This window comes from Pseudoalteromonas amylolytica, assembly GCF_001854605.1.
GTDB lineage: Bacteria > Pseudomonadota > Gammaproteobacteria > Enterobacterales > Alteromonadaceae > Pseudoalteromonas > Pseudoalteromonas amylolytica.
Map to the genome: position 1 here is coordinate 1 of NZ_MKJU01000032.1, position 57,671 is coordinate 57,671.

Consider the following 57,671-nt stretch of genomic DNA (forward strand, 5'->3'; position numbering starts at 1 on the left):
TTCGGGTCAAGTGGTACATACGCCCCACCCGCCTTCAAAATACCTAACATCCCCACTATCATCTCTAATGAACGCTCTACACATAATCCCACCAAGGTATCTGGGGTAACACCCTGTGTATTCACTAAGTAATGCGCCAGTTGGTTCGCCTTGCGATTCAATGCGCCATAAGTCAGCTGCTGTGACCCAAACTCCACCGCGACTTTATCTGGTGTCGCTTGCGCCTGTTGCTCAAACAACTCATGAATACAGCTGTCTTTTGGATAGTCCATCTTTGTGTTGTTGAGCCCATGTACCAAGTGGTGTTGCTCTGCCTCTGACAAGATAGGCAGTGTATGTAGCGCCACCTCTTGCTCATTCACTGCACTGAGCGCGGTTAATAAACGACACAAGTGGTCATTCAAACGCTCTATGGCTTGTGCACTAAACAAGCTCACATCATAGGTCCAGTAAAGCTCTACACCTTCTTGTGTGATATTCAAATCAATGTCTAAATCAAACTTCGCTGGGATCACGTCTGTTTCATACGGCGTTATATTCAACTCAGCCAACGTCGTATTAGCTGAATCAGCACCCATTACACCAAAGCTTGAATTGGTGTTAAGAATGATCTGGATCAGTGGCGTGTGACTTTTGCTTCTAGGCACCTTTAATTTATCAAGCAATTGCTCAAACGGCACATCCTGATTCGCCTGTGCGTCTAAATGCACGTTCTTTACATGCGCTAGATATTCCGCCAAGGTGTCATGACCTGTATCCACTCTCAGCACTAAGGTATTCACAAAGAACCCTATCAGTGGGGCCAGTCCCTCTTGTAGTCTGTTCGCCACCGGGGTGCCTATCACAATGTCACGACTGTTGCTGTGTCTTGATAACAACAACGACAACGCGCCATGTAACAACATAAACGGGGTTAATTGATATTGCTTCGCTAAGCGTTGCAATTGCTGGCTCACCGCACCCGGTAATGTCCCCTTAACCTGCCCCCCTTCGTAGCCCTTTACCTCTCCCCTTGGGTAGCTCAGTGGTAAACTATGTACCGCAGGAACATCGGCTAACTGCTGCGCCCAGTAACTCAGTTGCTTATCCAGTACCTCCCCTGTCACATGCGCTCTTTGCCAGTGTGCATAATCTACATACTGCAACKCTAACTCTGGCAGTGGATTGGCTTGGTTTTGGCTATACGCCTCATACAACGTAAAGAACTCTTTGTTCAGTACTTCCATCGACCAGCCGTCTGATGCGATGTGGTGCATGTTAAACAACAACACCCCTGAGCTATCACTCGTGTGGATATAACCCACACGCAGCATCACATCCTCTGCCAAGTCAAACGCCTGTTCAATATCTGCTGTCACCCGTGCTCGCACTGCCTCTTCCTGCTCTGCTGTACTCAGCGCGCGAACATCTTCAACCTGAATATCAAACGTAATCTCAGACATCGGGCGAATACGTTGCATCGCTTCGCCATCCACATCTACATACACCGTTCTTAGCACTTCATGGCGCGTGAGAATACTTTCAAATACCTGTTTTATCAGGCCTAAATCAAGCTCCCCTTGTACCTGCCACGCCATCGGCATATTGTATTGTGCTGAGCCTGCTTGTAGCTGGTCGATTAGCCATAAGCGCTGCTGTGAAAACGACGTCAAACAGAGTTGCTCTCGATTTTCAACTCTCTCAATTCGAGCTGAGTCTTGGGTGGCATCCTGCTTTAACCATGCTACGATCTCTTGTTTTTTCTGTTTAAGCTCACCTAGCAGCTCCGGCGTTAAGTTTTCTTTTTTCCCAGCAACTTTGATGTTATCAGTAGCATCAAGACTTAACTTGATGCCCAATTCTAGTAATTGCTTTAAAAAATTATTCATATCAAGAACTCCACTTCATCTCCTTCGACTTCACTGCCAGCCTGTTTAAATTCAAGTTTTAAAATTTCACTATCAATGTGGTGTGCTACTTCTTTAATATTTGGCGCGCGCAGTGCAGTCGCCATATCTAGTCCAACTGTGAACTTTTGTTTAATCATGGCGACCAGACGAACGACCATGAGTGAATGTCCACCTAATTCAAAGAAATTTGTCGTCGTACCAATCTTGCTCTGTTCAACACCGAGCAGTTGTGACCACATCTCCGCCAAGACTTGCTCAGTCTGTGTTTCTGGGGCTATATACTCGCTTTGTCTATCGATATTCTCTGGTGTGGGCAGTGCCTTTTTATTCACTTTCCCGTTGGGGGTCAGTGGCCATTGCGACACCACTAATAACACGCTAGGGATCATATAATCAGGTAACTGTTTTGCTAGCTCTGCTTTCACCTGTGTCACCAAGCTCAACTGCGCCGCTTGCGGTAGTTCATTTGGCGCTTTGATATAACCTACCAACTGTGTACTACCTGCGAAATCTCTCGCCATTACATAGGCCGACTCCACCCCTGATTGCTTAGCTAGTTGCGCCTCAATTTCACCCAGCTCAATACGCAGACCTCGTACTTTTATTTGGTCATCCACGCGTCCAATAAACTCTAGGTTTCCATCTGGTAAATAACGTGCAAGATCACCCGTATGGTACAAACGTTCTGAGCTGTTGACGCTATTAGCCGCAAAGAATGGATTAGCGATAAAACGCTCAGCCGTTAATTCTGGACGATTCAAATAGCCTCGAGCTAAGTTGTCTCCGCCGATATACAACACGCCCGGTACGCCCACAGGCACAGGTTGAAGCTGTGTATCCAGTACATACAATTGGGTGTTATTAATTGCTCGACCGATAGGCACAAAGCTGAGCTTATCGTTGCCATCACATTCCCAGTAAGTGACATCAATGGAGGCCTCAGTCGGACCATATAGATTAAACAATTGGGTATGTTCAGATTTAGTCGCATTAAATTCATCGGCTAATTTTTTCGCCAATGCTTCACCACTACAAAATACGTAACGTACTGACGGCAGTTGCGAAAAACTAACTTCATTGAGCATATTCGCCAACATAGAAGGTACAAAGTGCATGACTGTTACCTGCTGTGTTTGGATTAAGTCACGCAAATACTCAGGATCTTTATGTCCATCAGGTTTAGCAACAACGAGCTGCGCACCATATCCTAGCGTCCAGAAGAACTCCCAAACCGATACGTCAAAGCTGTAAGGTGTTTTCTGTAGTACGCGATCGCCTGTTTGTAGTCGGTATTCACAGTGCATCCAATCGAGCCTATTCATCATGCCACGGTGAATCGACTCCACCCCTTTGGGCTGGCCCGTACTACCGGATGTGTAGATCACATAGGCTAAATGAGATGAGGTCAGACCTAGACGCGTTTTATCAATGTTTTCTGTACTGTACTGAGCAAAAGTCTCTGCTTGCTCTAAACAAACCAGCTGTTGTTGGTCACACTGGAACAACCCTGCGAATTTTTGCTGTGTTAAGACGAGCTCCGCGCCACTGTCTTGTACCATGTAGTTTAAACGTGCTTCTGGTAGGCTTGGGTCTAACGGTACATATGCACCACCCGCTTTGAGGATCCCCAGCAAACCAATAACCATTTCAAGCGAGCGCTCCACACTGATACCAACCAAAGTGTCAGGCTTTACCCCTTGCGCAATCAGATAGTGCGCCAGTTGGTTGGCTTTCGCGTTAAGCTCCCCATAAGTTAAGGAGGCAGTAGTGTCACCATCAAAGGTTACCGCTATTGCTTGTGGCATGTTTGCAGCATGCTCCTCAAACAACTCATGAATACAGCTTTCTTTTGGATATTCTGAAACCGTATTGTTCCAATCAAGTAACTGGCGAGACTGAGAAGGAATCAGTGCTGACAACTGCCCAACGGTATGGCAATCAGACGCTAAGAACCTGGTTAGGGTTAACTCGAAGAGCGCCAACAGTTCGCCAACTGACTCTGTTGAATATTGCTCAGAACGATACCCCAGCTCAAAGCTCAATTTGTCTTCTGAACCTGTGTGCTCTGGCAGGACCATTAAGGTTAAAGCGTAATTGGTTTGCTCTTCGTTACGTAACTCATTTACCGTAAGCCCAGACCCCTCAACAATATGATGTATTTCCTGATCGACCGGATAGTTCTCAAATACCACCAGTGTATCGAACAACTTACGTTCGGCTAGACCAGTACTGATATGCGGACTTAATGTCTGTATTTCAGACAGAGGTAAATGACCATGCTCGACACGTTCAACGCTTGCTTGGTTCAAACTACGTAACCAATTACCAATGTCTTGCTCTGGCTGAATATCGACAACTACAGGTAGACTGTTAATAAACAAACCAATGATATCATTGACCCCAGCAAGCTCTGGTGGGCGACCTGATACAGTCTCACCAAACATTACTCGCTGCTCACCACTATATCTGTGCACCACATACGCCCATGCAGCTTGGATCAGAGTATTTAGCGTCACCTTATGTTGCTGGGCAAGTGACTGTAGCTGAGCACTCACCTGTGCAGATAAGGCCAACTTTTCCTTAGCGGCACCGTGTGTACTATGCTCTTTCGCCTCTTCCAAATAGAGATGGGTTGATGACGCTACTTGTGCTAACTTCTCTCGCCAAAAATCCTGTGCTTGTTGCTTATCCTGTTGTGCCAGCCAGCCAATGTAACGCTCATATTGAGGTGCATCAGGTAAAGATGAAACAACCGACTGAGTGCTAAGCTGCTGCGCATCTAGGTCATGAATTTGGGTGTATATACTTAATAGCTCTTTGAGCACTAAAGGCAATGACCAGCCATCTGACAACGCATGATGGTTTGACCAAATAAGATAATGACGACGCGCTTGTAGCGTGACCAAGGTCACACGCGTCAATGGCACAGCGCGCAAATCAAATCCCTGTGCTCTATCATCTTGTAAAAACTGAGATAACTGCTGTTGCTGTTCAGAATCACTCAGTGCTGACCAATCTAAGTGAGTAAATGGCACGTTTACATCCGATAACACCACCTGATGGGTTAGATCATCCGTAAAAGCGGTTCTGAAAACATCATGGCGTCTTATGATCTCGCGCCAAGCATGTTGCATTGCTGCGGCATTTAGCGCCCCATCAATATCGATCGACAGCTGCGTTAAGTAGGCTGAAGCATCTAAGCTACTGTGGAAAAGTAACCCTTGCTGCATACCCGTAGTAACATACAGTTTTTCCATATTTGGATAGTCTTGATACCACTCATCCAACTGAGCTTGGTCAACGCGACTTAACGCAAAGTCTGATGGCGTAACGCCCCCTACTGCTTGGCTTTGACAGTGCTCAATTATCTCAATGAGCGAAGTTTCAATTTTGTGTACTAAGGCTTTGATGGTCGCTTGCTGGTATTGCAATGCATTGAAACGAAGAGAAAACTGAAGCTTTCCACCTGAAACCAAGCCATTGAGTTCTAATTGGTGTCCGCGCTGGCGACGCATACTCACGTCCTCACCGGTAAACTCATTGGCAGCTTGAAATACCCCATCATTGTTGATGACCTGATCAAACTGTCCTAAGTAGTTGAATAGCACAGCCGATGCACCACCCACAGTACGTGCAAATCGCTCTCTGTGTTCGTTGCTTGCTAACATCTGCTGCATTACACCAAAGCCAATACCACCATGTGGAACGGCTCTCAATTGCTCCTTGACAGCTTTGATAACCTGCTCAATTGAGGCATCTGGCTGGGTGTGTAACAACACAGGATAAACACAGGTAAACCACCCCATTGTCTGGGTCAGATCTAACGCTTCGTTAAGCGACTCTCGCCCATGGCTTTCTAAATCGACACGAAATGCGTGATTCCCAGTCCATTTATGCAGTGCAAGATATAAGGCCGATAACAGCAAATCATTTATTTGCGTGCGATATGCCGCGGTGCATTGATTAAGCAACGCTTGGGTGTGTGAGTCACTCAACTCAAATTCTACCGTGTCACTGTTTGACAAACTGTTGTCTTCAACTGCACCTTGGTCAACTGGCAAGTCATCTACTGGCGTGGCAGCTTGTGCTTCCCAAAAAGCTTTTTCAGCACTGATATCATCACTGTTGGCATAGTCATAAAGGAATTGACCCCATTGCTGGAAAGAAGACGTTTTTGCGCCTAAAACGATGGCATCATCTTGCTGCCATTGCTCAAAAGCACTCGCCATATCTTCAAATAAAATACGCCATGAGACGCCATCTATAACCATGTGATGAGCCGTTAATAATAACCGGCGCTGCGTACTATTCCCTGTAAACAATACGGCTCGGAAAACATCTGCGGTAGCCAGCGATAGACCTGCTTTGGCTTCACGGCTGGCCTTTGTCAATTCATCTTCCCAGCTTTGGCCTGCTAAGTGCCCTAAATCTACACATTTGATAGCACGCTCAACACACTGCTCTGTCAGTGGCATATATTTTCCTGCTTGCTCAACCACCGATAAACGCAATATATCGTGGCGCTGATACACCGCAAACATGATGTCTCGTAGTGCCTCAATAGTGAAATCCGCAGGAACGGTTAATAGCACAGACTGGTTATAATGATGCTGGTCAACGCTATCACCGGTTAAGAATTCACGCTGAATTGGAATAAATACCTGCTCACCACAAATAGCCTCTTGCGGAGCTTCTATCTGTGCTGTGCCATTGACCAAAGGCGCAAGCTTTTCTATTGTTTGACACTCAAAAATTTGACGAGTAGTCAATACTAGGCCTTGCTTAGCCGCTTGTGTAACGGCTTGGATGGCCAAGATTGAGTCACCACCAATGGCGAAGAAGTTTTCAGTGACCCCTACTTTTTTCAGCTTAAGTAGCTTTTGCCAAATTTCACAAAGTTGCCGCTCAACCTCACTACTTGGTGCCACATATTGTTGAGTCAATTGTACAGGTACATCTTTCGCCTCCAGTGCTTTGCGATCCACCTTGCCATTAGGGGTATGCGGTAAAGCGTCTAAAAATACGAACGCCGAGGGCACTTTATGACTGAGTAAAGAGTGTTCGAGGTAAGCTACTAATTCCTCGCGTAAATTTAGCTCATTGAAGTTGTCTTCAGCAGCAACTTCTTGCTGTGTCTTGCTAGCAACCACATATGCCACTAACTGCTTGGTGTCTTGCGCAGGGTCAAGTGATTTTGCCAGTACCACAGCTTCAGACACCAGCTCACTGGTCAAGATTGCACTTTCTATCTCACCTAATTCAATTCTGAAACCACGAATCTTAATTTGATGATCAACCCGTCCTACAAATTCTAGGTTGCCAGGCTTGCCCTGCTGATCAGGTGCACAGCGAACCAAGTCACCTGTTTTGTACAGACGCTGTCCGTCTCTAAATGGACTGGCGATAAACTTTTCATCCGTCATAGCGGTGGCATTTAAGTAGCCTCGCGCTAGATTATCACCACCAACATACAGCTCTCCTGTCACTCCAACAGGACAAAGCTGCTGCTTGGCATCCAATACAAACAACTCTGTGTGTGGCGCAGTCATTCCGATGGGTACCGCCCCCTCTGTGTGCTCAGTACAGTCAAAGTAACTACTCCAAACACACGCTTCCGTGGGTCCATATTCGTTGACTAATCGGCAGTTTTTCCACCCGCTGCTACACTGGTGCTGCTTCACAAGGTTCAAATCACAAGGTTCACCTGCAACAATAACCGTTTGCAGTGACGAGTTCGGGTGTATGTCAGCTAACAACATGGTTTGGTAAACACTCGGTAGCGTCAAGAAGTGGCTCACTTGCTCATCAGCCATGAGCGTTTCGAACGCCTGTAAATCCAAGCCTTGCTTAATGTCAACAATACACAGTTTGCCACCGGATATGTGCGTCCAGAAAATCCCAACTATCGAGCTATCAAATGCATACGATGAGAACAAAGCAAAACTCTGAGGTGATTCTTGGTAGGCTTTAAATCTGCCAACCGTTGAATTCGCCAATGCGCCATGTTCAATGGTCACACCTTTTGGCTGACCCGTGGAACCCGACGTGTAAATAACATAGGCTAAGTTGCTGTGGGTCAGTCCCAATTTACTTCTATCTAGGTTTTCTTCATCGTAGTCACCTAAAAAACTGTCCCACATTTCATCGTCTAGAGGCAGTATCTGCAAATCTCCAAACGGTAGTTCAGATAACAGTTCCGCACTGGTGAGCATAATCTCGATATCGGAGTCTTCTAAAATATGTTCAATATGCTTCTCTGGGTAGTCGGGGTCAATTGGCACATACGCCGCACCTGCTTTTAAAATACCCCAAATACCAATGACCATCTCTAAAGAACGTTCAACACATAGGCCCACCAGGGTATCCGGCGTAACCCCTTCACAGACAAGATAATGTGCAATTTGGTTTGCTTTAGCATTCAACTGCTGATAGCTAATTGCTTCTCGCATGTGTGCTGAGAGCCCAAACGTTGCGGCAATATTATTCGGATGCTCCTTTACTTGTGCTTCGAACAGATCAAGTACAGATTGACCATCAGATATCGATGTCTCTTCATGGTTTTCTGAGGACCAAGTTGACCAATCGAGTAACTGCTCCACTTCATCTGTTGATAAAAATGGTAATTCACTCACCCGTGATTGTGGTGCAGCAATAATCCCTTTGAGCAAGATTTCAAAGTGTGATGACATACGTTCAATAGTTGAAGCATTGAACAAAGCAGTTGCATACTCCCAATCAAGCATTAATCCACCAGCTTGCTCATAGATATCTAAGCTCAAGTCATGTAATGCCACACTATGAGGTTGCTCAATCTTTTGCGCTGTAATTGATGGTAAATCAAACCAACCTTGAGTGTTATTTTGTAGCGCCAGTTTCACCTGAAATAAAGGAGAGTACCCAAGGTTACGCGCTTGTTGTAACTCATCCACCAGCTTTTCAAACGGAAGTTCGGTGTGCTCATATACATCTAACAAATCTGCTTTAGAGCTTTGCAATAGATCAGTGAAGCTAGGGTTACCACTAAGGTTAAGTTGTAACACGACACTGTTGGTGAAAAACCCAACCAAAGGCGCTAACTCACTTTGTTCGCGGTTTGCCACTGGTGCACCAATCACAATGTTGTCTGCTCCTGTTGAGCTGTCATCTTTGTCAGAGTGTCTCGCCAATAAAATTGCCAGCGCCGCATGCAACACCATAAATAGAGTAGTATTGGAAGCTTTAGCCAGCTCGTTCAAGCCAGTTTGAATGTCTGGACTTAGCGTTTGAATTAAGTGTGCACCTTTGTAATCTTGCACTGGTGGCCTTGCTCGATCTAGTGCAAGGTTGTGCACTTCTGGCAGTCCTGATAATCGTTCTTTCCAAAACGCTAGATGACTTTCAAGTCTCTCTCCTTGAAGGGTCTGCTGTTGCCAATGCGCATAATCACCATACTGAATGTCAATGTTTGCAAGTTTCGATTCAGGGTCTTTATATAGACGATTGAATTCGTCAAAGATAATCCCGACTGACCAACCATCCACGGCAATGTGGTGCATTGTCACAAGTAATACATGTGATTGTGGAGCAAGCTTTAACAGCTTCACACGCACCATCAAGTCACGGCTTAAATCAAATAATGTACTTGACTCTTGTGCAATATTGTCACGTACCGTCTGCTCTTGTTCTGGCTCGCTCAAGTCACTCAAATCGTAAGTTGGAAGCTCTAGTGACCATGTATCTGAAACAACTTGGATAGCCGTGCCACTGTCAGTTGTATGTAAAGTAGTTCGCAACACCTGATGGCGTTCAACAATGATATTGAAAGCATTCTGCATAGCCGCCACATCTAGTGGACCTGATAGCTTAAATGCTTGACACATATTGTACTGTGTTGTGCCCGACTCGATTTGTTCAATCAACCACAATCTCTGCTGTGCAAAAGACAAAGGCGTTGGCTCGTTGCTCACAGCAGGCTGGATCTTGGTACTGTGACTAACCGATGCCAAGTCTATAACATGCGCCAACTTACGCACGGTTTGCTCAGTGAACAAGGTTCTGATTGGCACTTCTACATGCCATTGTGTGCGTATTAGCGCAACTAGGCGTGCTGCGAGTAACGAGTGACCGCCTAGGTTGAAAAAGTTGCTGTTAACACTCAGCCACTTACCTTGTTTCGGTTCAATACCAAGCAACTGCTGCCATAACTCACACAGCTGTTTTTCAGTCTCTGTTTCTGGAGCTACATATTGAGCCTCGTTACCGCGCTCAGGCTTTGGTAATGCATGGCGGTTTACTTTGCCATTTGGTGTTAAAGGGATTTGCCTCAAACATACAATCGCGTTTGGCAACATATACGAGGGCAACAGTGCCTCCAAATGCTCAAGCAACGCGTCTTGTATATCCTCTTGCCGATGATTTGACGTTAATGTGACATATGCAACCAGCGATGTATCATCACGCTCAGCAAAAACATGAGCAACCGCATCTTGAACCTGTGGGTGCTGCAAAAGCGCAGACTCAATTTCACCCAACTCAATACGATACCCACGAACCTTAACCTGATGATCCACACGGCGTAAATATTGTAATGTACCATCAGCTAACCAGCGCACTAAGTCACCCGTTTTATACAGGCGACCGGGTCCATAAGGGTTGTCAATAAAGCGCTCTGCGCTCAATTGAGGTTGATTAAAATACCCTCGAGCAACGCCGTCACCGCCAATGTAGAGTTCCCCAGCTACGCCTACTGGTACAGGGTTAGAATGTGTATCCAACACGTAAAATTGAGTGTTCGCGATTGGTTTACCTAAAGAAATCGCATCCTCAATCTTACATGTAGCGGACCAAACAGCCGTTTCTGTCGGACCATACATATTCCAAAGTTCAATGTTATCAAACGATAATAATGAGTTTTTCAATGACTCACTTAAGGCCTCACCACCGCAAAGCACTTTTAGCTGATGTTTTGGCTGCCATCCATTACCGACGAGCATTTTCCACGTTGCAGGTGTTGCTTGCATCATCGTAACTTGATGCTCAGCCATGAGTTGTGCTAATTCATCCGCCGATATGGCGTTATCCGACGAAGCCAAAACGAGACGTCCACCAACACTCAGTGGCAAGTACAGCTCTAACACGTGGATATCAAAAGACAAGGACGTTACTGCGAGTAAGGTATCATCATGTATCATTCCCGGCGCTTCTTGCATTGCGCGCAGGAAGTTAACAACATTTCCGTGTTCCAGCATCACGCCTTTTGGTTTGCCTGTAGAACCGGAAGTGTAAATCAGGTAAGCCAACGTGTTGCTATCTAGTTCTAATTGCGCTTTATCTAAATTGCTTTGCGCTTGACGAGCTATTTCTTTAGCAGTCGCTTCATCGTCTAAACAAAGGAGATTTTCAACTGATAGTCGCTCACTAAGGTGCTGATGTGTAATGACCCATTTGACCTCTGAGTCTTCCAACATATAACTCAAACGAGCATGTGGGTAGCTGGGGTCGAGCGGTAAATATGCGCATCCCGCTTTCATGATAGCCAATGTCGATATCAACATGTCCAATGAACGCTCTACACATACCCCTATTATTGACCCCGAATGGATACCATTTTGCGCAAAATAGTGCGCTAACTGATTGGCTCGCTGATTGACCTGTTGGTACGTCAGTGCATCACCATTAAATATGGCCGCAATAGCATCTGGCGTTTCAGAAACCTGCTGCTCGAACAGTTCATGAATACAGGTATTTTTTGCGTAATCTCGCTTAGTATCATTGTATTGTGTTACCAAACGTTCGTGTCCAGATGTGTCAAGTAACGGTAACTCACTCACTCTAGTCATAGGAGATGAAACGATCCCCTCTAGCATCAGCACAAAACTTTCAACCATCCGCTCAATGCTGGCATGTTCGAATAGATCGACCGCATATTGCCATTGCATTTCTAGTCCTGCATCGCTTTCATTGAGTGTCAGCGTCAGGTCATACTGTGCAAAGTTATCTCTTGCCTGTGGGTTTTGTATATCCAACCCAGGTAAACACAACGCCTCCATTTGATGACTTTGCAGAATCAACATCACTTGGAACAACGGACTGTGTCCAAGGCTTCGTTCTGGTTGCAACTCATCAACCAGCTTTTCAAATGGCATTTGCTGATGCTCATAAGAGGCTAATGTCCGCTCTTTCGTTTGCGCCAGCAAATCTACAAACGTTGGGTCTTCTGACAGGTCGCAGCGGTACACTAGGTTATTGATGAATAAACCGATCAGTGATGCAACTTGCGATTGCTCCCGATTAGCGATGGGTGATCCAAATACAATATCTGTTTCGCCAGAATAGCGACTTAAGAAGCTAGAAAACGCCGCATTCATAAGCATAAATGTGGTCGCTTGATGCTCTGTTGCAAGTGCCTGTAAGCGTTCTAACAGTGCTTTATTAAGCGTTTTATTAACCGAAGCACCTTGAAAACTTTGTATCGACGGACGTGGCTTATCTAAAGGCAGGCTGTGAACGACAGGTAGGTTCGCTAAATGTACTTTCCAATACTGCAAATGCTTTTGTAAAGCCGATTCATCAAGCGTCTTGCGTTGCCACAGTGCATAGTCTGTATACTGAATGTCAAGACTCTCTAGTGGATTGGCAGTACCATGTATTTGGGCTGCGTATAGCGCGTTTAGCTCTTTAACCAACAGTCCTAAAGACCAGCCATCTGCCGCGATGTGATGCACACTAAGTAACATGATATGAGATTGTGGGCTCAGTTTCAGTAAACTCACTTTGAGCATGAGATCTTGCTCAAGATCAAACGCTTTCGTGCTTTCTTGCTCACTTAACGTTGCAATACGCGCCGCTTGTTCATCTGAATCAAGAGCACATAAATCATACTCGGTAATTTCCAGTTCAAATGAGCTGCGCACTCGCTGTAATACCTGACCTGACTGCTCATAAAAGTTCGTTCTAAGTGTCTGATGTCGTTCGATAATGATATTAAGTGCTTGCTGTAAGTACGCCGTGTTCAACTGACCAAATAATTTTATAGAGAAGGACAAGTTATAGTGGGCATTGTTTGACTCTATTTGATTAACCAGCCACATTCGCTCCTGTGCATAGGACGGTAACAGTGACGTAGTTTGATTACTCGACTGAATGGTAGTCAATTCACACGCTGACGCATTTTCAATCACTTGAGCAAGTTTTCGAATAGTATTAGCAGAGAAAAGATCTCTAATCGAAACATCGACACGCCATGTCTGTTGGATCTCAGCAACGAGTGTGGCAGCTAAAAGTGAATGACCACCTAAATTCAAGAAGTTATCTTCAACTGATATACTATCTAAGCCAAATGTTTTCTGCCACAAGGTGCACAAAGCAGCTTCCGTTTCACTGACTGTTACAGCTTTTTCACTGACCTGTGCCTGTTGCCCTTCTGTATCTGGGTGTACTGCGCTGTATAAGTATTCAATGTCATTTGCGAGGTAACGCTTTTTAGATAAAGAACGCTGAATTTTGCCACTAGACGTACGATTGATCCTACCCGCCTTTAGGAACAAAATGTCTTCAAGTACAACTTCAAAGTGTTCAAAAATGGCCGCTTTTATCGTTTCACATGCACTTGCATAATCAAACTTAGCCATTTCGCTGCGACTGATCTCCAGCATTAACACCGCGCTGCCATTTACTTCAAATGCAGCGGCACCATTTTGGCTCAGTCCAGGATAAGCACTGTATGCCAGTTTCTCAAAATCCTGAGGGTAATAGTTGCGACCTTTGATGATCATCACATCTTTGATTCGACCAGAGATATACAGCTCACCGTTATACATAAAGCCTAAATCACCTGTTCTTAAATAACGTTGATCATCTGACTCCAATGTCGCACCAAAACTGGCCGCGGTTTTCTGAGGGTCATTCCAGTAACCTTGCGCTAGGCTTGGCCCTGCAAACCATATTTCACCCACATGACCTTCTGGCAGTTCTTTACAAGTTTGGGGATCAACAATTTTAAGGTGGTGATGCTGTTGAACCTGACCGTGTGCAATGAGGATCTGCTGCTTTTCATCATCATCGCTTGGCAGTATTGCTTGCCCTTTTTGTAATGCCTCGCTGTTAAATGGCAGCGCGGTATATGCCACTTTGTGCGCACCGCCACATATAAATACCGTTGCTTCAGCCATGCCATAAGCAGGGAACAACGCAGACTCTTTAAAGCCAACTCTGGCAAAACGGTCGCTAAAGCGCATCAAGGTTTGTGCATCAACAGGCTCAGCTGCATTAAACGCGATACGCCAAGTAGATAGGTCTATACCCGCCAAGTGATGTGGCTTAATACGCTCTATACAGTGATCAAACGCAAAGTTTGGCGCACCACAAATAGAGGCCTTAAACTCTGTAATAGCCTTAAACCAAGCTAATGGACTTTTGATAAAGCGCACCGGTGACATTAATACAGAATGCGCACCGAGAAAGATAGGTAACAGCAATGTATTGACTAACCCTAGGTCGTGGAACAGCGGTAACCAGTTACAAAATACATCCTCTTTCGCACAGTGTGTTGCCTGTTGCAGTGTTTTTAAGTTTGCAACGATGTTTGCGTGGGTGACCACCACCCCTTTTGGTGTGCCCGTTGAGCCTGAAGTGTACTGCAAGAAAGCAACTTGCTCAGGGGCTGGCAAGCTGAAGGTTTCTATATCAGTTGACCCGATAAGCTCGTCAAACCCTTTAACAGATAGTGGGGCCAGTTCCATTTCTAACTGACCTTTTAGCAGGCTATTGGTGAGTATCAGACTTGCCTTACAGTCATCAATTACCGTCAGCACGCGGCCCGCGTGCTTTTTGCTTTGTGGTGGGTACAAAGGTACGGCAACAACCCCTGCGTATAAACAACCTAAGAAAGCCTGGATGTATTCAAGGCCTGGTGGATACAATAAAACCACTCGCGCACCTACGTCAACTTGAGTCATTAAAGTCTGTGCAATAGATTGAGCTTGCTGATGTAGCTGACTAAAGCTGATTTGAGATTGCTCACCATTATCTTCAATAAAAGTAAAAGCAGTCCCCTGATCGTTTGCTATGGCATGTGCTGCCAAATAATCATGAATTGTTTCCATGAGTGTTCCTTACCCTGTAGGTTGTTTATTTTTCTTATTTATTTAAGGTGGATGGTCTTTTTACAAAACAGCATCTCTGCTGGTACATCCATTTTTTTACAAGCTTCGAGGAATTTGGTTGACTCTTGCACCTGTCTTGAATCTTCTTCATGCTCAAGACCATTGAAATATTTAAAACAAGTTTCTAGTCCAATGGCGTAAACACAGACCTGCTTGGCATTAAAGGCCTCTACCATCGGCACCGCTTGGTTACAGTCAGATCCATCTAAGCGCCTAGAGTTTTTGATATTCTTCGGCACTTTCTTGGTGTGGAGTGCGCCATAAGCCCATGTATAAGGTGCACCAACGCACTCCATGCCAATCGCCAAAACGTCAAGATCAGTGAAGATTTTACCCAGTTGTTGATATAAGTTTCCGTCGGGGTTAGACGAATCAGCACCAAAGAAACACTTTTTACCATGCGCCTCAATGTACCAAGCAGCCTTAGAACGAATATTCAGATCACCGTGCTCCCCTAGGAAAGGTAAGCTCACAATACGGCCATGAGGAATCGCGATTTCCTCTAAATCATCAACTTCAATCACGTCAAAGTTCAATTGCTTGAGCATTAATCGCAATGATGGGTCAGCAATGGTGCCACCATTATTTTTCGGTACAATCACCTGCTTTGTTTTGTATCTCAACTGCAACAGTGTCTCTATATTCGCGTGGTCCATATGGGTATGAGTCAACAGAATATAATCGATGGTTTGGGGCAGTTCGCTGTAGCCTATCATTGTGCCATCGTTATTATGCTCTCGTGAGGCGATAATAGGGTCAACTAAAATACACACGTCTTTGGTTTCAACCATAAAACCCGCGTGTCCGGTATAATTCAGTCTAACGCCTTCTTCAACTGGCACATGTTTAATCGCAGGCTTTTCCGTCGTAAACAACTCGCGGTATGCAACTCCACCGGTTTGTTCTAGGCCTGCAAACAACGCATCAACTTGCTCTACAGATAAAGGCTTTTCTCTTGCCTGAAAAATGGCATCGACAATGGGTGAGTTAAAGTCAGCATTAACCTGTAAATGGTTCGCATCAGGAAGACGTGGTGTACTTAAAACAAATGGGCGCTCTCCCACTTTAGACAGTAAGCCGAAAGACAAACTTTGCAACGAAGGCTTGTAATATTGGCTTCTGTACATTAGTGGTTCAATGATGCGATAAGATGGACGGTGCTCCATATCCAAAAAGAGTTCCACACACCCTTTTAACGGGTCAGGCACCTTATCATAAAGATGTTCTATGCTTTCTCCGCTAGTGTGAGCATAAAGTAGATCATCTAAATACTTAACGGCATCAGACAGCTCTATTAAGTCACCACATCGCTCATCAAGCTCAGCAATCAGAGCCTTGATGTCATCGACCTGCTCTTCTGTGCAATTAAGAAACTCTCCACCGGTGAGTACCGACTCTTTGGAAGCGATGATATGCAACTTATAGTTTTTAACGAAAGATTGCATAATTCGACGATGGGTGTTGACCACATGTCGCGCACAAGTAACCGGAGGCATAAGATATGGCCAGGCATACCAATGGTTTAATAAAGGTTCAAAGTAAACGTCAGGTTTTAAATATAGTAATTCGTTATTCATTGTTATTATGCTCAATTAAGAAAACTCTAAAAAAACGGTTTCGAGAAAAGGGGTGCTATTTCCAGTCAAAATCTCTACCCAATAAAGCAAAGAGCTTTTGATTGTAAGGTCGATAAAACTCAGAGAGTTTGTCGTTGCTACTTTGCTCGGGTCGAGGAAACTTGATTGGGTTCTCATTGGCCTTTTCACCGTATTCAGGAATATCTATAACGGATAACCCCAAGAACTTTTGTACTCTTTCCAGAGTCGGCTGACGCCCTTTGAAATACTCAGCAGAATCTAGAATCAGAACATTTTCTTCGCCAAACCGTGCCATCCATTGCTCTACCGCTTTGTAATAAATACCCGTTTCCAATACGGGAAAACCACATGCTGATGTCATTGCTACACTGGGGAACAAATCCAAAGCTCTATCTATGTAGCTTTCAAAACTATCGAAATAAGGGGAATTCTCTAATCCCTTGCCACCTAAAAACATTTCCCACTTCCAATGCGTATAGGCTCTAGCAACAGGGTCTCTCAGAGTAATGATAATTTTCGACTCAGGATTGAGCTTATACAGCTGTTCCATCATCTCCATGTTATTTAGTTCAGGCTTAAGATAGCCACACCTTACCACCCCCCCACTTTGCCTCTCTAAACGCTCCTTTTCCCTGCGTGTTGGGTAAAATAGCTTTATGCGCTCAGTGCCTTTACAGCTGATCTCTTTTGCTAACGGGTGCATCACATTGGGGTGCATTTGCAGGTGCGTCACCAAATCGCTTGAACCGCTTTTAACTGGGCCTACAACAACATAATTGGGTGCGACTCTATCTTTGGAATACAAACCTCTGAGCAACAACCGCCAATTCGGAACTTTGGAAAAGTAGTAGCTCAGAAACTGATATTCCACTAACCCAAATAGAAGCTGCGTGGGGTTGTGAAACAGTGACTTACCTTGATATTTGCGTACACGATATTCGGTAGACAATTCAAATGCCCTAAAGAACTTTTTCAAGTTGCCACCAGCCATGCCATAACTCTTATCCGTCTGCATGTGCTTCCTCCCTACGATGTTTGCCAACAGCCTGATTATCTTCATGATTATCAGACGCCTGCTGCGTCAGCATGTCCTTCGTTAGCTCTTGTGCAACTTGGCCGTTTTCCATTTTCACTACCTTATCCGCAAGGTGAAAATATCGGTCATCATGAGTAATGACGATCACCATCTTGTTGAGGCGTTTTAACTCCGGCAAAATTTGGTAGTAGAATATATCTTTAAAGCTGGGATCTTGATCTGCGGCCCATTCATCAAACACATAGATTGTTCGGTCTTCAAGGTAAGTGACCAATAATGCAAGGCGTTTCTTCTGTCCGGCAGATAAATCTGTGGTTGAAAATACGCCATCATGAATGGTTACTTTTTCATCTAAGCCCAATTCTTTTAAGTTTTCAGCTGCGCGTTGATCAAGCTCATCTGGGGCTAAACCATATAGTTTTGTAAACAGATAAAAGTCTGAGTAGATAGCCGATATGCTTTGACGACAAGCCTCACGGTTAAGGTTCGTTACCGCTTGGTCGTCAAAGCAGATACTCCCCTTACTGGGAACGTAATGCAAAGAAAGTAATTTTGATAACGTTGTTTTACCAGAACCATTACCACCCACTAGATAGGTTACTTCGCCACGATGTAATGTTAAATCTACAGGGCCAAGATGAAACTCCTTATCCTCGCTGCTTTTTGCAGGATAGATATATTCAACACCTTTCACGTGTAATTGCTGACAATCTATCGCCTCAGACCAATCTGAAGTTTCTTCAATTGGCATTTCTTGCAATAACTTATCAAGCTTTTTCGCGGCAATACGCGCCATTATGATGTTATTTACCAAACTGGTGAGTGCAGCCATCGGACCGGTGATATACAGCAGCACCATCACAATTCCCTGAAGGTTGTTCTGAGACAAGCCATAGTAATTAGCCATGATGTAAGTCACGATACCTATTGCAAAAAAGCTAATCAGCGTGCCGTAGTTCATGCCCGCACTTAGATAAAATCGGCCTCGTTTTTGTGCTGCTCTGAACTTTTCTTCATAAGCATGAAGACTCTCTTCCAAGAACGCTTGTTTCTTTTGCTGGTTTAACTTAAGTTCCTTGGCACCATAAATAAGCCCTCGCATCCCTTCTTGAATACCATCGAAGCTATTACGTGATCGGGCCATATATTTCTGCCCAAAAAATAGCGGAATACGATACGTCAACGCACCAAATATGATGATCGCAACGATAAATAGAAACACTTCAAGTTTTAAGTACATCAAAAAGGCCAACATTCCAAACAACGTCGCTGATGCCACCAAAATATTTGGAAATACTGCTGCCCCTTCTGTCACACGCGCAATGTCATTGTTCATTGCCGTTAATATGCGCGACTGACCGATTTGCTCTAAACTCTGAATTGGTAGTTGAGACACTCGCTTATATAGCTTTTTGCGTAAACCCACCGTGGCGTCGATAGATGTTTGTGCAACCATGGTTTCAGATGTCACACGACATAGCAAAATGAACATCACTATTGAAAAATAGTAAAATGCTTGGGTAGGTGACGTGATTTCAAATGTGCCCAATAACCAGTATGAGGATTCAAACTCTGGTTGCATCAATCTACTCAATGCAGGCTGTAGCGACAGTAGTATTAAAGGTACGACAACGGCATACGCCATCCCCGCCAACGAGCCCAACAAAATAGAAAAGAATACTTTGTTGGGTGAAGTCGCTGTTAACAGCTTAAACAAACCTGTAGGTGAGTTCGCTTGATTGTCTTTCATTTTTAAGCTCCTTTTACACAGCTGCTATTGCGCGGGTTCTAATATCAGTGTGGATACTGATTGGTCGTCAGTATCTAACGACATTGGCCACAGCTTTAAATGCTTAAAAGGCGCAATGTTGTCGTCATAATGCTCGCTGATGACATTGCCACTTTGCCCAGTGCTATTTATAAAGCCACCCTTGTTCTTATTACCTAAATCAATAACTTGACGATAATTTCCAGTAGACACTGTGCGGTAACCATTATCTTCCGTGTAACCCCAGTTACCACTGTTTACGGTATAGCGATCACCGCCCCCTTCTATGGCGCGATCAAAGATAGAATTCCACAACTGCATGTTGGTAAACACGAGATGTGGAAAATAGCTTTCATGTACCTCTCCCCACGTTGCGTCTTTGCCAATTTGACGGTTAATTTCATCTATTGCCCCGTCCAATGCCAGAAGTGCTAACTCTTCACACGTTTCCGTTTCTTCTGTATTGATTCGGTCACACCAGTTGAATTTCACCGCACTGTTGTTATTAATGACCGCGTTTATAAACGTTGGCTTTAAGCGAGTTACAAAAGATTGCAAATTGTTTCCTCTGGCTTCATGCAAGATGTTTCCACGCAGCTCGTCACTGACCAATAAGCTGTTAAAGTGGCGCAACCATACTTCGTAGATGACCGCCTCTTGGCTTTGTCCAGAGACAACACCATCCCATCCCTTGAGTCTATCTATCGTGGTTTGTTGTTGCGTATTTTGTGGAGATAACCCTAAGAAAAACGGCAATAGCTGCTTAGTTTGCAAACTATCCACATTACCCTGAAGCGCGACAAAGTCCTCTGCCGTAATTTTCTTTCCTTGTTCGATCAAACCTTGAATGGTTGTATTAATACGCTCAGCGCGATAAGGCACAGCCCAAACATTTGAGATGAGATGAGGGTACTCTTCGCTATGATTCTTGTTATTTGCGTTTGCAACATATCCAATTTCGGGGTTGAACTGATGAGGTAACTCGTCGTTTGGAATGTATCCACTCCACTCATAACGCGAATTCCAGCCCGGTACAGGTAGTCGGCCGTTACTATGGTGGCGAATGGGAATGCTGCCTGCAGCAAAAAGTCCAATATCTCCGTTTTGGTCAGCATAAACAAAGTTCATAGCCGGTGCGACATAGCCGTCAAACGCCGATTTAAAGCTGTTCCAATCGCTTGCATAATTAATATTGAGAAAGCTTTGAAACGTTTTGTCTTGCTTTTCCAGTGCACTCCATCTAAACGCTAAGGGACGCTCTACTCGACCCATCGCATCACTTATCAATGGACCGTGGCGGGTTTTTCTAACTGGCCATTTGACGGCTGGGATAGGGTCGGTTAAAAATTGAGGAAAATCAGACCTAACATGGATAATTTCTTCTTCCACTTCCATGTCAAACCATTGGCCATCTACCTCATACTGGTTATCATCCAATGGATTGGTACGAACCACATATAAATCTTGCGCATCAGCAAGCATATTGGTGGTTCCCCAAGCAATCGATTCGTTTCTTCCCATCAAGACGATGGGGGCACCAGGATACGTCGCACCGGTTACACTGAGCTTGTCACCTTTAATCTCAGCGAGATACCAAATAGCGGGGATCTCTAGTCCCAAATGCGGATCACTCGCTAACAGTGGAAACCCGCTTTGAGTATACTTGCCTGATACCACCCAAGCATTACTGCCAGTTCCTTCCCCGCCTAAGTTAAATTGCGGCTGCATCTGGTTATTTTGCGCTAGTAGGCCCTCTATAACGCTCTCATCTAGCTGTGAAATCGCTTCCATATCTGAAAAGCGCTCTGCATTTACATTGGGCATTAGTTCATTTGCTTTTGCCACCCCGAGCTCTTTGATCAGTGCACTTAGTGTCAGCTCATTACCAAAGTTCAATGGCCCACCTAAGTTATATGCCATCAGTTTAACCAGAGTAATTGAATTAACAGGCTGCCATAGCTCAGGTTCAACATCTAACAGCTGAAATTCAAGCGGTAAGGTATGACCCTCCTTGACCCAAGCATTCACACCGTTGGCGTAAGACTCCAACACCTTGAGTGAATGCTCATCTAACGACTCTAAAGCAGACTCAGAAGCTCGCTTAAGGCCAAGCGTTCTCATAAACTTATCACTTTGCAGCGACTCTCGACCTAACACCTCACTTAAACGCCCAGTTGCTAGGCGCAGCGCGAAGTTCATTTGCCATAGTCTATCTTGTGCGTGCACATAACCTAACGCAAAGTAAGCATCATAATCATTATCGGCAAAGATATGCGGAATTGAGTTTTCATCTCGAACCACTTTGACGGATGAGTCAATGCCCGACAGACTAATAACCCCTTCTTCTTGCGGCAAACTTTTCAACAGCGAGCTGTAGCCGTAAACCAATAGCACCAATAAAGGAGCTACTATCCAAATTAAAAAACGAAATAGTAAAGGATGTGAGCGCATTTGCATGTCAATATTTCCTTATGAAGTCGCCTACACAGACGGACTTCAATTACACTGTTCCTTGGTGATAAAGACCCCAAAAGGATTTTGGGTTCCGTTATACAAGCCCTAAAAAGTAAACCAGTTCATCAAGTGATTGATAGAATCGGTCAATTTCTTCAGTTGTGTTGTAAATGTAAGCGGAGATACGTAGCACCTCGCCACCCATTTGCTGATCAACAATGGGCTGAGCGCACATGTGACCCGTTCGGCACATGATGCCGTAAGAGTCACTCAAAGACCTGGCGATATCTGATAAGTCCTCGCAACCTTTGATTCTTAAGCTACCAATAGCACAGCGATTTTTAGCACTTTTCGTCCCCAATAACTGAATATAATCTCGCGCTAGCGCGCCTTTAATAATTGCTTCAGTGAGTTCTTCTGTGTGTGCTAAAGATGCTTCTTCACCAAACTGCTTCAAATAGTTAAGTGCCGCACCAAAACCCAATGTCGATGCAATTGCGGGCGTGCCAGCTTCAAATCGATGGGGTATTTTTCGTTCTTGTGAGCCTTCCATATCAACCCAATCAACCATACCACCGCCGACAACCAGTGGACGTAGTTCATTCAGTCGAGCACTTTTTCCATATAAGCATCCAACCCCTGTTGGGCCTAGCATTTTATGAGCAGAAAAAGCAACAAAATCAACATCTAACTTAGAAACATCAATACGCAAATGAGGGTGAGGCATGGATTGTGCTGCATCAACGACTACAATTGCATCACATGCTTCTTTTGCAGCTTTAGTCATCTGATCGATAGGCGCAACTGTTCCCGTAACGTTTGAGCAATGTGTTAGTACTACGACCTTTGGTTTGAGTTTAAGCAGCTCATAGTAATGATCTAGATCTATACCACCTTCGTCATTTAGGTTAACCAGTCTTAAATCCGCTGCTCTTCGCCAAGGCAGCATTTGCGCGTGATGTGAGTCTAAGAAACCAACCACAATATCATCGGATTGAAGGTTTAAGCCATACGCAACCATGTTTAATGCTTCTGTCGTACCTTTGGTGAAGACTATTTCATTACCATAGGCACCTAAGTATTGTGCAATTGAATATCTAACTCGCTCATAAGAGTCGGATGCTTCTTCAGAAAGGTAATATTTCCCTCTGTGAATATTTACACCATTTTGTGAGTAATAATTAGACATCGCTTCGATTACCGAGCGTGGCTTCAAAGAGGTCGCAGCGCTATCCAAATAGGTAATTTTTTGTTCATCTATATGGCGTTCCAGAACAGGAAAGTCCGACTTACAACTTACTAAATCCATGATATTAACCTTCTTTTTTCATCTCTTACTGCAACGCTTGAAACGCATGACATAAATTTACCACCTCGATCTGCGGGTAAATAATTTGTGGTGGAGCAGTGGATGTTTCTTGTTTTTAAAGTGTCCTTGAGCATTTCAACTAGCTCATCTTCAAGTTGTTGTGTCCAAGCATCATTACTCATGTAATGGAAACTGAATTCATCATCGTCTAATTGGTTCATCTGATACATGTCTATCCATGGCGCAGGTCCAATCAGATCATCTAATTCTCTGGGCGTGATTAACGATCCATCATTGAGCCACAGTACATTTTTAACGCGCCCTTCATGACGAACCATAGGTGCAGAGTCCCCACATGGGCACGGCTCAGGACTCAAGCGATAAAGATCGCCAGTTGCATATCTAATATGAGGGGATAAACGGTCACCAAGCGTAGTGATGACCATCTCAGCCAACTCGCCAGGTTTGGCAAGTTGTCCATCTTTGATGAATTCAATATGGTAATCTTTGGTGTTAATGTGCTGATGGCCCGCTGGGCATTCGAAACCAATATAGCCCAACTCTGACATACCGAGCATATCTGCAAAGGCGACCTTGTCACCAAAACACTCTTTGATTTGGCGGCGTGCTACCTGTGTGCAGAGGGTGTACCCCGACATAATACAGAAGCCCTCTTTTTTGTGCGGTACTCTCCCCGCTTTTTTCATGGCTCGAATCAAAAATGCAAAGTGTGTTGGGTCAACAAATAGCAGGTGCGGATCGTACTGTTCTATCTCATCTAAAGCACGATGAATCATATGTTCTGGCGTTGTAAGCAAGTCATGGTATACCGGCAGCACCAATGTACCATCCGGCAACATGCGACTTTCCATCGTACTGTTGGGGTTAGCACATTCAACGTCCGAACAGTTTGGCGCTGCAAAGCGACAAGTACGTAGCTTTAATCCAGGCTTCCATAAAGACGAAAACGCTGGGTTAACTGAAATACAACTCGCTTGGCGCCTAGCGAGATCATATGACAATACCACACTCACTAATCTATCACCTTCTGTACCAGAACTTTGAAAGCGCATCACATAGGGGCTTTTCAAGTTATAACCAGAAGCGATTACCGATGCAGGGAACCCTTGGCGGTAATTCCGTTTAACTGTAGGTGGTATTTTTAATAGGTCACTGGGTTGAGTGATATCAGCTAAAGTTAGCCCAGCCTGATCAAGATGTTTTCTAAAGAAGCCTGTGTTGTTATACGCATAATCCAGCTCATTTTTTATTTTTTTAAAAGCCACGTCCACGACAATCGATTCCTTGATATAAATAAAATTATAAAATCGATACTATAACGTTTATTTTTTGAGAACAAGATGGTTATTAAAGTTTAATAAACGCCGAAATACTGTTAATATTGTTAATAATTAACTGTTGAAAATAACGAAATACTTATTTATTTAACAAAAAACAAATCGATAGAGCAATATAGAGACCTACAGCTCTAATGAAAAACATTTAAAGCATTGAATAATAAAGTTATTTTTTTAAATCACATTCGTATAATATATATAAAGCACAGCTATTATATTAAATTTCAATGCATTACATCCCTCCCTTAGACAAAAGGGTGAAGTCTACTCATTTCTTCAATAAAATTGGCTTCCCATAGCACCCACATTGTGAATTGTTGATTGCACTAGACATTTATATATTTGCAAATAGCAAAACTATCGATGTTAGATAAGCAAATGCGGAGCAAAATTTAACCAAGAAAGTTCATAATATAGGCAAAAATACCCATTAATCGCAGGTTAACTGTTCAGTAAGGTGTACACTTTGCGAGCACACTTAGGATTGTAGGTATGAATTATCATCAGGATAGACTTGCATAACATATATCTGTGGATTTCCTGCTGTGCTGTTTCCCAACATTTCAAAATAAAACTAGTACTTTTGTATAGTTATAGTCTAGGCTACGGGGCAAGAATAAATAAGCATTTTACAGCACGAACCAATACAGGCACAAATTACGCGTCATCTAAGTCGCAATATTGTTTGATTTTTCATTATTATAAAAAGCAGTTATCGGTCCCTAATTTTCTCACTTATCCGCTTTTTCATACATGTGTTAGCAATAATGATCAGGCAAACATGACCGTTACCAACGGCCAATTCGATGTCCAAAGTGCAACACATCAATATGCTAAGATATCCCTAACAATTGCTGCTGCAGCTCATGAACTTGATCACGCACTTTGGCAGCCTGTTCAAACTCTAAGTCACGGGCGTGTTGCATCATTTTCGCTTCAAGCTCCGCTATTTGTGCTGCTAACTGTTTAGGATCAGAATCAGCCATAGCCTCTTTTGGCTTTTTATGTAGCTTGGCTTTGGCAATATCTGCCTCTGACACCTCTTCGCCTGTGTCCATCACATCTGTGATCTTCTTAACCAAAGCTTGTGGCTCAATGCCATGCTTCTCGTTGTAAGCTTGCTGAATAGCACGACGGCGCTCCGTTTCATCTATCGCCTTACGCATAGACTTGGTGATCACATCGCCATACAAAATGGCTTTACCATTGAGGTGGCGAGCGGCACGCCCTATCGTCTGGATCAATGAACGAGCTGAACGTAAAAAACCCTCTTTGTCCGCATCTAAAATCGCAACCAAAGAAACCTCCGGCATATCCAAGCCTTCACGAAGTAAGTTAATACCTACTAGCACATCAAACACGCCTTTTCTGAGGTCACGAATGATCTCCATGCGCTCAACCGTGTCAATATCAGAGTGTAAATAACGTACCTTTACATCGTGATCGTTCAAATAATCCGTTAAGTCTTCCGCCATACGCTTGGTCAACGTTGTGACCAGCACGCGCTCTTGTTTTTCAACACGTAAATAAATCTCGGATAATAAATCGTCAACTTGCGTCGCGACTGGCCGCACTTCCAATTGTGGGTCTAGAAGCCCTGTCGGCCTGATAACCTGTTCCGCCACATCACCGTTTGACTTTTCCAGTTCAAAATCACCCGGTGTGGCAGATACATAAATAGTTTGTGGCGCTATGGCTTCAAATTCATCAAACTTGAGCGGTCGGTTGTCCATAGCTGAGGGCAAGCGAAACCCGTACTCAACCAAGTTTTCTTTGCGGCTTCTGTCGCCTTTATACATCGCCCCGATTTGCGACACAGTCACGTGTGACTCATCAATGATCATCAACGCATCATCTGGCAAATAGTCCAGTAATGTAGGTGGTGGCTCGCCCGGTGCTCGCCCTGATAAATAACGGCTGTAGTTCTCAATGCCTGAGCAATAACCAAGCTCGGTCATCATTTCAATATCGTACTGAGTACGTTGCGCGACACGCTGCTCTTCAACCAGTTTATTATTATCAAGTAGCTGTGCTCTGCGGTCTTTAAGTTCAACCTTAATTCTGTCAATGGCATCAAGGATCTTTTCCCGCGGCGTAACATAGTGCGTTTTTGGATAGATAGTGGCTCTTATCAGATGTTTTTCTACCGCCCCTGTGAGCGGGTCAAACATACTAATACGCTCAATTTCATCGTCGAACATTTCTACTCTAATCGCGTATGAATCCGATTCCGCTGGGAAGATATCTATTACTTCACCGCGAGCGCGATAGGTGCCTCGGCTAAAATCCAAATCATTGCGAGTATACTGTAGCTCAGCAAGACGTCTGAGCATGTCTCGTTGATCTATAGTGTCGCCCACTTTGAGCAACAACATCATTTTCATATACGAGTCTGGGTCGCCCAAACCATAAATCGCCGATACGGATGCAACAATGATGGTATCTCTGCGCTCTAGCAGTGCTTTGGTCGCTGACAAACGCATCTGCTCGATATGTTCATTAATCGAGGCATCTTTTTCTATAAATGTGTCGCTGGCAACCACATAGGCTTCTGGTTGATAATAGTCGTAGTAAGAGACGAAGTACTCAACGGCATTGTCAGGAAAAAACTCTTTCATTTCGCCATAAAGTTGAGCCGCCAACGTCTTGTTATGCGCCATGATAATGGTTGGTCGATTCAGGTTGCTGATGATGTTCGCCATAGTAAAGGTTTTACCTGTGCCTGTGGCTCCCAACAGAGTTTGATGTGCCAAACCCGCTTCCAAACCGTCACATAATTGAGCGATCGCTGTGGGCTGATCACCACTGGGAGAAAACTGCGATACTAGTTTAAACTCGTCACTCATCATGCAAACTCCTTTAGTGATGCATCATGCATTCTGGTCAGGTTATGATTAAACCACTGATATGCGACACAAGCCGTAACCAGATTACCAATTGCCGCACCGATAAATAAACCTGTTAAGTCTCCAACTAGCGACCCAACATACGCAAAAGGCACATAAAAAACAAACAGTCGAACCACACTCAAAATCAACGCATTCATTGGTTTATGTAATGCATTGAAAGATGAGTTCGTCAATATAATCATACCTTGTAAACCGTAGCTCAATGGCATGATATAGATAAACAATTCGATCACCCTCACAACTTCAGGTTCATTACCAAAAGTGCGGCTGATCAGCCCAGAAAAAATCAACAAAAGTAAATAAACCCCCAACTGCCATAGCAACACAAATTGAAGCGTTTTACGGTAGGCTTGCTTGACTCTATCATATTTACCAGCACCATAATTTTGGCTGACAAACGGTGGCAACGTCATAGACAGCGCTAACACCACTAAGCTTGCAATGGACTCAATACGACTGCCCACCCCAAATGCGGCCACGGCTTCCGGGCCATATCCGGCAACAATGGCGGTCATCACAGCCATTGCCATCGGAGTCAGCATGTTAGCCCCTGCAGCAGGAAAACCGATTTTTAGAATTTTACGGCTCGCACTTATCACACCTTGTTGCCCACCATGCAGACTTAATAAACGTTTTTTGATTGCCAATAAATATAAGATGATCACCACCGCGACCGCCCAAGCAATCACACTGGCAATCGCAGCCCCTTTTATGCCAAGTTCAGGAAACGGGCCAACACCAAATATTAGTAGAGGGTCTAACACTGCATTAATTAACCCCGCAAAGCCCATAATAAAGCTGGGTGTTTTGGTGTCACCGCTGGCACGCAGCACCGAGTTTCCTATCATCGGAGTTATCAAAAATACGCTACCTAAAAACCAGATGGAAATGTAGTCATAGATATAAGGCATTACCTGCGCGTTCGCACCGAGTAATTTAAAAGTAGGTTCAATAAGAGCGAACCCCATAGCCGAGAGAGAAAATACAAAAACCGCAGATATCAAAAGTGAAATCGTGGCATCAAATTTTGCTTCTTCTATTTTGTTAGCGCCAAGCGCCTTGGCTATTACCGCTGAGGTACCAATACCCAATCCGATAGCAAGGCTAATAACCGTAAATGTCACTGGGAAGGTAAAACTGACTGCCGCTAATTGTTCGGTGCCGAGTAAACTGATAAAGAATGTATCGACGATATTAAACATCATCAGTGTGATCATGCCGAAAATCATAGGGATGGTCATTCGTTTTAAAGTGACTGCAATGTCCCCGTTTAGGATATCATTGCCTTTATCTGGATTGTGCACTGACGACATAGTAATGTTTATTCTCCTATAGTGAGCCTGGCATTTTAGATCATCCCTGACTTTAAACCCAGTCAAATAACCTGAGATTTTGCCTCTCACCGATTACCATACACAAAATCAGGATCAAAGACATTTGCCTATGATAGACCGAGCTAGCGCTTAAAAATGTTCAAAACCCCCATAAATGACAAATTAGTTACACATTTAACAACCAAGAGTATTTTTTTTGCACAACAAAAGTGCGTTTTGGTCATAAAAAGTTCACTTATATCAAAAACTGCGCCAATAATAAGCGATTTTAGTAAAGCATTGATTTTATTATCAAAAAATAATTACATAAAAAATATTGAAATGCTTGGAGGGCACTATTTTCATAGCGTTGACACACTTCTTAAATATTAATAAACAATGTTATCCACAGATTCCGTGGATAACTCAATAAACACCAATAGAATAAGGGGCTGTAGAGAGATCATTTCTGACACCTTAATAATTGCAAGTTGATCTGACCGATCACAGCAACAAATTTTCGGCTTGATCTTTGTGGAAAAGCATCCACACGAACGTTCCTTTTATAGGCCCTTTTTATTCCACTTTACAGCATAAAAACATTACCACCTGATTAATAAGGAGTTTTAATATATGACGGAAAATCTATGCAGATTTACTCGCAGCCCTAGTCACAAAATCTCCATTAGGGCATAGATTGAGGACAATTTTCATCACTCTAGAGAGCGATCTTTTCTATAAGATCTTCAACTACATATTTGGATCTCAAAGAAAAGCTTATAAAATCCGCAGTTCGATGCTTTTTTAGCTCAAAAGCTTAATAATCACACATTTTGTGGATTTCGATTAATAATCAAACAACCTTACTCATCCCTTTTCTTATCTAGTGCTGTATCAGTGCAATAATTTTCAGCAAATCGGATAGAAAAGCAGCGAATGAGACAGTTTTTTAATTTTATGACGTTTTATTGGTTGACACCTTGCAAAGGGGTCATTAATATTTCGCCCCGTTGAGAGATACACGCTTCCCCCTTAGCTCAGTTGGTTAGAGCGACGGACTGTTAATCCGCAGGTCCCCCGTTCGAGTCGGGGAGGGGGAGCCAAATCTTTTAACGTAACGATTCCCCCTTAGCTCAGTTGGTTAGAGCGACGGACTGTTAATCCGCAGGTCCCCCGTTCGAGTCGGGGAGGGGGAGCCAATCGTTAATGTAATCGTTCCCCCTTAGCTCAGTTGGTTAGAGCGACGGACTGTTAATCCGCAGGTCCCCCGTTCGAGTCGGGGAGGGGGAGCCACATTACACTCTCTTCTTTATATATTGTTCCCCCTTAGCTCAGTTGGTTAGAGCGACGGACTGTTAATCCGCAGGTCCCCCGTTCGAGTCGGGGAGGGGGAGCCAATATCACTTTTAAATAGACATTCAAGCACTTTTGCACTACCCTACAACAGTTTAGATCCGTTCAAAAAGATTATGATTTTTGGCAGTTTTCTTCCCTCGTTGATAGATAAAAATAATGGCTGAATAATGGCTAGTTTCAAGAAACTCGTATTGTTACAATTTTTCTCATGGTTGATATTTTCACTCCTTGGCGTGTTATTTTTTGCATCGAGCTTCGACTCCGCAGTAAGTAAAGCACAGCAAAGTGCTCAAGCGATGGTTACTCAGTACATCCATGATAAAACGATGGCTGAAGTAACACCCCAACATATTCAGACCGCCCTTGCCGATGGCCAAGTCTTTTCGACGTTTATAGTCCGTAATTTTAACGGTGAAACAGTTTTAAATATTAGTGAGCCAAACTCATTACCAGTGTTAGCAAGTATTATAGAGTCAAGTATCAATGCGGTAAGACCTCAATTTGCTGTCAATAAAACCAAAGACATTAAAATTGAGTTTGTGATCAACGCACAAAGCCAAGGCCAACTCTTACAACAAACTATGTTACTGACATTTGCGGTGACTGCCCTATTGGCATTTATTCCAATCTTTTATATGCGCACCATATACCGTCGGCTGATCCGAAATGTAAGTACCACCGTGGCTGATGCCGTCGATGTCTATATTACCCGTAACCAAAACTCAGCAAACATTGACAGTGAGTTTGACACAGAAGAAATGCAATCTTTGGGTGCCGACCTTACGCCATCATTTAAACGCCTGGCACACTTTTTAAAGAGTAAAGAGCACGACATTAAAAGTGCTGCACAGAGTATTAAGCAAGAAGCTTATAAAGATGTGATCACAGGCCTTGGCAATCGCAATATGTTTGTTGAGTACTACGAGCACCATATCGAGTCAGCGACTAAGAAGACCTTTGGTAGTTTGGCCATGATCCGCTGCAGTGAGCTACAAATCATCAACCAGACACGCGGCTATCAAAAAGGTGACGAATACATCAAATCAGTATCTGACATCATTAAACATGTCAGCGGCACCTATACTGGTAGTCAGACTTTTAGGCTAAACAGCTCTGATTTCGCTGTATTGCTACCCAATGTGCCTTCTAAAGAAGCGGAACATTTCGGTGAGACATTACAATCTAGATTTACACAATTTCAGCAAAACCAAGAGCTTAGTTCTGTGGCAAATACAGGTATTGTGTCTTACGAATCAGGCAAGCCGCTAGGTGAGCTACTCTCTGTGGTTGATAACGCCATGAGCATGGCACAAAGCAAACAAGCCAATGCTTGGCACTTACAAAGAGAATCAGACCTTGTTAACAATGTAGGCGCCAGTTTTGGTAATCAAAACTGGCGTAAAGTGATCAGTGAAGTGATAAGCTCAAAGCGTGTTTCGCTGATGATGCAAAATATCATGCCAGTAGGTAAAAACACCAAAGCCTATGCCGAGATCCAAGCGCGCTTTAAAACCGAAGAAAATCAAATGCTGCCAACAGCCTCCTTTTTGGCGATGGCTGAAAAGCTCGAAATGGCCATTGATATTGACCGCTTGATCATTGATACCTCTTTGGAGCTCATCAAAACACGTAACTTTACCGAGAAATATTTTGGTATCAACGTTACCGCATCCAGCGCCCATAGCGACCAATTTGTGATTTGGCTAGAGCGCCGTTTACTCAAAGATGCCAACATCGCATCTAAACTTATATTCGAAGTGAGTGAGTTTGGCCTACAACAGAACATTAAAGCCAGTAAGCGCTTCATTGATATGGTTCACCGTGTTGGTGCACGCATTACGGTCGAGCGATTCGGTGTGGGTTTAACATCCTTCAAGTTTTTCAGAGACCTTAAACCTGATTTCATCAAGATGGATGCAAGTTATACCCGCGGCTTGGAAGAGGATAAGAACAATCAATACTTCATGCGCTTAATGGTCGATTTAGCACATAGGATTGGAGTAAATGTGTTTGCGGAGGGCGTTGAAACGCAAGAAGAAAAGCACATTATAGAAACGCTCTGCCTAGATGGCGTACAAGGCTACTACATCGAAAAGCCAAAGGAAATTTAGCGGCGCTGCCCTATTTTTCAAACAAGGCCATTTTATATGGCCTTGTTTGTTCTTGTATGTTGGACTAGTGTCAACATTTTAAGGCACATATGGCCTACCATAGCTTTTAATTCTGTGATTTTTTTATGATCTTAGCGCACAAAATTGCTAGAATCACGGCCATCTAAAACTCACCTCAGTTTTTAGCAAAAGGGGCTGCAATGACTGAATATATCATGTTGCTTATCGGTACTGTGCTGGTAAACAACTTTGTTCTGGTTCAATTTTTGGGACTTTGCCCATTTATGGGAGTCTCAGGAAAGTTAGACACAGCCGTGGGTATGTCTTTGGCAACCACGTTTGTGCTTACTTTAGCATCCGTAACCAGCTATTTAGTCAACCAATATATCCTGTTGCCACTGGAGCTAACCTTCTTAAGAACCATGAGTTTTATTTTAGTGATTGCCGTTGTGGTGCAATTTACTGAAATGGTGGTGCGCAAAACCAGCCCCACATTGTATCGACTATTAGGCATTTTCTTACCTTTGATAACCACAAACTGCGCTGTATTAGGTGTGGCATTATTGAATATTAAAAAGGATCACACTTTCATTGGCTCTGCGGTCTATGGGTTTGGTGCCGCTGTTGGTTTCTCTTTAGTATTGGTGTTATTTGCCGCGATGCGTGAACGACTTGCCGCGGCTGACGTGCCCACTCCTTTTAAAGGCGCTTCTATTGCGATGGTAACCGCAGGACTTATGTCGCTGGCCTTTATGGGCTTTTCTGGATTAGTGAAATTATAACTATGACTTTGTTTTATGCCTTAATCGCGCTGGGTTCTCTAGCGCTTATATTTGGACTGATACTTGGCTACGCTGCGGTCAAATACCGAGTTGAAAGCAACCCTATCGTTGATCAGGTTGATGCCATATTACCGCAAACACAATGTGGCCAGTGTGGTTACCCAGGTTGCCGTCCCTACGCAGAAGCCATCGCCAATGGTGATGAGATAAACAAATGCCCCCCAGGTGGTGAAGCCACGGTCAAAAAGCTGGCCGATTTAATGGGAGTTGAAGCTAAACCTTTAGCCGGCGGTGAAGAGGCTGAGCCTGTAAAAACAGTAGCGTATATTAGAGAAGATGAGTGTATTGGTTGTACAAAGTGTATTCAAGCCTGTCCGGTCGATGCCATTGTCGGGGCAACAAGACAAATGCATACGGTCATTGATGACGAATGTACTGGCTGTGATTTATGTGTAGAGCCCTGCCCTGTTGATTGTATTGACATGCTACCCGTTGAACAAACTAAGCAAACTTGGAAATGGCAATTGGACGCCATTGCCATTAAACAAATAGATTAAGAGGTTTAAGTGGACTCGTTACTTGAACAAATTGAACGTGGCACCTTGTGGCAATTCCCTGGGGGCGTTCACCCACCTCAGCAAAAGTCGCTTTCAAATCAGCAACCTATTGCAAGGTTGCCACTGCCAGATAAGCTTGTACTACCTCTTAAACAGCACATAGGTGCCAATGGTCAGTTATTAGTTAATGTCGGTGATAAAGTATTAAAAGGCCAAGCTCTTACTAAGCCCACTGCCAACTGGTCACTGCCAGTACACGCCCCCACATCAGGTGAGGTCATTGAAATTAAACCAATGCCTTCGGCACACCCGTCAGCATTGCCAGAGCTGAGCATTGTGATGACGCCAGATGGCAACGACACATGGTGTGAACTGAGCCCTGTTAGTGACTTAAACAAGCTTGACCATAAAACACTGATCGATCTTTTACACAATGCGGGCATTGCCGGCATGGGCGGTGCGGGTTTTCCAACCTATGTTAAAGCCGACAGCCATCAGCCGATTGAGTTTCTAGTTGTTAATGGCGTAGAATGTGAGCCGTATATCACAGCCGATGACCTTTTGATGCGTGAGCATGCACAAGAAATAGTGCAAGGCATTGAAGTTATGCAGCAACTGCTCAAACCTCAGCGCGTCTTGATTGGTATCGAAGATAACAAGCCAGAAGCTATTGCGGCGATGAAGCGGGCAAGCGCCCATAACACTGCGATTCTAGTGCGAGCCATTCCAACAAAATACCCGTCTGGTGGTGAAAAGCAACTTATCCGCGTGCTCACTTCAAAAGAAGTACCAAGTACAGGGATCCCTGCGGATATTGGTGTACTGGTACAAAACGTAGGCACCTTGTTTGCTATTAGCGAAGCGATTTATAAAGGAAAACCGCTGATTGAGCGAGTGGTGAGCGTCACGGGCAACACCATTGGCAAACCACAAAACGTCTGGGCGTTGATTGGTACTGAAATCAAGCACCTACTTGATTGCCAAGGCTTTACGCCTGTACTTGAACAGCGTGTCGTGATGGGCGGTCCCATGATGGGCTTTACACTTCCTACCGTGCGCATTCCTGTGATAAAAACCACTAACTGTATCTTAGCGCCAGACAATCAAGAATTAGCTGAGCCTGGCGATGAAAAAGCCTGTATTCGTTGTAGCGCTTGTGCCGATGCCTGTCCGCAAAGTTTGCTTCCACAACAGTTACAGTGGTTTGCTAAAAGCAAAGACTACGACAAACTAGAAGCCTATAACCTATTTGATTGTATCGAGTGTGGCGCCTGCTCATATGTGTGCCCGAGCGAAATCCCGCTGGTGCAATATTATCGGGTTGCAAAAGCCGAGATCCGTGAGCAGAAACTCGATCAGATCAAGGCAGAGCGTGCAAAAGAACGTTTTGAAGCACGTAAAGAGCGTTTGGAGCGTGAGCAGCAAGAAAGACAAAACAGACATAAGCGCTCGACTTCCCGTTCGGCCAAACCTGACGCAGAAAAAGCAAAAGTGGCTGATGCACTTGCTAGAGTAAAACAAAAGCAAGGTGATAAATCGGCGGTACAAGCAGCAATTGAACGAGCAAAAGCGAAAAAGGCCGCGGACGGTAGTTTAGAGCCAGATAACAGCGAAGTTGCACTCGAACGCGCACTACGCAAAGAGCAAGCTCGACTGTACAAAGAACAAAAGACAAGTGAAGATGCACCTTTAGCTGAAAATGCTAAAGAAGACAGTGGTAAAAAAGATGCGGTTACCGCTGCGATTGCGCGCGCTAAAGCGAAAAAAGCCGCACAACAGGGCGAGCAAGAAAACGGGCAGCCGCAGCCACAAGCCTCTGAACCTGAAACGAAAAAGTCGGATGACGACCCGCGTAAAGCCGCGGTAGCCGCTGCAATTGCGCGTGCCAAAGCAAAAAAAGCCGCACAACAGGGCGAGCAAGAAAATGAACAGCCGCAGCCACCAGCGTCTGAACCTGAAACGAAAAAGTCGGATGACGACCCGCGTAAAGCCGCGGTAGCCGCTGCAATTGCGCGTGCCAAAGCGAAAAAAGCCGCACAACAGGGCGAGCAAGAAAATGAACAGCCGCAGCAACCAGCGTCTGAATCTGAAACACCAACGTCGGATGACGACGACCCGCGTAAAGCCGCGGTAGCCGCTGCAATTGCGCGTGCCAAAGCGAAAAAAGCAGCTAAACAGGCGGAGCAAGAAAATGAACAGCCACAGACATCGACTTCTGAATCTGAAACACAAAAGCCGGATGACGACGACCCGCGTAAAGCCGCGGTAGCCGCTGCGATTGCTCGCGCCAAAGCGAAAAAGGCCGCAAAGCAGGCTGAGCAGGAAAATGAACAGCCGCAGCAAGAGCAGAGCGTTCAAGACGCGGGGTCAACAGACGCAACACCACAAACGCCAGAGCAAAAACGTCAAGCTGCCATCAAAGCCGCCGTCGCTAAAGCCAAGGCTAAGAAACAAGCCAAAGAACAAGAAGGAAATGATCCGTCATGAAACTAAGCATGGCCTCATCACCACACAATCACAGCCAAAAAAACCTGAGTAGGCTGATGCTTACTGTTATCGCCGCCTGTATTCCTGGCATTATTGCGCAGTGTTACTTCTTTGGTTTTGGCGTCATCGTACAGTTAATGTTAGCGCTTATTACCGCAAGCCTCAGTGAAGCCTTTATGCTAAGTGTTCGCAAACGACCGGTTTGGCCAGCTTTGAGTGATGGCAGTGCTTGGCTAACGGCGGTGTTGCTGGCTATCAGTATTCCACCGCTTGCGCCGTGGTGGATTGTTGTTATCGGCACCGTTTTTGCCATTGTTATGGTTAAACAACTCTACGGTGGACTGGGTTTTAATTTATTTAACCCTGCCATGGCGGCCTATGTATTGTTACTAGTCTCATTCCCAGTACAGATGACCAGCTGGACACCCGTCAGCAGTTTGTTGGCTCAGCCTCTAAATCTTATGGATCAAGCCTCACTCATTTTCTTTGAATACTCAGCCAATCACACAGACCTTATCGGCGCATTGACCTCTGTGGATGGCACCACCATGGCAACGCCACTTGATACGGTTAAAACTGCTGTATCACAAAACTTGACCGTGGATGAAGCCATGATGGGTAAGCAGTTTAGCGCCTATGCAGGCATTGGCTGGATGTGGGTCAATCTCGCTTTCTTAGTCGGCGGCCTGTTTTTATTAAAAACCAAGGTGATTAATTGGCATATACCCGTTGCAATGCTTGCTACACTCGCCTTTTGTTCAGCCATTGGCTTTATTCTTGCGCCAGGCAGCCATGCTGGCAGCCTGTTTCACCTGCTTAGCGGCGCAACCATGTTGGGGGCATTTTTTATCGCCACCGACCCTGTATCAGCCTCGACCACCAATCGTGGTAGATTGATTTATGGCGCATGCATTGGCTTGTTGGTATACCTGATCCGCAACTACGGGGGCTACCCTGATGCCGTTGCTTTTGCGGTGTTAATTATGAACATGGCAGTGCCTTTGATAGATCATTACACGCAACCGCGTACCTATGGTCATGGAGCAGCAAAATGATAGCGCAATCTATGTATCGAAATGGGGCGATTTTAACCGCCTTTGCACTGGTAACCACAGGTGGTGTAGCCGTAGTACAGTCGATGACCGCTGAGCGTATCGCACTACAGGAAAAACAACACCTAATGCAACTACTCGGGCAAGTTTTAAGCGCTGATGAGTATGACAACAAGCTTTATCTGGACTGCACCAGCAGCAATGCACCAGAGCTTGGCCCCGGTTCGCCACATATTATTTATCGTGCAACTAAAGCAGGAGAACCCGCAGCTCTGTTAGTTCGCCACGTCACACCAAAAGGTTACAGCGGTAACATTGACATTCTAACGGCCGTTAAAGCCGATGGCAGTATTAGTGGGGTGCGTGTCACTCGTCATGAAGAAACCCCTGGCCTTGGTGATAAGGTGGAACTTGCTAAGTCAGATTGGATCACAAGCTTTAATGGCCTAACCATTAACGCTGATAACGCCAAACAATTTGCAGTCAAAAAAGACGGCGGTCAGTTTGACCAGTTTACGGGGGCCACTATCACGCCACGCGCTGTTGTTGCTTCGGTGAAACAAGCAGTTGAATATACACAGCAAAACTTCGATGCATTATTTGCAGGCAAAAACCTGTGCGCAGGAGATGTACAATGAGCGATATGAAAACCTTGTTCAAAGAAGGTATGTGGGCAAACAACCCCGCCCTTGTACAATTATTAGGGTTGTGTCCTCTGTTGGCAGTAACCAGCACGATTACCAATGCCCTTGGGTTGGGGCTGGCGACCTTGTTGGTATTGGTAGGCTCAAATGTCACCGTTTCTGTGGTGCGTAATTGGGTGCCGAAAGACATTCGTATCCCCGTGTTTGTCATGATCATCGCCGCATTTGTGACCATCGTTCAACTGCTGATGAACGCCTATACCTTTGGCTTATATCAATCCCTTGGCATCTTTATCCCCTTGATTGTAACCAACTGCGCCATCATTGGCCGTGCTGAGGCTTTCGCCTCTAAAAACAACCCCTTACTTAGCGCTTGGGACGGTGTCATGATGGGCCTAGGTTTTGCCATTGTCCTCATCGTACTAGGCACCATGCGCGAATTGATCGGTCAAGGCACCCTGTTTGATGGTGCAGATCTGTTACTGGGCCCATGGGCGGCCAATTTGCGCGTGGAAATATTCCAGTTTGATAGCCAGTTCTTGGTGGCAATTTTACCTCCCGGAGCGTTCTTAGGCTTAGGCCTGCTGATCGCCGCTAAAAATGTGATTGATGCACAAATTAAAGCCAAAGCCGCACCTTCTTCAGAACCTGAAAAGGCACCCAGAGCACGTGTTACCAGTTTAACGTAAAAGAATAAGAAGCAGTTATGAACAAACAAAAACGTATTGAAATACTCACCCGCCTGCGCGATGACAATCCGCACCCTGAAACCGAGCTTGAGTACTCATCGCCGTTTGAATTGTTAGTAGCCGTTACCCTCTCTGCGCAGGCCACTGATGTGGGGGTCAACAAGGCCACCCGCAAGCTGTTTCCTGTTGCCAATACACCACAGGGCATTTTAGATTTAGGTCTTGAGGGTCTACGGGATTACATAAAAACCATTGGCCTGTTTAACTCAAAAGCAAACAACGTCTACAAGATGTGCCAAATTTTGGTTGAAAGGCATGGTAGCGAAGTACCCGAAAACCGCGAAGCTCTAGAGGCATTACCTGGGGTTGGCAGAAAAACCGCCAATGTAGTACTGAACACCGCCTTCGGCTGGCCCACCATTGCCGTTGATACTCATATTTTTCGCGTTTCAAACCGTACCAAGTTTGCCATGGGTAAAGATGTGGTAGAGGTGGAAAAGAAGCTTGAAAAAGTCGTACCTAAGGAGTTCAAGGTGGATGTGCATCACTGGCTGATTCTACACGGCCGCTATGTGTGTACCGCCCGCAAGCCCAAGTGTGGCTCGTGTTTGATTGAAGACTTATGTGAGTTTAAGGATAAAGTCGATAGCTAATATCAGCGTGAGAATATGGACAATAACCTAATTGCTAGTTGGCAAGCAGAATATAGTCGCACATCATCAACCGTTATCATTCCCGATGGTTGCCGCGACTTGATAGTAAAAACACTCGGAAATGGTAAGCCAAATTGGTTCGTTTCTGAGCTGTTTGATAGCTCCGAGTTAGTCCAAATAGAAGCGAATAGCCAGTGGGTTGGGTTTCGTTTAAGTCCAGGCGCACAAATTAAAGAGCAAGCGCTACTAGAATACATTGAAGCTAAACAATGTCATGCGCAAGATGTAGAGAGTTTTATTGGCGAGTTTGTTTCCTCTGAAAGCTCCATTGAAGAAGCTTTGGAATGCTTTGCCTGCGACACAGGGTCTATAAAACAAAGCGCAGCCCAACTTGGAGTCAGTGTCAGAACCTTGCAGCGACTGGTTTTGCATAAAACAAACAGAACGCCTAGTTATTGGTTGCAGTTAGCTAGACTTAGAAAAGCAGCTCGAAGCTTAACACACAGCACGCTTTTGGCTGATGTAGCCCATAACCATGGTTTTTCTGATCAATCCCATATGAATAGAGAGTTTCAACGCTGGCTTGGGCTGACACCAGTACAGCTTTTAAGCTCTCCAGCTATCATCAAGCAGCTCAATAGCAAAGGCTACGCTTAAGACCTGACAGGCGTACATATTTCAACTAAAAAGCCATTATTCTCCGTTACATAAGCGATTGTCTGACCCCAAGGCATTTGTGTTATATCTTGTACAAGTGACGCCCCAGCATCCAGCGCATTAGCAAGTGCTGCCTCTACATCATCAGTTTCAAAAGCTATCTCAAATGTCGGGGCTTTAGGGTTAGGTTCTGCGGGACGCTTGCCTAACTCATTCATTAGCTTCAAAGAGGAAAAGGAAAGTGTTGTACTACCTGTATCTAATTCCCCATAATCTCCACTTTCATGCAGCATTTTCTTTTTCAATCCGAATGCCTTTTCATAAAAGCTGAAAGTTTCACTGACATTTTCAACATACAGTATCGTGTATTTAAATTTCAAGGTATTGCCCTCTTGTCGATTAAAGTCTCAATAACGCTACAGATAGGTGTGCTGCTTGTCTTGAACAATTGCGACAATCCTTAAACTAAATGTGCTACCACGATAATTTGGTAACCGACCGGCCATGATAGCCATATAACTTTTCAAACATACCTAAAGCTTATGACTGAACATTTTTATCGTACGCTTTACGCGCTTTATTGATTTTTGCATGGTGTTCATCGGCCCATGTAACTAGCTGATATAAAGGTTTTACTATCCCTTTTCCCATGGCAGTCAACTCATACTCAACCCGTGCTGGTACTTCAGGGAATACCGTTCTTTTGACATAACCTTCACGCTCTAAGTCTCGTAGCGTTTGCGTTAGCATCCGCTGTGAGATCCCTATGATTCTAGACTTCAAAGCGTTGAACCGCTCAGCGCCGTCCACCAAAGCAAATAAGATTAACATTGACCATTTATCTCCAATTTGCGCAATCACATTGCGAATTGGACATGTCTCGTCATTATAAAACTTTCGTCTTTCTTTAATGTTTTTTTCAGCCACCCATTTTTCCTTAACTATCTGTTTTATTTAAAAATATACCTCGATTAGGTTACCTATTTGTGCCTAGGGTAGGTTTGTGTGCCTAATTGCAAGGTAAGTTACTAATAATTACTATAGTCTCACTTAGTAACCAAGTCGAATTTTAGGAAATATTTATGTTTAAGGCCATTACATTTTTATTATTTGCTTTAATGAGCATGGGCTCACTCGCTCAAGGCATTGATAAACCGAGCATTGATTTTAAATCATTGCAAAAATCAAACTGGACAAAGCAAGAGTTAGAAAATGCATTGCTCATCAAAGATTTTGTGCAAAGCCTAATGAATAATCACGATTTTGATTATGTTTTGGCACAGTACAACAACAGTGCGTACAAGCAGCACAATCGCAACCTTCCAGATAAAATGACGGGGTTAGTTGGTTTCTTGAAAGATTTTGTAGAAGATTATCCCGAATATTCTTACGACGTTAAGCGCATTCTTGTGGATGGTGATTTTGTGATCTTTCACTCTCACGCCACTTTATACGAAGACGATAGAGGCAATGACCAAAAAGGCATGAATATCATTGATACTTGGCGAGTTGAAAACGGCCGCATCGTCGAGCATTGGGACTCAATTCAAGCACTGGATGGCTTTATGCGCTTTTATTCACTGATAAGCGGTGGAACCATTCGTAATGACAATAGCGTGTTTTAAGCCGTATTGAATTTGTATGAGTAAAGATGTGGTGAAGTAGCACAAAACTCGAAAAGGAAACCCCAAAAGAGTTTAACGTATACGCTCGCCACGGACTGATTAGCCGACGCAGGAAGAGACTGGCTCGTCGTTTTCGCTTACACCTTGATATTAACCAGCACACATGGACTGATCCGATTTCGCCAACAACAAATTGACTAAAAAGAAGCTGATACAGGTTCTTCCGAGGACGAAGAAAGCATGGTCGCTCACCAAATCAAAACGCTGTTGGTTGAAGAAAAACGCTTTTTAGAGCCCTGTTTGCGTGTTGTAGACATTGCACGGGAGTTAGATGTACCTGAATACCGTATTCGCACTATTTTGCTCAATCATTTCAATGCCAAAAACTTTAATCACTACGTTAACCAAATGCGTATCGAACACGCTAAAGCACTGTTATGCGCGCTTGATAAATAAGATTGGTCAGTTCTGGTTGTGGGGATTGAAAGTGGCTTTGCCTCTGCCGTCCCATTTACACGCGCTTTCAAGGAGTTTACAGATTGCACACCCGGGCAGTAGCGCAAGCAAAACCTAACACCGCAGTAGTGCCTTTAACCAAGGCTTGCGTTGGTAGTCAGTGGAACAGGACTTGCTTTACTCTTAGCTAGATAAGCCTTAACTTGGTCTATCAGAACTCATTTGAGGTTTTGCGACTGGGTGAGTGTAAGAGCTTTTCTTCAAAGCGTGAACCTGAAACTCTGTTGGGTGGCGCCTTTGGCTTAAGCAACCGGCCTTTTGACATAGGCCGATTAAGTGGCAAAGCCATGCCACCCGACAAAAATGATAAATTTGCACTTAGAAACAACCCGACTAACCGCGTTCAAGGTTTCAAGTTTGAGTGCCAGTCCTACATCAACGTTTAATAGGTCTTAGCTCCAGGAATTTCTCTATCACAATCAACTGCTGCTAGATAAGATATAGTTTCACCATTAATAGTAGTTGGCGGTAAAGTACCTACCTCATAGCCCTCGATACTAGTTTGCCAAAGCTGAAAAAAGTCAAATTGGTCAAACGATGTACTTGTAACGAGCTTTTTACAATCACCTGTTTTATTGAATACATGATCGCCAACAAAAGTGAAATATTTACTTATATCATCAGCTGAAGCGGAAGGTGCTAAAATAAAAATTGAAAAGCAGAGAATAAACTTCTTATACATAACAAGATCCTTTTTTATGGAAAAATTGTAAAACTAATACACAGCCCTGCAACCTGCAAAACTGCAACAACAAGCATACAAAAAATCAACACCAATGAAAATAGCAAACTATTCTTTTGAGAGACTGCCGCTTACCGACAGCGTTTGTTCTGGTTGTGGGGATTGAAAGTGGCTTTGCCTCTGCCGTCCCATTTACACGCGCTTTCAAGGAGTTTACAGATTGCACACCCGGGCAGTAGCGCAAGCAAAACCTAACACCGCAGTAGTGCCTTTAACCAAGGCTTGCGTTGGTAGTCAGTGGAACAGGACTTGCTTTACTCTTAGCTAGATAAGCCTTAACTTGGTCTATCAGAACTCATTTGAGGTTTTGCGACTGGGTGAGTGTAAGAGCTTTTCTTCAAAGCGTGAACCTGAAACTCTGTTGGGTGGCGCCTTTGGCTTAACCAACCTTTTGACGTAGGTTGGATAAGTGGCGCAGCCACGCCACCCGAAAAATGATAAATTTACTTAGAAACAACTCGGCTTACCGCGCTACCTACCACCTGTAATGCTTTTAAAAGTACCTTATCTGTGCCGTTTTGAAAGTCATCCCAACGGGTGTTAACCAACACATCTGGGTAGACGGCATCCGTTTCTTCATCAATAAAGGGGTAGTAACGCACAGACAAACTTAACTGACGGCCTGAGTTGGGCAACGCAAACCGATAGCTTTCAGAAAAAGTATTGGGGTCGCCTCCTGTTGGCTCGCCAATGATTTTGGCATTAAAAATTTGTCTAAATTGAAGCACATTACTCATTGCTGCTGAAAACGTGTGGCCGTCGGTCAGTAGTGCTGTTCCTGCCAACCAATCAAACTGCGGCAGCGACTGAAGACACGAAGAAAATGCCAGCCCAGTGTAAAAGCTTCCCCCACTATTTCCTCGAAAATCAATGATCAATTTAGTTGCTTTACTGTTGGTTAAGCGGCTTTTAAGCGCATCACATTGCGCCATTACGTCTTCATATTTAGGGTATTGAGTGAAGCGAAAATAAGCCGTGTCATTATTGATAAAAGCTAATTGGATACCTGCTAAATTGATGTTCTGAAAATCAAGCTTGGGAGTTTTTACGCTAAATGTATGGACCACTTCACTAAATGCTTGCATTGAAACGGGTGAAACATGTGTATTGGTGATTATACTGCCTCTACGTGTGGCAAATTGTGCCGGTTGTGAGTCAATCACAACGCCCAACCCTCGCAGCAACTTTTCCAGCGTGAGGTAAAACTCAAATCGTACTGTTTGACTGTAGCGGTTATCTACCCCGGGCAAATAGCTACCTAACAACTTATACAACGCCGACACATCAATGCCATTAATACTCACAAGCTCACTGCCAACCAAATCACGATAATTCTTTGAGCTTGCAATAATGATGAGTTTGTCCGCAAAGAATTTCAATCGAAATGGGTAGTGTTTGTGGGGGCCTGACATCATAAAGTAGTTTGAGTGGCCATCACCAATTGAGGCCGTAATTCCCATCAGCCTAGTCTCAACCTCTACCTCTGAGAGTAAGGGAAGATCTTTTTTAAGCTTGTCTATCTGGGCGTCAAATTCAGCTTCAGGTAGGGTATGAAAAGGAGAAATATGCTTAGTTTTTACTTTCTCTTTATAAAAATCAATATCTTGCTCCCAGTATTGCATTTTAGCCCCTGATAATGCGCTGGCATAACAAGGAATAAAAAGTGCCCAAAAGGCGCTCATTAGAGACTTCATTACTATTACATTCCTTTTGAAAATTTTGACGGTGACACTGAAAATTGGCGATAAAAGGCACGCCGAAAGCTATCATAACTACTGAACCCGACTCTTCGGCTTATCTGCTCAACACTCATGCTCTCATCCCCCAATAAGTCTCTGGCGAAGTTAAGTTTCATCTTTTTAAAATAATGACTTGGAGTACAACCTAGGTGTTGCTTAAAGAGCCTAGTTAATTGCCGCTCACTAAGACAGAGCTGCTCAGACATCTGAGCGACAGTGATATGCTCATTCACTCTAGCGCTAAGCCAATCAAGTAGAGGCGATAATTTTAGGCTCTGTGCAGATTGAATTTGTAGAATATCGGAAAACTGATTTTGTGAACCAGAGCGCTGGATGTAAACCACCAGCTCTTTGGCAACTTTTGCGGCGATTGAATTGCCGTGGTCTTCTCTAATAATTGCTAGCGCAAGGTCGACACCCGATAAAACACCCGCTGATGACCATTTATTGCCACTCTTTACAAAAAGCGGTTCACTACAGACTTCTTTGCTAGGGTTTTGTGTTGATAATTCACTACAATGACGCCAATGAGACGTCATAGTCATATCCTCGTGAGGAAACAACTTAGCCAAAACAAATGCACCTGTACAAATGCTTATCACCCGCTTTGCACTGTTGGCTATTTTGCGCAGCTGTTGATTCTGTGTTTCAGTCAAAGTGAGCGTCCGCATGCCGGCACCGCCACAAATAATTAAGTCATCGCATGATATTGGGTCGTCAATGGAAACATCAGGAAGTAACTGCTGACCATGAGAAGTTTTGATAGCACACTCATCAAGCCCCAACAATTTTGCCGAATACGCTTTAGGGACAAAGGAGTTGGTTTCCATAAACGCATCCAATGGGCCAAACAAATCTAAAGCCTGAAATTCATCCGCAATAAAATATAGCTGTTTTATCGTCATACCATCCTCCGAAAAACAAAGTATAACCCGACAGAGCCTGTCGTTTTTATCATAATTACGACATAAACAGACATTCTTTCAATTTGATTATTTACCGTTATATCGGCAAGAATCGAATAGTGAAAAAAGTATCAGGAAATGTGTGTTTAAAGAGAAGACTCATCAATAATGCGCAAATTATTGAACCTTTTACTCTAATTGCCGCTTAAATGTGTCTCTTTTGACTAAATTGCCATCAGCTAATTCTAAGACATCGTCACTGGGCTGAATCAATTCACGATGATGGGTTATCATTATTATTTTAATGCTCGTCGATAAGCTGCGTAATAAGCTCATTAACTCATCTTTATTTTTGCTATCTAAAGCGGATGTTGGCTCATCTAACAATAGCACTTTTGAACGGCGCAAAATTGCCCGAGCTATGGCAAAACGCTGCTTTTCACCACCAGAAAATTGATTATTCTGCTCTGAAACTATTCGCTCTAGGTCATAATCTATACTTGCTAGCCACGATTCCAAGCCGACAGATTTCAGTAATTCAAACAATTTGTCATCACTGATTTTTTCATCCAAACCCAGCGTTAAATTCTGGCGAATACTTGCATGTAATAATTTAGGTTCTTGGTCTACCCAAGCAATACCCCTACGAACCGACTTAAGGTCATAATGATTTAGTGTTTTTCCGTTAATCAACACGTGTGTATGCGTTTCTGGATAAAATCCTAAGAACTGATTGAGCAGTGTACTCTTACCACTGCCACTTTCACCTAGCACGACTGAAAGCCCTTTAGCTGAAAACTGGTAACTTACATCATTTAAAATATGCTTGCCATCACGGATAAAATTTAGATTTTTAACTGACAGCTGAGCTATACCCTCTAATAAATAGCCCGTGGTACTCTCTTGTGGTATTCGGCTTATTTCTGACAAGCGACTGGCTGAACCAATTGCTTTATTTAAACTACTGAAAAACATCGCCATAGACATCAGCGGGAACGCCAATCCAAATAGGTAGAGTAAAAAAGCCGTAATTGTACCCAGCGTAATCGATCCATGCTTTAACCAGTACGCCGAGAAAGACAAAATGGCAATCATGCTCACCATTAAAACAAGGTTTGAAATAGGACCAATGAGCGATATTACTTTAGTACCCTTCATTTCATGGTGTAAACACGTCTGTAATAAATCTTTAGACTGCTTGTGAAGGTGCTCCCCTGCATTATGGGACTTGATTAGGTGTCCATATCGCAACCACTCAGTTACGTGCTTTAACAAACTAGCCTCGGCGCCTAGTGTTGCTTTCCCAACTTGATTCATCATCAAAGCAATTGGTGTAATTAAAACAAAACCGATAACAACACTTGAGACCAATACAAGTGTCAGCCGCCAATCCAGCACCAACATAATGATAAGCACCGCCAGTAATGAAATAACACCACTTAATAAACCTATTAAATCTTCGGCTAGCACAGTTTTAACTTCTTTAGTGTCATTAACCACACGAGCACTAAGTTCCGCACTGTGCTCAGAGTCCAGCCCTACACTTTGACCATTTAACAAACGTCCAATTAAGCTATAGCGAAGTCGCAATGTAATGCCGTGTCCGAGCTTACCGCCGTACCAACCCAAAGTGGTTTCGAAGATAGCAGCAAGCAGCGCAATGCTAACCAACCCGACAATAATGCTAACCTCTATGCCATCTTGACTGATGGAATCGACCAGATAGCTTGAATATAGGGGTATGACTAACTCAAGTGAGGTCGCAACAAGCACCAAAAGAGCTAAATAAACAAATGACTTATTTGAAGGTCTATGCGGCGATAACAACTTCCACAGTAGTTTTGAGTCGTCCTTTGACTTTTTAACGTCTTCCATCAAGATCCCTAAGTGTGAAAAGCATGTCTAAATAAATACCAGCCAGCAGCTCTCTAATCCGCTACCCGTTTATAGCTAAATAACTTATCAATTGGCTCGTTAACTTATCTGAGTTGCTTACGAGATATTAACTTGGGAACAAATTTTTTTGCAAGCTGCTTGTTATCATTCTCAGGAAAGAATAACTTTTCTAATAACGAGACACTCTTTATATTCCAACCCACCCTTACAAGCCACAAGGTGAGTTGAAATTTAAGCCCAGAGTGCAAAGTTACATGGGATCTAGGGTTAGCAAGACTCGCTTAGAATTCAAAGCAACTTGGCATGAACGGTGAATAGCAGCCATCTGCACCTGCCCTTCTTGCCATGCACTGCCTTTTAGCAACGCGACATCAAATGCATTCAACTGATTCACACTACTTTCGCTATAAAACCCATTGTGTACGGCGGTTTTTAGTTTGAGCGGCGCTTGCATATTTGTGCACTGATGAATTGCCTCACTCGGCAACCACTGCGTGCCCTCACCCAGATAAGTGTTTACCAAGCGGACCGGTATTTGATCAACATGGAGTTTTGGGCACATTGCGCTTGATAGTGGCGCTAGACGCAGCCCTACACTTTTACAGCCAAATAGACAGGTGAGCATGTCTGATAACAGATAAATATCTTCTATTACTTCTAACTTGCCAATGCCATTGGGCAGCGCTGCGTCTAAATGCGCTTTTAACGAGTTCATGGTAAATACGTTACGAATTCCTAAACCGAGCGAACTAAACACAGCTTCAAAATAGCGGTTAATTATAGGGTTATTCTCACGCTGCCAGATAGCGACACTGATATCTTGAGACACAATCTCAGTGAGTGACTCCGGTGATGAACTCGACGCCCAACTCTGTAGTAACAACTGCTTTGCAAGGGCCATGTTAGTACTCCCACACTGGAAATGGATCTGGCAGCTTTGCCCAAGCATCGCTTCCTTGGGCAAGCACTTGGTCAGATAACAAACAGTCATTTAACTTGCGAATAATATCCTGCTCATCTAGATCTTGCCCAATAAATACTAGCTCTTGTCGTCTATCTCCAAATGGCTCAACCCATTGTGCTTCAATGGATGCTAAAGATTCTGGGTCATCAGGCCATTGAACTTTTGGAACGCCATGCCAAAACAATCCCGCCGCGCCGTAGTGCGCAATGCCACCCGCTTGATTCCAGCTGCCAGCAAACTCGGGGCGAGTTGCTAGCCAAAAAAAACCTTTTGAGCGAATTAACTTTCCAGCAATCTCTTTACTGTGTAAGAAGTCATAAAATTTCTGCGGATGAAACGGACGCCGTTCACAAAATGTGAAGCTCCGAATGTCATATTCTTGCGTTTCGGGTAAATGCTCGCCTCGCATTTCTTTAAGCCACCCAGGCACCTGCTGCGCTTTCTCAAAGCTAAACTTTTTAGTGTTTAAGATTGCTTCTACAGGCACATTCCCGTGCTGTATCGCTATTTGTTGTGCTTCGGTGTTTAAGGTTTTTAGGATTACCTTGAGTCGCGCAAGCTCTGCTTTAGACACTAAGTCTGTTTTACTGATCAATAGCACGTCGGCAAACTCAACCTGCTCCACCAGTAAATCAGTAACGCTACGCTCGTCTTCTTCGCCGAGGCTCTCTCCCACATCTTGTAAGTATTGTGCTTGTTCATAATCATTTAGAAAGTTCACCGCATCGACAACTGTCACCATAGTGTCTAGTATTGCTATATCAGATAAACTGACTCCCTGCTCATCGGCGAACGTAAAAGTTTCCGCAACGGGTAAAGGTTCAGATATTCCAGTAGATTCAATGACTAAATAATCATACTTACCCGCTTTAGCCAAACGGTTAACTTCTTCAAGCAAGTCTTCTCTAAGCGTACAGCAGATACAGCCATTACTCATTTCAACGAGCTTTTCTTGTGCACGGTTGAAGCTGACTTCATTTTGAACCGTTGTAGCATCAATATTAACGTCACTCATGTCATTAACAATGACAGCAACTCTTAACCCTTCTCGATTATTTAAAATATGATTCAATACCGTTGTTTTACCCGCACCTAAAAAACCTGACAGTACGGTAACGGGTAATAAGTTTTTGGTGTTTAACATAGCCATATGATTCTATCTAGCAGTATAAATTGGAGACGCTAACGTTGAGCATTAGTGATCTCTAACACTTCAACTAATGTTATATTATATCATATCGCAAATAAAGCATAAAATGACCGAAGGGCCATTTTAATAATCAAGAAGTTTGCAGTAGGCAACGCGTGAATGTCGTCGCAGCCTGAAGAAGGTACTTTGCTAAGAATAACTTAGGCAAGCCAGTCAGCACATTTTCCTGCTTTTGTAATACATCATGGTTTGTTGAACCGGATACCGATAAATAACGGCTAAACTGGTGAGATTAATGATCCATACACAGGTTGCATAGAGTGGCTTTAGCTTATGATAATCAAAGTAGCCTCTGGCAGTTAACTGAATCAAAAGCACAACGAGCATAAGCAGTGTAAGGGTTACGCATCGGTGTGCAGCCCAAGACATTGCACAACCTCGCAATAAATGTAACAACAGTACCGCAATGACAAACGCGCACGAATTCACCATCATTGCAAGGTAAAACATTCTTATTGCAGGGAGCCTGTCAAACGCTAAGTTTAGAAAGTAGAAACCAAACTCAGAACCGATAACATGAAACATGAATGTACACACGGCAATGATAAAGCACGAATGCATTTCATGAAGTTCACGAGAGACCATGTCTCGCTTAGTTGCAAAAAACAGTGACCACTTATGACGAGGAAACTGTGTGACCAAAAACCAAACTATGGCTAAAAACTCAAATCCCTTGACGACCCATCCAGCTCGATAAAAAAGCTCATTAAGTGTCATTAAACGTAACCTGCTTAGATTGCAGCACGAGGTTATGAGTGTTGTTCTTTGTCAAAAAGGAGTAACAAATGAGAACAAACACACATAGCTCACATACTAATTGTTGTAATTTTATTACTCAAGAAAGAGTAATAAAAATGGTGAGTAAGCTCACCATTTTAAATAAATGATATTTTGCGCTGCTAAATATGCTAAGCCATCGCATATTTTTCTCTAAAGTAACCCTTTAGACAGCGAATTGGGTAGGTGCATAGAGCCGTGACAACCATTAAATTACACATCCACCCGCCCATTCTGTACATAGAGCTCAGTGCATGATAATCATAATATCCTCTTGCTATCAATTGCATTCCTAACAAACTTATATAAACAAGCGTTGTATACATACAAATGCGAGCGGTTGGTGAGAAGGTGCATCCACGTACCAAATGTAAACACACCAGTATCATGGCGAAAGAAAACTGTACTATTATCCCACAGGTATAAAACAGCTTGATTTGATCTACCTTATCCATGGTTAAAGATAGCGTAAACTGGTCAACTTCCGAACCTATTAAATGGAAAACCAACACACTGAATGCAGCTAAAAAGCAAGAATACAACTCATGATGATGTACCGAGGATAGATCCTTTTTTTGACCAAAAAACAGCTTCCACCTCATTGTGGAGAACTTATGCAACCAAAAAAGTACTATTAATAGCTCAATTCCTTTTAGTACCCAGCCTAAGCCATATAAAATATCATTCATGTGTCATCCTTTATATTGATTCCTAACAGCTATACGTATACTGAGTTTCGCAGTCACGCTTTTGAGCTTGCTTAGGTTCTGTTGTATCACCTGTACCAGCGGCAGCAACTTGCTGAGCCTGTACTTGAGATAGTTCTTTTAGTTTTTTAGCTTTGATTTTTAGTGTTATTGAGGTTTTCATTATCCAAATCCTTACTTTAAGGGATATTCACCTCACCTAAGCATTAAAATGTTAACTCAGAGTGCACAAGGCAGCAACATGATGTAAATTTGAGTGAGTTGCAAAGGCTTGGTTTATCCAAAGTTATTAATATATTCATACCTGAACAGCCGACTAGCTGAACTCACAGGTGTTTACATGTTACTTTCTAAACACCACTTCAACAAATAATTTAGTTAAAATGTATGACGGATAAGGTAAATGATTGTAACAAACCCTTAATAACGCATCTAGCAGCAAGTGTTTAAATTTACCAATGTCAGAACTTTTGATCTCAATTAGAGGTCTGTTTATGGTAATTTACCATATTTAAAATGACTTCAAATTCCTCGTCAGGTAATTGAACCATGGATACACTGCTAAAAAATCAATTTTACAAACTCAAAGATTATCAAATTATGCTCATCGGCTGGGCGCTTATCCTCACTGTAGTCTGTTTAAACTGCACAGTTCATAGCTTGCTGATAGCCAAAGAACGTGTTGATATTGCTTCATCCATCGTTTGGTCACTACAGAAGTTTGGCGTGTGGCTTGTCATGACACCTGCGCTTTGCAATGCATTTAACAACGCTCGTTTCACGTCTCAGTTTAATAAGTATTCTGTGGTCGGATTATACGCCATTGGGTTTGCACTTGCGGTCAATACGGTACTTGATATCACACTGGAAAAGATCTCCTGGCAAGAGAGCCTATTTTATCAATGGCATCACCATGTTATCGCTTATATCACCATCATTCTGGTGTGGCAGCTTAAGCACACCATTTTTGAGCGTAATACAGAGCAACACAGTGAGCTAGAAAACACCACTGCTCAGCCTGAAAATGAGCAGTTGATTGAGCATGAGCATGACACGCTTACCATCGATGATAAGCACATCACACTAATGGATATTTTATTCGTTAAGGCGGCAGGAAACTACATTGAAGTTGTCACCCACTCCAAAACCCACCTTTTACGCAGCACCATGAAAGAACTTGAAACCTTGCTTCCTACCGAGCAGTTTTTTCGCTGTCACAGATCTTATTTCGTAAATTTGATTCATGCAAAAACAGTCATAAACGAACGCTCCGGTCATGGCCAAATTCAGCTTACAACAGCACAACAGGTACCTGTTAGTAAAGGCAAGCGAAAACACGCACACGCTTTGGTAAGCCATTAATCATAAGGCTTAGGGACGAATGGCAAAGCAGCTACCGCAGGTCCCAAAAGGCCCGCTATTGGTCCCCTAAGGGTAGCTTCCAGATATAAAACTCAGTAGCGTCTTACACTCCGTTAGTTAAGGAGCAAGTATGAATAACAATCTATCTCTTAGTGTTACCACCAGAGCCATGCATTGGCTGGTTGGCTTTACTATGCTGGGCCTTATCATGGTCGGCTTTTATATGGTTAATCTTGAAGTCTGGGCACTGTATCCTATTCACAAAGCGTTGGGCGTATTAGCGCTGTTACTGATTCTGCCAAGAGCCATTTATCGTGTTAAACGAGGCTTTCCAAAGCCTGTAGACGGTGTTTCCCCCAGCAATCAAAAGCTAGCTCATGCTGCACATTGGCTGCTCTTGCTTGGCACGGTTTTGATGCCCGTAAGCGGTATGCTGTACTCAGGGTTTGGTGGCTATGGTATTAATATATTTGGCTTTCATTTGGTGGCAGAAAACATTGTAGGCGATGAGATCGTACCTTTTAACGAGACTATCTTCATCATTGCTAAAAATGCTCACAGCCTGATTGGGTATGGCCTATCGGCACTGATAGTGGTGCATATTGCAGCAGCGTTCAAGCACCATATGGTAGATAAAGACGCAACACTTAGCAGAATGCTGGGTAAAACTTAACAACTCCAGTGTTCTTATCATTGCTCAATTGGGGGACACAGCCATAGTGCCCCTTTAGGCTTCAAGCATAACCTCAATATGCAGGCCAAAAATGGCCTGCTGTTGTTCTGTATCTTAATGATTGTTTGAGTAACTTATTTTTAAGCTCTCTATCGCACAGCCAAACTTTGTTTTGTTGACGCGCAGGTAGCGAGTGCTGTCATCTGCTAGAAAAGCAAAGTTAAACTTTTCATGCTTGGCCTGAGCTTGCTGTTGTTTTGCCAAACACATAGCCTGAGTCAACGAACGCAACTTGGCATCCTCCAAAATACCAGCAAAGCGCTGCTCTGGTAACGCTGGAATATTAATATCTGTCAGTGCCTTTGCCAATGTACGTTGGTGAATAGAAAACCCGTCTTGGCCCACATCTACAAACGTGCCACTGGGCCAATATGAGTAGCTAAACGATTGAGGTGAAATACTTTTAATATGTACCACGCCGTGCTTACCGACCACGGTCATCACTTCCCCTTGCGCAGAACGGATCACCACAAGCGCTGTGGTTTCATCTACACCAAAGCCAAATCTTTGTCCTGTATGAGCCAGCAATGTCGCTAAACGTACTGAACGGTTTCGTTCACTAAAATGTGTATCAAGAATACCAAAATTAAAGGAACCTAGTCCTCCATCAGCTTGATAAGTAAGCGCATCACCGGATAAGCCCTGCTGACAATCTTGAATGCAGCGTGCACTGGGCGCGGCCACAGCATGTACCCCTTGCTCCATTGCAGCTACACTAGTGCCATTAGTGATCATGGCAACCTGTCCAAACTGGTTTTTACTGCCACTTTGTACTGCGGTTCCTGCACTTGTACCTATCAACAATGGACGCTCTTTAATCGTTTGAGTCCATGGATATGGCTTGCCTTCGTCATCAAATAGAACCTGCTTGGTCAAGCTTTGGTCGCCACCGTTAAACATAATTCCAGTTGCCGAGGCAATCAGTTTGACTAAATGTGCGACCCCTTGCTCACATAATTGCTGCTCAGCCTTGACTCTGTCTGTATAGATAGCCTCGCGGTTATAGGCTTGCATAACTTGTGTTCGAAGCTCACCGAGCGCTTTACACTGGCCGGATGTTATCGCTTTGGCAAGTGCTGGAGTAAGTGGCAACCACGTAGCTTGAATGCCTGTTTGAGACAGTAACCCCTCATAAAAGTCTGCTGACTCGTATGGATCTCTACTCGAAGCGGTAACAGCTAATAGCGACGGAGACTTAGTCGCAACACTGGCCGATGCCTTGATAAAATTCAGTATATCAACGCTTGCTGGCTCCGCGTTATGGTGCGTAGCAACTTGTTCTTTAATGCGTCGGCCTTGCGCATCCAACACCGGGACTTCTAGCATATCCAGTACAAAATGATATTCGGCATCGCTTAACTGATTAAGCAACTGGTTATTCGTATCACGCCAAGCCCACAACAAACGTTTTTTACTGAGTGTTTGTGTATGCTGGTTAGCCATTTTTGAGAGCAAATTGAGTATTTTCGCTTTATGGGCAGTATTTTTACTTGGCCATTGGGCGTCGACTTGCTTAATGTTGGCTTCGGTTATCTGAAAATTACTTGCTGATTTGCCTTTTGGTACACCTTTATTATTGCAATTTTTAGGACTCATACTGGAACACGTTGTCAGTGTCCCTCCGATTAAAACTAAAGTTTGAGATTGCTGACTAGCCAATAAATGCTGTGAAAAAGCAGAAAATAGCATAGAAATACAGGCTAAAGTAACTGTTCTAAAGCCACCGCTTATTGCAGTATAATTTTTGTTCATCACCTTCTCGCTCGTGCTGAGGTTAAAAAAAGTACTTGCAGACACAATTATGCCTTGCTATAAAAATAAGGAACTTTAAAACGCGAGTAAGCTAGCACTGTCTTGTTAGCTTTGTCAAAAACCTTAGTTGGATTGGAATTATGTTAAAAAAAGCCACATCGCTTTGTACATATTTCTACTCACCTCACTACCTTTCGGAGTGGTTTGACGAGTAGCCAACACCTCACAACGTCATTGTTTTGTGGGGGGCTATTTGTATTCATGCATCACTGCCCTGTCTGAATAACCATAATAATTGAGCTTTGGCACCTTTGCGCCTGCTCGATAAAGACATAAAGGTAATCCGTCATGTTTCGTCGATTAACTATTGCCGCGGCAATCAGCGCTTCGCTGTGCCCGGTTGCGTCTGCGTATGCACAACAAGAAAACGAATTAGAGAACATTGAAAGAGTAGAAATTACAGGCTCACGCATCAAAGGCGTTGATCTGGAGGGAAGCGTACCGCTTACCGTATTGGACCAACAAAGCATTAAGCAATCGGGTGCCAATACTATTTTTGAACTATTGAAAGACTTGTCTGTACTCAAAGGGGGCAATGGCACTTTTTCCACTTCTGAAAGTGGTGGCACGTCGACTTCAACCCCAGCGGGTCAATCGGCAGCTAGCCTAAGAGGCATGGGGCCATCTTCCACGCTCACTCTGATAAATTCACGTCGTGTTGCGCCTAGCTCATTTGCCGCAGGCACTGAGAACTTCGTTGATATTAATGCTATTCCTCTGGCCGCCATTGAGCGTATTGAAATTTTAGCGACCGGGGCATCTGCAGTTTACGGCGCCGATGCGGTTGCCGGTGTTATCAACTACATTCTTAAAGATGATTATCAAGGTGCTGAAATAAATGCGTCGTATGGTGATAGCACAGATAGCCATGATGAGAGCAAAAAACAAATTAACATGCTGTATGGCACACAGATCGGCGATAGCCATCTCAGTGTGTTTTTAGACATGTATGACAGAAATGCTTTTAAAGCCACTGACCGCAGTTTTAGCGCATCACCTAACTTGGTCAATTCATATTCTTACTTGCCAACACTTGAAAATTCACCAAATATTTATTATTACAGCAGCCGAGATGGTAACGAGCTGCCAGCTCCAAATTGTCAGACTCCGTTAGTGACAACCGAATATGGTGAGCAAATCTGCGCCTACTATGGTAATCAACACGATTATCTCGAAACGCCGTTCGAAAGTGTTTCTACCGGCTTCATGTTTAACTCTCAACTCGGTAAGCTTGACTGGCATACAGACTTTTTCTACAGCCAAACCAAGTCGCAGGCCTATTCATCACCGGCACCAATTAATCAACTAGATGACAGCGATGGTCCATACATCCTAGAAGACGCCCTGTTTATTTATGATCAGGCCGATGGCAGCAACGCACTGATGGATCAACTCTACATCGATCCATTCACCACACAAAGTGGCAAAGAAGTTTGGGGCTTTGCCTTTGATGCGCGCTTTAACGACCCTAGAACTGTTGAAGTAGAGACCAAGAACTTCAGATTAGTCAGTACATTAGAAGGTGAAATAAACGATTGGAGCTGGGAATCAGGGGTAACTTTTTCACGCTCACGCTCTGAGCAAGAGGCAATTGCTGGTGTATATAATCGCTACCAATTTCATGGCGCAATCACTGGAGAGCTGTGTTCAGACGGCTCGTTGGCAAGCTTTGATGGCCAAAACCTAAACTGCCAAAGTGGCGAATTACTGCCATTTTACAACCCATTTATACAAAATGATGCCAATAACGATGCTGTGCTAGCCGTTGCGCAAGCCCGTCCAACTCGCAGCGGGGAAAGTACCGTATACGCGTGGGATGCCAATATCAGTGGCGAAGTATTTACCTTCAACGAACTACCAGCCTACGCCTCTTTTGGTGTTGAAGCTCGTAAAGAGGAGTTAAGCGACATTCCATCGACTGATTCACAAGCTCAAGCCGACAAAGAGTACCTTGTTGATGTGTTTGGTTTTGGTTCATCTTTATCACGTGCTAAACGTACGCAATACGCCGCATTTGCCGAGCTCAGTGTGTCAGTCACTGAACAAATCGAGTTGCAACTGGCTGGCCGCTACGACCATTATGATGATTTCGGTAGCACCTTTAACCCTAAAATTGGCGTGAGCTTTCGCCCATCTGACTCACTGATTTTAAGGGGTTCATGGTCTACTTCGTTCAGAGCGCCCTCTCTCACGCAAGCTGGTGTCAAACTGAGAACGACAACATCATCATTTGACTGTGGTGCCAACCAAGCTGTTTCAGAACTTTATTGTATGGGTGATGGAACACAAGTGAGTGTAAACTCACTTGAGCTCGGCAACCCTAATCTAAAAGCTGAGGAATCTGAAGCTCTGAGCTTTGGCGTGGCTTGGAGTCCCAGCATAGACACCAATGTTACATTGGACTTCTGGCACTTTGATCACGAACAAGTGATAGATACCAATATGACGGCAGTGCTAGATCGGGCCATGACGGATGCGTCACTGCGCCACTGTGGATTGGTGCCTGACGGCGCGCAAGGTATTTCTTATGAAGCGCAACTATGTGACGTTACAGACAGCAATGGTTTAAACATCGAACAAGATGGTGCTGATCTTGGGCAGATCTTAATGGCATACATCAACACCTTTGAACCGCGTGACAGTGAGCTGTTTCTCCCACTTTATCGTGACCATGTGATCCCGCTTGAAAACACAGGAACACAGACACTTTCTGGGCTTGATTTTAAGCTAGATCACCGCTTTAACTTCGATGCAGGCGAACTTACTCTGGCATTAAACGGTACACACTACTTGAAGTTTGACCGCAACAAGCCAGGTTCTGATTCATTGGAGAAACTTGTAGGCAGCTACCAATACCCTCGCGATATTGTTCGTATGTCGATTGATTGGAACAGCGAAGATTACTACATCACACTTGGT

36 protein-coding genes and 4 tRNA genes (1 of these 40 running past the window's edge) are annotated in these 57,671 nt (G+C 43.9%); 18 read left to right on the plus strand and 22 right to left on the minus strand.

Going from position 1 to position 57,671, the window contains the following annotated elements; genetic code table 11:
- From BET10_RS18405 to BET10_RS18450, 10 genes are all read right to left on the minus strand, one after another.
- On the minus strand, window positions 1–1,868 hold a 1,868-nt coding region (locus tag BET10_RS18405), incomplete at its 3' end, for a condensation domain-containing protein (protein WP_139158745.1).
- Window positions 1,865–14,971: a non-ribosomal peptide synthetase gene (locus BET10_RS18410; RefSeq protein ID WP_070987162.1), complete on the minus strand. Its 13,107-nt coding sequence runs from the start codon at window positions 14,969–14,971 to the stop codon at window positions 1,865–1,867. The genes BET10_RS18405 and BET10_RS18410, both read right to left, overlap by 4 nt.
- A gap of 38 nt (window positions 14,972–15,009) precedes the next feature.
- Window positions 15,010–16,608: an MBL fold metallo-hydrolase gene (locus BET10_RS18415; protein WP_070987163.1), complete on the minus strand. Its 1,599-nt coding sequence runs from the start codon at window positions 16,606–16,608 to the stop codon at window positions 15,010–15,012.
- Between the two features lie 55 nt (window positions 16,609–16,663).
- Window positions 16,664–17,644 carry a sulfotransferase domain-containing protein gene (locus BET10_RS18420; protein WP_070987165.1) on the minus strand — a complete coding sequence of 327 codons (981 nt, stop codon included), beginning with the start codon at window positions 17,642–17,644 and terminating at the stop codon, window positions 16,664–16,666.
- The gene (locus BET10_RS18425; protein WP_070987167.1) at window positions 17,631–19,415 is read right to left on the minus strand and encodes a cyclic peptide export ABC transporter; all 1,785 of its coding nucleotides are present in this window, start codon (window positions 19,413–19,415) and stop codon (window positions 17,631–17,633) included. The genes BET10_RS18420 and BET10_RS18425 overlap by 14 nt, the downstream gene beginning before the upstream one ends.
- 24 nt (window positions 19,416–19,439) lie before the next feature.
- Window positions 19,440–21,890, minus strand: coding sequence for a penicillin acylase family protein (locus tag BET10_RS18430; RefSeq protein WP_083330611.1), 2,451 nt, complete (start codon window positions 21,888–21,890; stop codon window positions 19,440–19,442).
- Between the two features lie 91 nt (window positions 21,891–21,981).
- Entirely contained in the window at window positions 21,982–23,196 is a 1,215-nt protein-coding gene (locus BET10_RS18435) for an aminotransferase class V-fold PLP-dependent enzyme (protein ID WP_070987169.1), read from the minus strand.
- Window positions 23,187–24,488 carry a phenylacetate--CoA ligase family protein gene (locus tag BET10_RS18440; protein WP_175442917.1) on the minus strand — a complete coding sequence of 434 codons (1,302 nt, stop codon included), beginning with the start codon at window positions 24,486–24,488 and terminating at the stop codon, window positions 23,187–23,189. Before BET10_RS18440 ends, BET10_RS18435 begins: the two co-directional genes overlap by 10 nt.
- An 899-nt stretch (window positions 24,489–25,387) precedes the next feature.
- A complete protein-coding gene (gene uvrB, locus BET10_RS18445) occupies window positions 25,388–27,400 on the minus strand; it encodes an excinuclease ABC subunit UvrB (RefSeq protein ID WP_070987437.1) in 2,013 nt (670 codons plus the stop codon).
- Complete coding sequence (locus tag BET10_RS18450; RefSeq protein WP_070987174.1) at window positions 27,400–28,776, minus strand: MATE family efflux transporter; 1,377 nt, start codon at window positions 28,774–28,776, stop codon at window positions 27,400–27,402. The genes uvrB and BET10_RS18450 overlap by 1 nt, the downstream gene beginning before the upstream one ends.
- Before the next feature lie 1,026 nt (window positions 28,777–29,802).
- Between BET10_RS18450 and BET10_RS18460 the strand changes: the two genes are divergently transcribed.
- The 13 genes from BET10_RS18460 (at window position 29,803) to BET10_RS18520 (ending at window position 39,764) form a co-directional block, all read left to right on the plus strand.
- Window positions 29,803–29,879 (plus strand) — tRNA-Asn (locus BET10_RS18460).
- Window positions 29,880–29,898: 19 nt separating this feature from the next.
- Window positions 29,899–29,975: transfer RNA gene (locus BET10_RS18465), tRNA-Asn, on the plus strand.
- Between the two features lie 17 nt (window positions 29,976–29,992).
- Window positions 29,993–30,069 (plus strand) — tRNA-Asn (locus BET10_RS18470).
- Window positions 30,070–30,096: 27 nt separating this feature from the next.
- A tRNA-Asn gene (locus BET10_RS18475) sits at window positions 30,097–30,173 on the plus strand.
- Window positions 30,174–30,299: 126 nt separating this feature from the next.
- The gene (locus tag BET10_RS18480) at window positions 30,300–32,243 is read left to right on the plus strand and encodes an EAL domain-containing protein (protein WP_070987178.1); all 1,944 of its coding nucleotides are present in this window, start codon (window positions 30,300–30,302) and stop codon (window positions 32,241–32,243) included.
- Window positions 32,244–32,443: 200 nt separating this feature from the next.
- Complete coding sequence (rsxA, locus tag BET10_RS18485; protein ID WP_070987180.1) at window positions 32,444–33,025, plus strand: electron transport complex subunit RsxA; 582 nt, start codon at window positions 32,444–32,446, stop codon at window positions 33,023–33,025.
- 2 nt (window positions 33,026–33,027) lie between these two features.
- The gene (gene rsxB, locus BET10_RS18490) at window positions 33,028–33,582 is read left to right on the plus strand and encodes an electron transport complex subunit RsxB (RefSeq protein WP_070987182.1); all 555 of its coding nucleotides are present in this window, start codon (window positions 33,028–33,030) and stop codon (window positions 33,580–33,582) included.
- Between the two features lie 9 nt (window positions 33,583–33,591).
- Entirely contained in the window at window positions 33,592–36,069 is a 2,478-nt protein-coding gene (gene rsxC / locus BET10_RS18495) for an electron transport complex subunit RsxC (RefSeq protein ID WP_070987184.1), read from the plus strand.
- Window positions 36,066–37,124, plus strand: coding sequence for an electron transport complex subunit RsxD (gene rsxD / locus BET10_RS18500; RefSeq protein ID WP_070987187.1), 1,059 nt, complete (start codon window positions 36,066–36,068; stop codon window positions 37,122–37,124). The genes rsxC and rsxD overlap by 4 nt, the downstream gene beginning before the upstream one ends.
- Window positions 37,121–37,759, plus strand: a complete 639-nt coding sequence (gene rsxG / locus BET10_RS18505; protein ID WP_070987189.1) for an electron transport complex subunit RsxG — start codon at window positions 37,121–37,123, stop codon at window positions 37,757–37,759. Before rsxD ends, rsxG begins: the two co-directional genes overlap by 4 nt.
- Window positions 37,756–38,454, plus strand: a complete 699-nt coding sequence (locus BET10_RS18510) for an electron transport complex subunit E (protein ID WP_070987191.1) — start codon at window positions 37,756–37,758, stop codon at window positions 38,452–38,454. The genes rsxG and BET10_RS18510 overlap by 4 nt, the downstream gene beginning before the upstream one ends.
- Window positions 38,455–38,471: 17 nt before the next feature.
- The gene (nth, locus tag BET10_RS18515) at window positions 38,472–39,107 is read left to right on the plus strand and encodes an endonuclease III (RefSeq protein ID WP_070987193.1); all 636 of its coding nucleotides are present in this window, start codon (window positions 38,472–38,474) and stop codon (window positions 39,105–39,107) included.
- A gap of 15 nt (window positions 39,108–39,122) precedes the next feature.
- On the plus strand, window positions 39,123–39,764 hold the full coding sequence (locus BET10_RS18520; RefSeq protein ID WP_070987195.1) for a helix-turn-helix domain-containing protein: 642 nt from the start codon (window positions 39,123–39,125) through the stop codon (window positions 39,762–39,764).
- Here the strand turns inward: BET10_RS18520 and BET10_RS18525 are convergent.
- Window positions 39,761–40,144 carry a VOC family protein gene (locus BET10_RS18525; protein ID WP_070987196.1) on the minus strand — a complete coding sequence of 128 codons (384 nt, stop codon included), beginning with the start codon at window positions 40,142–40,144 and terminating at the stop codon, window positions 39,761–39,763. The genes BET10_RS18520 and BET10_RS18525 overlap by 4 nt on opposite strands.
- 160 nt (window positions 40,145–40,304) lie before the next feature.
- Window positions 40,305–40,691 (minus strand): winged helix-turn-helix transcriptional regulator, encoded by a 387-nt coding sequence (locus BET10_RS18530; protein ID WP_070987199.1) that lies wholly within the window; start codon window positions 40,689–40,691, stop codon window positions 40,305–40,307.
- Window positions 40,692–40,846: 155 nt separating this feature from the next.
- On the opposite strand from BET10_RS18530, the gene BET10_RS18535 reads away from it, so the two are divergent.
- Both BET10_RS18535 and BET10_RS18540 read left to right on the plus strand, forming a co-directional pair.
- The gene (locus tag BET10_RS18535; RefSeq protein WP_070987201.1) at window positions 40,847–41,389 is read left to right on the plus strand and encodes a nuclear transport factor 2 family protein; all 543 of its coding nucleotides are present in this window, start codon (window positions 40,847–40,849) and stop codon (window positions 41,387–41,389) included.
- Window positions 41,390–41,629: 240 nt separating this feature from the next.
- Complete coding sequence (locus BET10_RS18540; RefSeq protein WP_070987203.1) at window positions 41,630–41,845, plus strand: helix-turn-helix transcriptional regulator; 216 nt, start codon at window positions 41,630–41,632, stop codon at window positions 41,843–41,845.
- Between the two features lie 442 nt (window positions 41,846–42,287).
- Here the strand turns inward: BET10_RS18540 and BET10_RS18550 are convergent, their stop codons facing one another.
- From BET10_RS18550 to BET10_RS21630, 9 genes are all read right to left on the minus strand, one after another.
- Window positions 42,288–42,587 (minus strand): hypothetical protein, encoded by a 300-nt coding sequence (locus tag BET10_RS18550; protein ID WP_070987207.1) that lies wholly within the window; start codon window positions 42,585–42,587, stop codon window positions 42,288–42,290.
- Window positions 42,588–43,090: 503 nt separating this feature from the next.
- A complete protein-coding gene (locus BET10_RS18555; protein WP_070987209.1) occupies window positions 43,091–44,341 on the minus strand; it encodes a S41 family peptidase in 1,251 nt (416 codons plus the stop codon).
- Between the two features lie 5 nt (window positions 44,342–44,346).
- A complete protein-coding gene (locus BET10_RS18560; protein ID WP_070987211.1) occupies window positions 44,347–45,291 on the minus strand; it encodes a GlxA family transcriptional regulator in 945 nt (314 codons plus the stop codon).
- 189 nt (window positions 45,292–45,480) lie between these two features.
- Window positions 45,481–47,166: an ABC transporter ATP-binding protein gene (locus BET10_RS18565; protein WP_070987213.1), complete on the minus strand. Its 1,686-nt coding sequence runs from the start codon at window positions 47,164–47,166 to the stop codon at window positions 45,481–45,483.
- 271 nt (window positions 47,167–47,437) lie between these two features.
- The gene (locus BET10_RS18570; RefSeq protein WP_070987215.1) at window positions 47,438–48,088 is read right to left on the minus strand and encodes a DUF1826 domain-containing protein; all 651 of its coding nucleotides are present in this window, start codon (window positions 48,086–48,088) and stop codon (window positions 47,438–47,440) included.
- Window position 48,089: 1 nt separating this feature from the next.
- Window positions 48,090–49,295, minus strand: a complete 1,206-nt coding sequence (gene zigA / locus BET10_RS18575; protein ID WP_070987438.1) for a zinc metallochaperone GTPase ZigA — start codon at window positions 49,293–49,295, stop codon at window positions 48,090–48,092.
- Between the two features lie 219 nt (window positions 49,296–49,514).
- Entirely contained in the window at window positions 49,515–50,078 is a 564-nt protein-coding gene (locus BET10_RS18580; RefSeq protein WP_070987218.1) for a hypothetical protein, read from the minus strand.
- Between the two features lie 191 nt (window positions 50,079–50,269).
- Window positions 50,270–50,827, minus strand: a complete 558-nt coding sequence (locus tag BET10_RS18585; RefSeq protein WP_070987220.1) for a hypothetical protein — start codon at window positions 50,825–50,827, stop codon at window positions 50,270–50,272.
- A 22-nt stretch (window positions 50,828–50,849) separates the two neighbouring features.
- A complete protein-coding gene (locus BET10_RS21630; protein WP_170829181.1) occupies window positions 50,850–51,008 on the minus strand; it encodes a hypothetical protein in 159 nt (52 codons plus the stop codon).
- A gap of 386 nt (window positions 51,009–51,394) precedes the next feature.
- On the opposite strand from BET10_RS21630, the gene BET10_RS18590 reads away from it, so the two are divergent.
- Both BET10_RS18590 and BET10_RS18595 read left to right on the plus strand, forming a co-directional pair.
- Entirely contained in the window at window positions 51,395–52,207 is an 813-nt protein-coding gene (locus BET10_RS18590; protein ID WP_070987222.1) for a LytR/AlgR family response regulator transcription factor, read from the plus strand.
- A gap of 130 nt (window positions 52,208–52,337) precedes the next feature.
- Complete coding sequence (locus BET10_RS18595; RefSeq protein ID WP_070987224.1) at window positions 52,338–52,880, plus strand: cytochrome b; 543 nt, start codon at window positions 52,338–52,340, stop codon at window positions 52,878–52,880.
- A gap of 114 nt (window positions 52,881–52,994) precedes the next feature.
- Here BET10_RS18595 and BET10_RS18600 read toward each other — a convergent pair whose 3' ends face one another.
- Window positions 52,995–54,536: a cyanophycinase gene (locus BET10_RS18600; RefSeq protein WP_240503716.1), complete on the minus strand. Its 1,542-nt coding sequence runs from the start codon at window positions 54,534–54,536 to the stop codon at window positions 52,995–52,997.
- 504 nt (window positions 54,537–55,040) lie between these two features.
- On the opposite strand from BET10_RS18600, the gene BET10_RS18605 reads away from it, so the two are divergent.
- On the plus strand, window positions 55,041–57,671 hold the 5' portion of the coding sequence (locus tag BET10_RS18605; RefSeq protein ID WP_070987226.1) for a TonB-dependent receptor domain-containing protein. 297 nt of this gene lie beyond the right edge of the window; 2,631 of the gene's 2,928 nt are visible here — the first part of the coding sequence; it begins with the start codon at window positions 55,041–55,043; the stop codon falls past the right edge of the window.

Excerpts from the sequence above, each read along its gene's own strand:
- BET10_RS18410 (WP_070987162.1), bottom strand. The coding sequence starts at position 14,971 with ATGGAAACAATTCATGATTATTTGGCAGCACATGCCATAGCAAACGAT.
- BET10_RS18450 (WP_070987174.1), bottom strand. The coding sequence starts at position 28,776 with ATGTCGTCAGTGCACAATCCAGATAAAGGCAATGATATCCTAAACGGG.
- BET10_RS18425 (WP_070987167.1), bottom strand. The coding sequence starts at position 19,415 with ATGAAAGACAATCAAGCGAACTCACCTACAGGTTTGTTTAAGCTGTTA.
- BET10_RS21630 (WP_170829181.1), bottom strand. The coding sequence starts at position 51,008 with ATGAAAACCTCAATAACACTAAAAATCAAAGCTAAAAAACTAAAAGAA.
- BET10_RS18555 (WP_070987209.1), bottom strand. The coding sequence starts at position 44,341 with ATGAAGTCTCTAATGAGCGCCTTTTGGGCACTTTTTATTCCTTGTTAT.
- rsxB (WP_070987182.1), top strand. The coding sequence starts at position 33,028 with ATGACTTTGTTTTATGCCTTAATCGCGCTGGGTTCTCTAGCGCTTATA.
- BET10_RS18520 (WP_070987195.1), top strand. The coding sequence starts at position 39,123 with ATGGACAATAACCTAATTGCTAGTTGGCAAGCAGAATATAGTCGCACA.
- BET10_RS18550 (WP_070987207.1), bottom strand. The coding sequence starts at position 42,587 with ATGTATAAGAAGTTTATTCTCTGCTTTTCAATTTTTATTTTAGCACCT.
- BET10_RS18570 (WP_070987215.1), bottom strand. The coding sequence starts at position 48,088 with ATGGCCCTTGCAAAGCAGTTGTTACTACAGAGTTGGGCGTCGAGTTCA.
- rsxG (WP_070987189.1), top strand. The coding sequence starts at position 37,121 with ATGATAGCGCAATCTATGTATCGAAATGGGGCGATTTTAACCGCCTTT.
- BET10_RS18480 (WP_070987178.1), top strand. The coding sequence starts at position 30,300 with ATGGCTAGTTTCAAGAAACTCGTATTGTTACAATTTTTCTCATGGTTG.
- nth (WP_070987193.1), top strand. The coding sequence starts at position 38,472 with ATGAACAAACAAAAACGTATTGAAATACTCACCCGCCTGCGCGATGAC.
- rsxD (WP_070987187.1), top strand. The coding sequence starts at position 36,066 with ATGAAACTAAGCATGGCCTCATCACCACACAATCACAGCCAAAAAAAC.
- BET10_RS18565 (WP_070987213.1), bottom strand. The coding sequence starts at position 47,166 with ATGGAAGACGTTAAAAAGTCAAAGGACGACTCAAAACTACTGTGGAAG.
- zigA (WP_070987438.1), bottom strand. The coding sequence starts at position 49,295 with ATGTTAAACACCAAAAACTTATTACCCGTTACCGTACTGTCAGGTTTT.
- uvrB (WP_070987437.1), bottom strand. The coding sequence starts at position 27,400 with ATGAGTGACGAGTTTAAACTAGTATCGCAGTTTTCTCCCAGTGGTGAT.
- BET10_RS18510 (WP_070987191.1), top strand. The coding sequence starts at position 37,756 with ATGAGCGATATGAAAACCTTGTTCAAAGAAGGTATGTGGGCAAACAAC.
- BET10_RS18420 (WP_070987165.1), bottom strand. The coding sequence starts at position 17,644 with ATGCAGACGGATAAGAGTTATGGCATGGCTGGTGGCAACTTGAAAAAG.
- BET10_RS18535 (WP_070987201.1), top strand. The coding sequence starts at position 40,847 with ATGTTTAAGGCCATTACATTTTTATTATTTGCTTTAATGAGCATGGGC.
- BET10_RS18430 (WP_083330611.1), bottom strand. The coding sequence starts at position 21,890 with ATGCAAATGCGCTCACATCCTTTACTATTTCGTTTTTTAATTTGGATA.
- BET10_RS18540 (WP_070987203.1), top strand. The coding sequence starts at position 41,630 with ATGGTCGCTCACCAAATCAAAACGCTGTTGGTTGAAGAAAAACGCTTT.
- BET10_RS18415 (WP_070987163.1), bottom strand. The coding sequence starts at position 16,608 with ATGAATAACGAATTACTATATTTAAAACCTGACGTTTACTTTGAACCT.
- BET10_RS18585 (WP_070987220.1), bottom strand. The coding sequence starts at position 50,827 with ATGAATGATATTTTATATGGCTTAGGCTGGGTACTAAAAGGAATTGAG.
- BET10_RS18600 (WP_240503716.1), bottom strand. The coding sequence starts at position 54,536 with ATGAGTCCTAAAAATTGCAATAATAAAGGTGTACCAAAAGGCAAATCA.
- BET10_RS18435 (WP_070987169.1), bottom strand. The coding sequence starts at position 23,196 with ATGGATTTAGTAAGTTGTAAGTCGGACTTTCCTGTTCTGGAACGCCAT.
- BET10_RS18595 (WP_070987224.1), top strand. The coding sequence starts at position 52,338 with ATGAATAACAATCTATCTCTTAGTGTTACCACCAGAGCCATGCATTGG.
- BET10_RS18560 (WP_070987211.1), bottom strand. The coding sequence starts at position 45,291 with ATGACGATAAAACAGCTATATTTTATTGCGGATGAATTTCAGGCTTTA.
- BET10_RS18580 (WP_070987218.1), bottom strand. The coding sequence starts at position 50,078 with ATGACACTTAATGAGCTTTTTTATCGAGCTGGATGGGTCGTCAAGGGA.
- BET10_RS18590 (WP_070987222.1), top strand. The coding sequence starts at position 51,395 with ATGGATACACTGCTAAAAAATCAATTTTACAAACTCAAAGATTATCAA.
- rsxA (WP_070987180.1), top strand. The coding sequence starts at position 32,444 with ATGACTGAATATATCATGTTGCTTATCGGTACTGTGCTGGTAAACAAC.